This window comes from Adhaeribacter sp., assembly GCF_057359045.1.
The window spans coordinates 1-57,671 of record NZ_JBMQUD010000147.1; the positions used below are offsets into that span (position 1 = coordinate 1).

50 protein-coding genes are annotated in these 57,671 nt (G+C 43.3%); 28 read left to right on the forward strand and 22 right to left on the reverse strand.

Features of this window, described 5'->3' with window-relative positions; translation table 11 throughout:
• Nucleotides 1-484 precede the first annotated feature (484 nt).
• A complete protein-coding gene (locus tag ACO1R6_RS22530; RefSeq protein ID WP_486267552.1) occupies nt 485-1,753 on the reverse strand; it encodes a replication-associated recombination protein A in 1,269 nt (422 codons plus the stop codon).
• A gap of 341 nt (nt 1,754-2,094) precedes the next feature.
• On the opposite strand from ACO1R6_RS22530, the gene ACO1R6_RS22535 reads away from it, so the two are divergent.
• Nucleotides 2,095-5,289, forward strand: coding sequence for a SusC/RagA family TonB-linked outer membrane protein (locus ACO1R6_RS22535; RefSeq protein ID WP_486267554.1), 3,195 nt, complete (start codon nt 2,095-2,097; stop codon nt 5,287-5,289).
• An 11-nt stretch (nt 5,290-5,300) separates the two neighbouring features.
• Nucleotides 5,301-6,689, forward strand: coding sequence for a SusD/RagB family nutrient-binding outer membrane lipoprotein (locus ACO1R6_RS22540; protein WP_486267555.1), 1,389 nt, complete (start codon nt 5,301-5,303; stop codon nt 6,687-6,689).
• 181 nt (nt 6,690-6,870) lie between these two features.
• On the opposite strand, the gene ACO1R6_RS22545 is transcribed toward ACO1R6_RS22540, so the two are convergent.
• Nucleotides 6,871-7,872 (reverse strand): D-alanine--D-alanine ligase, encoded by a 1,002-nt coding sequence (locus ACO1R6_RS22545; protein ID WP_486267557.1) that lies wholly within the window; start codon nt 7,870-7,872, stop codon nt 6,871-6,873.
• 169 nt (nt 7,873-8,041) lie between these two features.
• Complete coding sequence (gene lpdA / locus ACO1R6_RS22550; RefSeq protein ID WP_486267559.1) at nt 8,042-9,439, reverse strand: dihydrolipoyl dehydrogenase; 1,398 nt, start codon at nt 9,437-9,439, stop codon at nt 8,042-8,044.
• 208 nt (nt 9,440-9,647) lie between these two features.
• Here lpdA and ACO1R6_RS22555 point away from each other — a divergent pair, with 208 nt between their 5' ends.
• Together ACO1R6_RS22555 and ACO1R6_RS22560 are read left to right on the forward strand one after the other, a co-directional pair.
• Nucleotides 9,648-10,361 carry a tetratricopeptide repeat protein gene (locus ACO1R6_RS22555; protein ID WP_486267561.1) on the forward strand — a complete coding sequence of 238 codons (714 nt, stop codon included), beginning with the start codon at nt 9,648-9,650 and terminating at the stop codon, nt 10,359-10,361.
• A gap of 443 nt (nt 10,362-10,804) precedes the next feature.
• Nucleotides 10,805-11,398 (forward strand): tetratricopeptide repeat protein, encoded by a 594-nt coding sequence (locus ACO1R6_RS22560; protein ID WP_486267563.1) that lies wholly within the window; start codon nt 10,805-10,807, stop codon nt 11,396-11,398.
• Nucleotides 11,399-12,072: 674 nt separating this feature from the next.
• Here the strand turns inward: ACO1R6_RS22560 and ACO1R6_RS22565 are convergent.
• Entirely contained in the window at nt 12,073-12,654 is a 582-nt protein-coding gene (locus ACO1R6_RS22565; RefSeq protein WP_486267565.1) for a hypothetical protein, read from the reverse strand.
• A gap of 167 nt (nt 12,655-12,821) precedes the next feature.
• On the opposite strand from ACO1R6_RS22565, the gene fabG reads away from it, so the two are divergent.
• Together fabG and ACO1R6_RS22575 are read left to right on the forward strand one after the other, a co-directional pair.
• On the forward strand, nt 12,822-13,568 hold the full coding sequence (gene fabG / locus ACO1R6_RS22570) for a 3-oxoacyl-[acyl-carrier-protein] reductase (RefSeq protein WP_486267567.1): 747 nt from the start codon (nt 12,822-12,824) through the stop codon (nt 13,566-13,568).
• Nucleotides 13,569-13,980: 412 nt separating this feature from the next.
• Nucleotides 13,981-16,074: a vWA domain-containing protein gene (locus ACO1R6_RS22575; protein ID WP_486267569.1), complete on the forward strand. Its 2,094-nt coding sequence runs from the start codon at nt 13,981-13,983 to the stop codon at nt 16,072-16,074.
• 227 nt (nt 16,075-16,301) lie between these two features.
• Here ACO1R6_RS22575 and ACO1R6_RS22580 read toward each other — a convergent pair whose 3' ends face one another.
• The 3 genes from ACO1R6_RS22580 to ACO1R6_RS22590 all read right to left on the reverse strand — a co-directional run bounded on the left by ACO1R6_RS22580 (nt 16,302) and on the right by ACO1R6_RS22590 (nt 20,141).
• A complete protein-coding gene (locus ACO1R6_RS22580; RefSeq protein WP_486267571.1) occupies nt 16,302-16,733 on the reverse strand; it encodes a hypothetical protein in 432 nt (143 codons plus the stop codon).
• Between the two features lie 102 nt (nt 16,734-16,835).
• A complete protein-coding gene (locus ACO1R6_RS22585; protein WP_486267573.1) occupies nt 16,836-18,413 on the reverse strand; it encodes a solute:sodium symporter family transporter in 1,578 nt (525 codons plus the stop codon).
• An 846-nt stretch (nt 18,414-19,259) separates the two neighbouring features.
• Nucleotides 19,260-20,141, reverse strand: a complete 882-nt coding sequence (locus ACO1R6_RS22590; protein WP_486267575.1) for an inositol oxygenase family protein — start codon at nt 20,139-20,141, stop codon at nt 19,260-19,262.
• Nucleotides 20,142-20,305: 164 nt separating this feature from the next.
• Between ACO1R6_RS22590 and ACO1R6_RS22595 the strand changes: the two genes are divergently transcribed.
• Nucleotides 20,306-21,334 carry a LacI family DNA-binding transcriptional regulator gene (locus ACO1R6_RS22595; RefSeq protein WP_486267577.1) on the forward strand — a complete coding sequence of 343 codons (1,029 nt, stop codon included), beginning with the start codon at nt 20,306-20,308 and terminating at the stop codon, nt 21,332-21,334.
• 207 nt (nt 21,335-21,541) lie between these two features.
• Here ACO1R6_RS22595 and kbl read toward each other — a convergent pair whose 3' ends face one another.
• Together kbl and ACO1R6_RS22605 are read right to left on the reverse strand one after the other, a co-directional pair.
• Nucleotides 21,542-22,732: a glycine C-acetyltransferase gene (kbl, locus tag ACO1R6_RS22600; RefSeq protein ID WP_486267580.1), complete on the reverse strand. Its 1,191-nt coding sequence runs from the start codon at nt 22,730-22,732 to the stop codon at nt 21,542-21,544.
• Between the two features lie 66 nt (nt 22,733-22,798).
• On the reverse strand, nt 22,799-24,031 hold the full coding sequence (locus tag ACO1R6_RS22605) for a hypothetical protein (protein ID WP_486267582.1): 1,233 nt from the start codon (nt 24,029-24,031) through the stop codon (nt 22,799-22,801).
• 173 nt (nt 24,032-24,204) lie between these two features.
• Here ACO1R6_RS22605 and ACO1R6_RS22610 point away from each other — a divergent pair, with 173 nt between their 5' ends.
• The 8 genes from ACO1R6_RS22610 to ACO1R6_RS22645 all read left to right on the forward strand — a co-directional run bounded on the left by ACO1R6_RS22610 (nt 24,205) and on the right by ACO1R6_RS22645 (nt 31,977).
• A complete protein-coding gene (locus ACO1R6_RS22610) occupies nt 24,205-25,170 on the forward strand; it encodes an NAD-dependent epimerase/dehydratase family protein (protein ID WP_486267584.1) in 966 nt (321 codons plus the stop codon).
• Between the two features lie 784 nt (nt 25,171-25,954).
• Nucleotides 25,955-26,809, forward strand: coding sequence for an ABC transporter ATP-binding protein (locus tag ACO1R6_RS22615; RefSeq protein WP_486267586.1), 855 nt, complete (start codon nt 25,955-25,957; stop codon nt 26,807-26,809).
• Nucleotides 26,793-27,572, forward strand: a complete 780-nt coding sequence (locus ACO1R6_RS22620; RefSeq protein ID WP_486267588.1) for a hypothetical protein — start codon at nt 26,793-26,795, stop codon at nt 27,570-27,572. The genes ACO1R6_RS22615 and ACO1R6_RS22620 overlap by 17 nt, the downstream gene beginning before the upstream one ends.
• An 18-nt stretch (nt 27,573-27,590) precedes the next feature.
• The gene (locus tag ACO1R6_RS22625) at nt 27,591-27,977 is read left to right on the forward strand and encodes a GntR family transcriptional regulator (RefSeq protein WP_486267590.1); all 387 of its coding nucleotides are present in this window, start codon (nt 27,591-27,593) and stop codon (nt 27,975-27,977) included.
• A 5-nt stretch (nt 27,978-27,982) separates the two neighbouring features.
• The gene (locus ACO1R6_RS22630) at nt 27,983-28,720 is read left to right on the forward strand and encodes a GIN domain-containing protein (protein ID WP_486267592.1); all 738 of its coding nucleotides are present in this window, start codon (nt 27,983-27,985) and stop codon (nt 28,718-28,720) included.
• A 193-nt stretch (nt 28,721-28,913) separates the two neighbouring features.
• Nucleotides 28,914-29,438 carry a hypothetical protein gene (locus ACO1R6_RS22635; protein WP_486267594.1) on the forward strand — a complete coding sequence of 175 codons (525 nt, stop codon included), beginning with the start codon at nt 28,914-28,916 and terminating at the stop codon, nt 29,436-29,438.
• Between the two features lie 229 nt (nt 29,439-29,667).
• Entirely contained in the window at nt 29,668-30,393 is a 726-nt protein-coding gene (locus ACO1R6_RS22640) for a DUF3891 family protein (protein WP_486267596.1), read from the forward strand.
• A 132-nt stretch (nt 30,394-30,525) separates the two neighbouring features.
• The gene (locus ACO1R6_RS22645) at nt 30,526-31,977 is read left to right on the forward strand and encodes a DUF4403 family protein (protein ID WP_486267598.1); all 1,452 of its coding nucleotides are present in this window, start codon (nt 30,526-30,528) and stop codon (nt 31,975-31,977) included.
• A gap of 349 nt (nt 31,978-32,326) precedes the next feature.
• On the opposite strand, the gene ACO1R6_RS22650 is transcribed toward ACO1R6_RS22645, so the two are convergent.
• Nucleotides 32,327-33,124 (reverse strand): hypothetical protein, encoded by a 798-nt coding sequence (locus ACO1R6_RS22650; RefSeq protein ID WP_486267600.1) that lies wholly within the window; start codon nt 33,122-33,124, stop codon nt 32,327-32,329.
• 211 nt (nt 33,125-33,335) lie between these two features.
• Here ACO1R6_RS22650 and ACO1R6_RS22655 point away from each other — a divergent pair, with 211 nt between their 5' ends.
• The 6 genes from ACO1R6_RS22655 to ACO1R6_RS22680 all read left to right on the forward strand — a co-directional run bounded on the left by ACO1R6_RS22655 (nt 33,336) and on the right by ACO1R6_RS22680 (nt 38,505).
• Nucleotides 33,336-34,301, forward strand: coding sequence for a YihY/virulence factor BrkB family protein (locus ACO1R6_RS22655; RefSeq protein WP_486267602.1), 966 nt, complete (start codon nt 33,336-33,338; stop codon nt 34,299-34,301).
• A 243-nt stretch (nt 34,302-34,544) separates the two neighbouring features.
• Nucleotides 34,545-34,949: an OstA-like protein gene (locus ACO1R6_RS22660; protein ID WP_486267604.1), complete on the forward strand. Its 405-nt coding sequence runs from the start codon at nt 34,545-34,547 to the stop codon at nt 34,947-34,949.
• Between the two features lie 287 nt (nt 34,950-35,236).
• Nucleotides 35,237-35,452, forward strand: coding sequence for a hypothetical protein (locus ACO1R6_RS22665; protein WP_486267606.1), 216 nt, complete (start codon nt 35,237-35,239; stop codon nt 35,450-35,452).
• Between the two features lie 143 nt (nt 35,453-35,595).
• Nucleotides 35,596-36,303, forward strand: coding sequence for a hypothetical protein (locus ACO1R6_RS22670; protein ID WP_486267608.1), 708 nt, complete (start codon nt 35,596-35,598; stop codon nt 36,301-36,303).
• A 103-nt stretch (nt 36,304-36,406) separates the two neighbouring features.
• Entirely contained in the window at nt 36,407-37,738 is a 1,332-nt protein-coding gene (locus tag ACO1R6_RS22675; RefSeq protein ID WP_486267610.1) for an LVIVD repeat-containing protein, read from the forward strand.
• On the forward strand, nt 37,735-38,505 hold the full coding sequence (locus ACO1R6_RS22680) for a hypothetical protein (RefSeq protein ID WP_486267612.1): 771 nt from the start codon (nt 37,735-37,737) through the stop codon (nt 38,503-38,505). Before ACO1R6_RS22675 ends, ACO1R6_RS22680 begins: the two co-directional genes overlap by 4 nt.
• Nucleotides 38,506-38,839: 334 nt before the next feature.
• Here the strand turns inward: ACO1R6_RS22680 and rlmN are convergent, their stop codons facing one another.
• Complete coding sequence (gene rlmN, locus ACO1R6_RS22685; protein ID WP_486267614.1) at nt 38,840-39,901, reverse strand: dual-specificity RNA methyltransferase RlmN; 1,062 nt, start codon at nt 39,899-39,901, stop codon at nt 38,840-38,842.
• Nucleotides 39,902-40,107: 206 nt separating this feature from the next.
• Entirely contained in the window at nt 40,108-40,263 is a 156-nt protein-coding gene (locus ACO1R6_RS22690) for a hypothetical protein (protein ID WP_486267616.1), read from the reverse strand.
• A 440-nt stretch (nt 40,264-40,703) separates the two neighbouring features.
• On the opposite strand from ACO1R6_RS22690, the gene mnmC2 reads away from it, so the two are divergent.
• Together mnmC2 and ACO1R6_RS22700 are read left to right on the forward strand one after the other, a co-directional pair.
• Nucleotides 40,704-41,378, forward strand: coding sequence for a tRNA (5-methylaminomethyl-2-thiouridine)(34)-methyltransferase MnmC2 (gene mnmC2, locus ACO1R6_RS22695; protein WP_486267618.1), 675 nt, complete (start codon nt 40,704-40,706; stop codon nt 41,376-41,378).
• Nucleotides 41,379-41,736: 358 nt separating this feature from the next.
• A complete protein-coding gene (locus ACO1R6_RS22700; RefSeq protein ID WP_486267620.1) occupies nt 41,737-42,510 on the forward strand; it encodes a DUF3891 family protein in 774 nt (257 codons plus the stop codon).
• 469 nt (nt 42,511-42,979) lie between these two features.
• On the opposite strand, the gene ACO1R6_RS22705 is transcribed toward ACO1R6_RS22700, so the two are convergent.
• Together ACO1R6_RS22705 and bshC are read right to left on the reverse strand one after the other, a co-directional pair.
• A complete protein-coding gene (locus tag ACO1R6_RS22705; protein WP_486267622.1) occupies nt 42,980-43,555 on the reverse strand; it encodes a 5-formyltetrahydrofolate cyclo-ligase in 576 nt (191 codons plus the stop codon).
• On the reverse strand, nt 43,556-45,115 hold the full coding sequence (gene bshC, locus ACO1R6_RS22710) for a bacillithiol biosynthesis cysteine-adding enzyme BshC (RefSeq protein WP_486267624.1): 1,560 nt from the start codon (nt 45,113-45,115) through the stop codon (nt 43,556-43,558).
• Between the two features lie 715 nt (nt 45,116-45,830).
• On the opposite strand from bshC, the gene ACO1R6_RS22715 reads away from it, so the two are divergent.
• The 4 genes from ACO1R6_RS22715 to ACO1R6_RS22730 all read left to right on the forward strand — a co-directional run bounded on the left by ACO1R6_RS22715 (nt 45,831) and on the right by ACO1R6_RS22730 (nt 47,778).
• On the forward strand, nt 45,831-46,628 hold the full coding sequence (locus tag ACO1R6_RS22715; protein WP_486267626.1) for a DUF2971 domain-containing protein: 798 nt from the start codon (nt 45,831-45,833) through the stop codon (nt 46,626-46,628).
• A gap of 143 nt (nt 46,629-46,771) precedes the next feature.
• Nucleotides 46,772-46,954, forward strand: a complete 183-nt coding sequence (locus ACO1R6_RS22720) for a hypothetical protein (protein ID WP_486267628.1) — start codon at nt 46,772-46,774, stop codon at nt 46,952-46,954.
• A 167-nt stretch (nt 46,955-47,121) separates the two neighbouring features.
• Nucleotides 47,122-47,415 carry a type II toxin-antitoxin system HigB family toxin gene (locus ACO1R6_RS22725; protein ID WP_486267630.1) on the forward strand — a complete coding sequence of 98 codons (294 nt, stop codon included), beginning with the start codon at nt 47,122-47,124 and terminating at the stop codon, nt 47,413-47,415.
• Nucleotides 47,416-47,421: 6 nt separating this feature from the next.
• Nucleotides 47,422-47,778, forward strand: a complete 357-nt coding sequence (locus tag ACO1R6_RS22730) for a helix-turn-helix domain-containing protein (protein ID WP_486267632.1) — start codon at nt 47,422-47,424, stop codon at nt 47,776-47,778.
• A gap of 99 nt (nt 47,779-47,877) precedes the next feature.
• Here the strand turns inward: ACO1R6_RS22730 and ACO1R6_RS22735 are convergent, their stop codons facing one another.
• The 3 genes from ACO1R6_RS22735 to ACO1R6_RS22745 form a co-directional block, all read right to left on the reverse strand.
• A complete protein-coding gene (locus ACO1R6_RS22735; RefSeq protein WP_486267634.1) occupies nt 47,878-48,816 on the reverse strand; it encodes a TerC family protein in 939 nt (312 codons plus the stop codon).
• 1,275 nt (nt 48,817-50,091) lie between these two features.
• Entirely contained in the window at nt 50,092-51,405 is a 1,314-nt protein-coding gene (rimO, locus tag ACO1R6_RS22740; RefSeq protein ID WP_486267636.1) for a 30S ribosomal protein S12 methylthiotransferase RimO, read from the reverse strand.
• 527 nt (nt 51,406-51,932) lie between these two features.
• A complete protein-coding gene (locus ACO1R6_RS22745; RefSeq protein ID WP_486267638.1) occupies nt 51,933-52,913 on the reverse strand; it encodes an alpha/beta hydrolase in 981 nt (326 codons plus the stop codon).
• 421 nt (nt 52,914-53,334) lie between these two features.
• Here ACO1R6_RS22745 and ACO1R6_RS22750 point away from each other — a divergent pair, with 421 nt between their 5' ends.
• A complete protein-coding gene (locus tag ACO1R6_RS22750; protein WP_486267640.1) occupies nt 53,335-54,414 on the forward strand; it encodes an AAA family ATPase in 1,080 nt (359 codons plus the stop codon).
• 300 nt (nt 54,415-54,714) lie between these two features.
• On the opposite strand, the gene ACO1R6_RS22755 is transcribed toward ACO1R6_RS22750, so the two are convergent.
• The 5 genes from ACO1R6_RS22755 to rpmG form a co-directional block, all read right to left on the reverse strand.
• Nucleotides 54,715-55,251 (reverse strand): pyridoxamine 5'-phosphate oxidase family protein, encoded by a 537-nt coding sequence (locus ACO1R6_RS22755; protein WP_486267642.1) that lies wholly within the window; start codon nt 55,249-55,251, stop codon nt 54,715-54,717.
• A 190-nt stretch (nt 55,252-55,441) separates the two neighbouring features.
• Entirely contained in the window at nt 55,442-55,909 is a 468-nt protein-coding gene (locus ACO1R6_RS22760) for a carboxypeptidase regulatory-like domain-containing protein (protein WP_486267644.1), read from the reverse strand.
• A 21-nt stretch (nt 55,910-55,930) separates the two neighbouring features.
• The gene (ftsY, locus tag ACO1R6_RS22765; RefSeq protein ID WP_486267646.1) at nt 55,931-56,893 is read right to left on the reverse strand and encodes a signal recognition particle-docking protein FtsY; all 963 of its coding nucleotides are present in this window, start codon (nt 56,891-56,893) and stop codon (nt 55,931-55,933) included.
• A gap of 119 nt (nt 56,894-57,012) precedes the next feature.
• Nucleotides 57,013-57,168, reverse strand: a complete 156-nt coding sequence (locus ACO1R6_RS22770) for a DUF4295 domain-containing protein (protein WP_146904121.1) — start codon at nt 57,166-57,168, stop codon at nt 57,013-57,015.
• A 2-nt stretch (nt 57,169-57,170) separates the two neighbouring features.
• Nucleotides 57,171-57,353, reverse strand: a complete 183-nt coding sequence (gene rpmG / locus ACO1R6_RS22775; RefSeq protein ID WP_486267649.1) for a 50S ribosomal protein L33 — start codon at nt 57,351-57,353, stop codon at nt 57,171-57,173.
• Nucleotides 57,354-57,671: the final 318 nt, after the last annotated feature.

The window sequence follows — 57,671 nt, forward strand, 5'->3', positions numbered from 1 at the left end:
GGCGTTTTTTATAAATCAAACCAAGAGATTAAAATTAGGTTTATCTTTTGCAAGATTCCATCTGGCAATGCACAGATGCTAACTAGTTTAAAATATCTAAGTAAGCTCCCGGCCGCGAGGCCCCGTCGCTGGGTTTAGACTGCCTAATCTTCCTTTGCTCCTTCGTCGGAATGCTAAAGCACCGGTAACTTAGAAGGTCTTCCCCCCACCGATTGCGAAATTTATCAGTAGCTGCTGCTTTTCTGCCCTGAACTTTACAGGAGAATTTTATCATCCAAATATTTACTAAAAGAACTCTCCTACCGGAGATGCGTTATCGCAACTCCTTCCCCTATTTAGGGAAGGTGCCCGGAGGGCGGAAGGTTAATGGCAAGTAGCTAGATAAAAAACCAGTCTAGTGAGAGATACTGTTACACTATCTTCACTTCTTCTTGACCTTATTTAAAATTGATTACTGATAACCGGCCCTTCTAAATACTAATAACTAATATTTGTACTTATCGCCCCACCAATTTCGCAGGTTCTTACGCATTTCGTTTTCGCGGGCGTTATTGCCCGGTTCAAAGAATTTTTTGTTTTTAATTTGTTCGGGCAAAAACTCCTGTTGTACAAAGTTCTGGTCGTAATCGTGGGCGTATTTGTAGTTTTTACCGTACCCGAGTTCTTTCATGAGTTTAGAAGGTGCATTGCGCAAATGTAGCGGCACGGGTAAATTACCGGTTTGTTTTACCAGTTCCTGGGCTTCCCAAATAGCCATGTACGACGAGTTGCTCTTGGGCGAAGTAGCGAGGTAAACCGCTGTTTGCGATAAAATAATACTACTCTCGGGGTAACCAATAACCTGCACCGACTGAAAACAGGTGTTGGCCATAATCAGGGCGGTGGGGTTGGCATTACCAATATCTTCGGAGGCCATTATTAACATGCGCCGCGATATAAATTTAGGGTCTTCGCCGCCTTCAATCATGCGGGCCAGCCAATACAGCGCAGCATTGGGGTCGCTGCCCCGCAAAGATTTTATAAACGCCGAAATAATATCGTAGTGCATTTCGCCGGCTTTGTCGTACATGGCAATATGCTGCTGCGCCATTTCCTGCACCAATTCGTTTGTAATTTCCAAGTTATCGGTGTTGGCGCCTTCTACTACAATATCGAGCAGGTTTAAGAGTTTGCGCGCATCGCCGCCCGAAAGCATCAGCAAGGCATCGTACTCTTTAACCCGGATATCTTTGTTTTTCAAAAATTCATCTTCGGCCAGGGCTTTGTCTATTAAAGCTATTAATTCTTCTTTAGAGAGATGTTTCAGCACATATACCTGCGACCGCGACAGCAAAGCTGATATTACTTCGAACGAGGGGTTTTCGGTGGTAGCGCCAATAAGTGTAACAACCCCCTTTTCTACGGCTCCCAGCAAAGCATCCTGCTGCGATTTGCTAAACCTATGAATCTCGTCGATAAACAAAATGGTACCAGGCCGGTGCCGGGCTTTGTCTATTACTTCGCGCACATCTTTTACGCCAGCGTTAATGGCGCTTAAGGCAGTAAAAGGTAATTTTAACTGCGAGGCAATAATATTGGCCAAAGTGGTTTTGCCTACGCCTGGCGGGCCCCACAAAATCATCGACGGAATCATGCCCGATTCCAGGTACCGGCGCAAAATACCTTTCTCGCCCACCAAATGTTTCTGACCGGCAAACTGATCGAGATTATGGGGCCGCATGCGCTCGGCTAAAGGTGTTTTGGGCGCGTTCATGTATTTATTCCTTTAAAATTAAGTAGCTAAATAATATACAGGTTAATAAAATGCAAAAGTAAATATAATTATGGCCTATACCTTAAGGCGACAAATCTTCTACAATCTTATTTTAGTTCTTTTTTACACTTATATTTTAAATATTAGTTAATCATTTAAACAATACTCATTAAATTTAACAGCGCTTTTGCCTATTATTTAAAAAATATTCATTATTATATATTAAAATAAACCCAGTTACCAGATAAATAAAACTTTTAGTAAGCACTGTGATTTTAATAGAAAAGTGCTATATTAATTCTTTAAAAGCCAAATTTTTAATTTATACCTAAAAAACGTATATGAAAAAAACAATTACATTACTTATTCTTTTGTTAAGTGCCTGTAGCTGGTGGCCGGTATTGGCGCAGCAAAGAGAAGTTTCCGGTAAAGTAACCAATTCGGTTGACAACAATGCTTTGCCCGGCGTAACGGTAATTGTTAAGGGCACCAATATAGGTACTTCTACAGATATCAATGGCACTTACCGTATTACGGTGCCGGATGCTAATGCCACTTTGGTCTTTAGTTTTGTGGGTTATCTGCAGAAAGAAGTACCCGTAAATAACCAGACCAACCTGGATGTTACAATGGCGGAAGATACCAAGGCTCTAAACGAAGTGGTGGTAACGGCTTTGGGCATACAACGCGACGAACGGTCGTTGGGTTATGCTACGCAGGAGGTAAAAGGCAGCAACCTTACTTTTACGAAAGAGCAGAACGTTATTGGTTCTTTGGCCGGTAAAGTTGCCGGAGTGCAGGTAACCGGCGCTTCGGGAGCCAGCATGGGCGGTACACAAAAAATTAAAATCCGGGGAGCCAACTCTATTTCGGGTGCCGACCAGCCCCTGATTGTGGTAGACGGCACGCCCATCTCTAACGCCAATTTTGCGGGCAGCGACCGCGCCGATTACGGCAACTTAGCCCAGGATATTAACCCGGAAGATATAGAATCGGTGAACGTGCTGAAAGGCCCGGCGGCCTCGGCTTTGTACGGCATCCGAGGGCAATACGGCGTAATCATGATCACAACTAAAAAAGGCGCTAAAGGTCCTAAAAAAGTAACCGTACAATTAAATTCTGCTTATTCGGTAGAACGGGCGGGCAATTTTATGCCGCTCCAGAATGTGTACGGCGGTGGTTCCAGCCAAACCTGGCGGACTTTAGCCAACGGCGAAAAATACGTGGACATGAGCATAGACGAAAGCTGGGGGCCTAAAATGGATGGCACTTTGGTACGGCAGGTTTTTAGCTTTTACCCCCAGGACTCCGAATACGGCCAGTTAACCCCGTTTGTAGCGCACCCCAATAATATAGAAGATTATTACGAAACCGGTTACACCCTTAACAACGGCGTGTCTATAGCGGGCGGCGGCGAAAATTCTACATTCCGGTTAAGCTACAACAATACCAGTATAGGCGGGGTAGAACCCAATACCTGGCTCAAAAGAAACAACCTGGGCGTAAGCGCCACCTTAGATTTAAACAAAAAACTGAGTGTTTCTACAAATATAAATTATGCCAATAACAGTGGTCAGCGCCCGGCACAGGGCTCAGAGTGGGGTGCCCGGTATATGGTACAATGGTTTCAGCGCAACATAGACATGAACCGTTTAAAAGATTACCGCTACCCCGATGGCACCCTTAAAAACTGGAACCTGAACCGCCCCACTGCCGCCGGCGTGATTAATTACACCGGGCTTTACTGGGATAACCCGTACTTTGAAGCATACGAAAACCTGAACAACGACAGCCGCGACCGTTTATTTGGCGATGTGGGCCTTACCTACCAGGTTTTACCCGATTTAAAATTGAGTGGTTTTGTCCGGTCCGACATGTTTACCCAGAATATAGAAACCAGAATTGCTTTTGGCAGCCGGCGCGTGCCCGGTTATGCGGTAGGTAAGTACCAGGGCAAAGATATGAACTACGAATTCCTGGCCCAGTACACCAAAGAACTAGGTGATTTTTCTATTAACGCCAACCTGGGCAGCAATATTTATTCTACCCGGTATACCTATGTTTCGCAGGCTACGGCCGGCGGACTTTCGAGCCCTAATTATTATAATATTGCGGCTTCTATCGATCGCCCTACAACCAACTCTTACCTGCGGCGCAAACAAATCCGGAGCGGCTATGGTATGCTCTCGGTTGGTTATAAAAACACGTATTTTGTAGATGCTTCGCTGCGCAACGATAACTCTTCTACCCTGCCCGAAAACAACAATTCTTATTGGTATCCATCGGTATCGGGTAGCTTTGTGTTTAGCGAATTAATTGGCTGGAACCCGCTGTCTTACGGTAAATTGCGGTTAAGTTATGCCCAGGCCGGCTCCGACCTGGCACCGTACGAGACCTCATTTAACTACGGCGTAGGTGGTATTTATAAAACCGCCAGCAGCACGGTAAATTCTTTGTACATAATGGATGAATTGCCAAACCCCGCCATCGAACCTTCTTTCGCGCATTCTTACGAAGCCGGAGCAGACTTTAAATTCTTCGGCGGCCGCTTAGGCATTGATTTTACCTACTATCAGCAAAAAAACAAAAACCAGATTCTGCCACTGCGGGTATCGGGTACCAGCGGGTATAGCTCAACCAATATCAATGCCGGCCTGATTGAGAACAAAGGGATTGAACTGGCTTTAACCGCAACCCCTATAAAATCGGACCGGTTTAACTGGAATGCTACCTTTAACCTAAACCGTAACCGGAGCAAGGTGGTAGAACTGGCTCCTGGCACCGATGTGTACCCCATGAGTTCTACTACGTACTCCAGCGTAACCTCTTACCTGAACTCTTACGTGGGGCAACCTTTTGGCAGTTTGGTGGGCAAAGCGTACCAGCGCGACCCGGCAACCGGCAAAATATTACTTGGCCGTAACAATATGCCTTTATACACCGAAGCCAACCATAATTTTGGCAGTGTATTACCCGATTATACCGGCGGTTTTCAGAATATTTTCCAGATTTGGAAGTTTGACTTGGGTGTAATGCTGGATTACCAAATGGGTGGCCAGTTCTTTAGCCGGTCGCGTATGCTGGCCGTTAAAACCGGTATGGCTCCCGAAACTGCTGCCCTCAACGACAAGGGTAAAAATGTACGCGACCCGCTTACCGAAGACGGCGGCGTAAAAGTTACCGGCATTTCGGCCGAGACTGGTCAGGAAGTTACCGCTTACGTAGATGCCCGTACTTATTTCCGGACCACGCTGGGCACGCATGTTTACGAAGCATGGCTGTACGATGCCTCATATATAAAATTAAGAGAACTGCGCCTGGGCTATAGCTTTGATAAAACCACGGCCCACTGGCTGCCTTTTACCCGCGTTAACCTGGCGCTAATTGCCCGTAACCCCGCCATGCTCTGGCAAAAAGCACCCAAAGGTTTAGACCCATCTGAATTATCTGCCGGCAGCGAACCCATTAGTTGGTACGAGTCGGGCCAGGCCAATACGGTGCGCTCTTACGGGGTAAATCTTAACATTACATTTTAATGCAGCACATCATGAAGAAAATTTATATAATCGCTTTGGCTAGTTTATTCCTTGGCAGTTGTAATAAGTTTGACGAAGACATAAATGTTAACCCAAACTTGCCAACCGTAGCTTCTAATACCCAGCTCATAGCCAACGCCGAACTAGCCCTGCCGGGTTTAAGCTCCTCGCCGCAAGGAGAATATTACGCGCAGTTTTTATCGGAAACGCAATACCCCAGTTCGTCGCTTTACAATACCGTTAGCTTTAGTTTTTACAATTGGTATACCGGCCCTTTAATGAACCTGGAAGCGGTACTGAACTCGCAGGAACTGAATACCCTGGAAGGCCCGATTAATAACCAGTTGGCCGTAGCCAAAATCCTGAAAGCCTATTATTTCTGGCACCTGACCGATAGATGGGGCGATATTCCTTACTCCGAAGCCTTACAAGGCCGGGCCGATTTTACCCCTAAGTACGATACCCAGGAATTTATTTACACCGATCTTTTCCGGTTGTTAGACGAAGCCAACACCATGATGGTAGCCGGTAATATTACCAACGACCTTATATATGGCGGTGATGTTACCAAATGGAAAAAACTGGGTAATACCATCCGGCTGTTAATGGCTTTGCGTTTATCGGAAGTAAATGCTACCAAAGCCCAGGAAGAATTTAATAAAGCTTTAACGGCCGGCATTATGACTTCAAATGCCGATAGCTTTGTGTTTAAACATTTAGCCGAAGCGGCCAACGAGAACTATTGGTACGATCAGATAAACGACCAGAAACGGCAATGGTGGGCTCTAAGCCAAACGTTGGTAGATAAAATGAAGCCGGTTAACGACCCCCGTTTAGCTGTTTACGGCAACAAAAATACCGCCGGCGACTATGTAGGGTTAAAGTTTGGCGAAACCGATAATTTAGACAAAGCCAATCCTTCTTTATTGGGATCGGCCATCTGGAAACAAGATGCACCAATTTACCTGGTAACCTACGCCCAGGCATTATTTGCCAAAGCTGAGGCGGCTAAACGCGGCTGGATTGCGGGCGGCGATACCGAAGCCGAAACCAATTACAATGCCGCCATCCAGAACTCCGTTTTACAATGGACCGGCAGTACCACCGGCGCCGCCACTTTATTGCAAACCGCCGAAGTAAAATACACCCCGGCCAAAGCCCTGGAGCAAATTGCCACCCAACGCTGGATTCATTTATTTATGCACGGCTATGAGGCCTGGGCCGAATGGCGCCGAACTGGCTATCCCAACAATTTAGTTTCGCCGGGAGGAGCGGCTATACCTAACCGACAAGGCTACCCCACCGAAGAAGAATTTAATAACACTGAAAATTACAAAGCAGCGGTTCAGAAAATTGGCAAAGATGACTTGTACACCAAATTGTGGTGGGATAAAAATTAAAAGCTTACCTGGTTCCGCAAAAAAGCCCTGATTTCCGAAGAACCAGGGCTTTTTAGTTTAATATTTAAGCTACACAATAATACACAAATACCATACTTTGCAGGTTTACTACTTTGCATGCGCGGGTATTTCGCCAACGATAATAATTTATTTAGCCGCTCATTAAGCCACTACTGCGCTCTTATATCTTAAGTTTAGTGCTTAATGCCACCTCTATTTGCTCAGTGTAAAAATCCTGAATGGTGCGGCCGGTAGCTCTTACCTGTTGCGGAATCAGGCTATTTTCGGTTTGGCCCGGCACCGTATTAATTTCAATAAAGTAAAAGTTACCGGTCTCTTCCTGCAAAATATAATCAATGCGGGTAAAACCTTTGCAATTAAGCTTCTCAAAAGCACTCTGCACAATTTTCTCTACTCTTTGCTTTTCCTCGGGAGTCATGCGACCAGGCGTAATTTCTTCGGTAATGCCGGTTGTATATTTGGCTTCAAAATCGAAGAACTCTTTAGAACTAACAATTTCGGTAGCCGGTAAAACTTTAACGCCCGTCATACCGCGGTATACCCCAATGGTAAATTCCCGGCCGGTTATAAACTCTTCTACTAACACCTGGGTGTCTTCGTTAAAAGCTTTTTGTAAGGCTTCGGGCAGTTCATCAGCATTTTTCACTTTGCTCATGCCAATGCTGCTACCCCCGTTGTTGGGTTTAATAAACAACGGAAACTGTAACGTGCGGGTAATTTGCTCAATATTTTTGGGTGTATGTAAAAACAATTGAACAGATTTAGCCACGTGCAAATCGGGTACATCCTGTACAATGGCTTTGGTGTAGCCTTTGTTCATGGTTATGGCCGAGGTAATGGCATCGCAGGTTGTATACGGCAGGCCCACCATATCAAAATACCCCTGCAACTTTCCATCTTCGCCCGGCGAGCCGTGTAACCCAATAAAAACACAATCAAAATAAATATTACCCTCGGGCAAGGCCAGCGAAAAATCGTTTTTATTTATTTCGTAGCGGGTGCCATCGGGCGCTTCGTAGTACCAGCTGGGACGGGTAATAATTATTTTATAAACGTTAAATTTTTCCGGGTCGAGGTTCTGGTGTATTACCGCGGCACTTTTAAAAGAGATAACCGATTCGCCAGTAAAACCGCCGGTAACCAACGCTATAGTTTTTTTCATGTTGCCCATTCAGGTTAAAAATACGGTCAAACTTACCTAAAAAAAATGTCCCGGAACAGGCTGACTCAGAAAAAAGCCATTCCGTTCCGGGACGTTTGGGGTATTAAGTAATAAATTGTTTTACGTGATACGATTCTTCTAATATAGATACGTACAATGTAATACGTTACTACAGGTGAATTACCTCGTCGTAAGCGGCGGCGGTAGCTTCCATAATGGCTTCGGACATGGTAGGGTGCGGGTGTACCGCTTTAATAATTTCGTGACCGGTTGTTTCGAGTTTGCGGGCTACTACCACTTCGGCAATCATTTCGGTTACGTTGGCGCCAATCATGTGGGCACCCAGCCACTCGCCGTATTTGGCATCGAAAATAACTTTTACAAAGCCATCTTTTACACCGCCGGCACTGGCTTTACCCGATGCAGAGAACGGAAACTTTCCTATTTTTATATCTAATCCTTGTTCGCGGGCTTCTTTTTCGGTTAAACCTACCGAGGCGATCTCAGGAGCGCAATACGTACAACCCGGAATATTTTTGTAGTTGAGCGGCTCCGGATGGTGACCGGCAATTTTCTCCACGCAAATAATGCCTTCGGCCGATGCCACGTGGGCCAAAGCCGGACCTTTTACAATATCGCCAATGGCGTAAATGCCTTCTACATTGGTTTTGTAATAATCGTCGGTAACTACCCGGCCTTTTTCTACGGCTATGCCTAGTTCTTCCAGCCCCAGGTTTTCGAGGTTAGTGGCAATACCTACTGCCGATAAAACAATATCGCAATCAATAAATTCTTCGCCGTCGGCTTTTTTCACGCGTACTTTGCAGCCGTCGCCGCTGGTATCTACCGATTCTACCGAAGCATTGGTTAAAATATTGATGCCGGCTTTTTTAAAGGATTTCTCGAGTTGTTTTGATACTTCTTCGTCTTCTATTGGTACCACGTTGGGCATATATTCTACAATAGTTACTTTTGTACCCATGGCGTTGTAGAAATAAGCAAACTCTACCCCAATGGCACCGGAACCCACTACAACCATTGATTTAGGCTGATTTTCCAAAACCATGGCCTGGCGGTAACCAATAATTTTTTTACCGTCGATGGGTAAATTAGGCAACTCGCGCGAACGGGCGCCGGTAGCCAGAATAATGTGCGGTGCCTCTACGGTACTTTTATTACCATCGGCGGCTGTTACTTCAATTTTTTTATTTCCAATTAATTTACCGGTACCGGCAATATGATCGATTTTATTTTTCCGGAACAAAAAATTAATCCCCTTGCTCATGCCGTTGGCTACGCCGCGGCTCCGGTTAATTACAGCGCCAAAATCGGCCGAAGCTTCGCCTACCGAAATACCATAATCTTTAGCATGCTGAATATATTCAAAAACCTGCGCGCTCTTTAACAAAGCTTTGGTAGGAATACAACCCCAGTTCAGACAAATCCCGCCTAATTCGGCTTTTTCTACCACGCCTACTTTCATGCCTAACTGCGATGCCCGGATGGCAGCTACGTAACCACCTGGTCCACTACCTATTACTATTAAATCGTATGATGCTGATGCCATTCTGATAGCGTTTTACGTTTATAATGATGGGGCAAATTTACCTGAATATATCTATTTCACAAACGGATTAATCTGCCGCCCGTATAGGGATACGGAAGTATCTTATATAGGATTATATAAATATTTATTAAATAAAATTTAAACTGCTTTACTTATCCTTAAATTTGCCCGATTTCTGGCCTAAACCCAATTTAGAATTAAATTATTTATGAAAAGTCTTCTTTATTTTTTTTGTGCTATGGTTATTCTATTAGCGGGTTGTTTACCCAAAACCGCTAAATATTACTCCAGAACCGGGTTAACCAAAGCCGAAAGTAAGGATTACGAGGGTGCTATTGCCGAATATACCAAGGCACTGGAGAAGAAACCCGATGACCCGGAACTATACAAGCTACGGGGCATTGCCGAGTACGAATTAAAAGATTATACGGCGGCGGCCCAGGACATTAACCGCTCCATTGTACTGAAAGACGGCGATCCCGAAACGTACAAGTACCGCGCTGACATAAAAACCCAACTTACCGATTACAAAGGTGCCATTCCGGACTACAACCAAGCCTTGACGCTAAACCCGGAATATGCGATTGCTTATAACGGCCGCGGCTATTGCCGGGCCAAATTAAAAGACATTACCGGCGCTATTACCGATTTTAATAAAGCCCTGATGATGAAACCCGATTATGCCGTAGCCTATAACAACCGGGCGAATGCTTTTTTGCGCACCAAAGCTTACCAGGAGGCCCTGCAGGATTATAACAAAGCTCTGGAAAACAACCCTAACCTGGCCGAAGCTTATTATAACCGTGGCATTACCCACCGCATTTTAAAAGATAATGCCGCCGCCTGCCAAGACTGGGCTACTGCCGTTGGAAAAGGCATTACCAGTGCCGAAAATTTAATCAGAAAATATTGCAAAGGATAAATAATAACCTGCCTGGTCTATTTTAGCAAGCCTATAAGATGGACCGGCCTTAAAACCTGCAAAATTAATTTTGCGAGCCTAATCTGTTAATAAACTTAGGGCCAAATATGCGTTTATCCGGGGGTAGCCGTTGCTGACGCTTACCGGTACTTAATTATAAAGGTAACCGATTTCCCTAAACGAATACCTCGGTGGTATAAGCAGCTTTTTCTGGCGGTACAAATCATCAAAATCAAATATTATTCGCATCATTTAAATACCTATCACTAGCCAATATATTTATTCCTTACCTGGCTAAGCTTTTCTTCCTACAACTACGTATAGCATAATCTCTTACTCTTTAGCAGTTAAATTTTGTTCCTTTTATTTGGACAAAATTTATTTGTTTTATAATTTAAAGGTTCTGCGCTTTACATTTATTATAAGTTTAAACCCAAAAGCTTATGAAAACATATTTACTCTTGTTGTCTTTCCTGTTATTTAGTCAAAGTTTGCGGGCGCAATATATGCTTTCTAACAATGCAACTGATTTACGCCCCGCCGACCACAAAAGAGCCGTAAAGCATTACACCCATGTTATTGAAGAAAACAAAAAAAACCTGGACGCTTATAAAAACCGGGCTAAAGCCAACCTGGAGTTAAAAAACTACAAAGAAGCTATTACTGATTACAATGTAATTATCCGGTACGAGCCTACTAACACCGATGCCATTTATAACCGGGGCTTAGCTAAAATGTACCTGAACGATTATCGGGGTTCCTTAACTGATTTAAATAAGTTGATAAAGCTTAACCCCTCCGAAAAAAATTATTACGAAATGCGGGCTTCCGCCAAAATGAACATGTTTAACGCCAAAGCGGCCATTCAGGATTACACCCAAATTATAAAGCTCGATTCTACCGCCATGGATGCCTACTATAACCGTGGCCTGGCCAAATACGAAGTAAAAGACGATAAAGGCGCTTGCCAGGACTGGCAAATAGCGGCGGCTACTGATAACCGCGCCGAAAAAGCTTTAAAAAAATATTGTAAGTAAGTCTCAGGCTTAACGCAATTCGCAACTAATATTTTTCAGGCAAAATCAATCCTTTCTCTCTCTTGATAGCAGTTACCTATCTGGTTCCCTAATCTAATCCGGAAAAGTAGTTGCAATAAAGTACCGCTCACCAAAGTACCGCTCACCGCTGCAAGCAATTTGCTGTACAGTATAAAACCAGAAGGTAATTTAACTCAAAATAGCCATTACTAATCTGACTTAATTGGGTGGTAAATGGATATTAACAATAAACAGAGGTAATCTTGTTACTATTCATTTACCTGGAAAGTGGTATTGCCGGAGTTCCCCGCCTAATTTATGAGAGGTTGGGGGTGGTTAATACATTTTCTGATTAGCTCAGGCTTAATGGAATGCAGCCTGATGTTTAGCAGGTTACAACGCCTTTTATTGGGGTTCCGGTGGGTAATCCTTACGCCCTCCGGGCACCTTCCCTAAATTAGGGAAGGAGTTGGGGTAATGCAGCTTCAGTAGTTAACTTGTTTTAGTAAACACTCAGTTAATTAAATATTATAACAAGTAAGTATAAGGCAATATAGCGGTGGGTACTGGTATATATCGCAGTCGGTGGGGAGAAGACCTTCTGGAAGATTCTCTTCTAAATTACCTTGAAAGATGGAATCTTTCAAAAGATAAACAATAGCTTTATAAAAGATTTACTTATCAGCACTGAAAAAGTGGAAAAACCCTTCTTTTTTACTCGCTACTTCACTGTACGTTAATATTACTTTCTTACCGCTCCACTGCACCATATTATCAAACTCTTCGGTTACTTCGTAAACCAATTCGCCGGGGCCATAAATCTCCTGGAAGAATTTTAACAGTTCGCGACTGTTCTCAATGCCCGGGGCCGTAATATAAATGTGGTTAAGTCGGCCCTTGTGAAACCCATACACGATTTCGGTAAGCGGCATTCCGTTAATAGACAATTTATCAGAAGTGCGGCGGCAATTATAATCTTCCTCTTCCTGCCATTCGCGCCTAACTTTTTTAAAGAACTTTATGTGCGTACCCAACTGCACATCCCGAAACCCATTTTTCTTATCTAACTTAGCTAACAACTGTTTTTCTAAGAGTTCTTTTGCTAAAAGCTCTTCTGCCGTTAATGGTTTTTCTACTACCCGGCTCGAATCAGCTTGGGTTGAATCAGTTCGGCTTAGCAATGGGGTTTCACTTTGGGCCTTAGCAAACTGGCTAATACTTAAAAAAATAAATAATATTACTGCTACACTTCTCATCTCGGCCGGTAAAATGCCTGCAATTTAAGTTAATTACTAAACCTTATAAAAACAGAAGCCCTATTTTTTACTTAAATGATTTTTTAGCTTCGTTCTTTTGGTGTAAGACGGGGCATTTACAAGTTAGCTGGTTGCCTAATTTTAAAATCTTTATCTACCTTTGGCCCATGAAACTACTCGAAGGAAAAATAGCATTAATAACCGGCGCGTCTAAAGGAATTGGACGGGCCATTGCCCAGAAGTTTGTGCAAATGGGCGCCCAGGTGGCATTTACCTACTTATCTAGCGTAGAGAAAGGCCAGGCACTGGAGCAGGAATTGGCTACTGATGGGGCCAAAGTAAAAGGCTACCGCTCCGATGCTTCGGATTTTGCCCAGGCCGAAAAGCTAATTGAAGATGTAGTAAAAGATTTTGGCCGCCTGGATATTCTGGTAAACAATGCCGGTATTACCAAAGATGGCTTGCTGATGCGCATGACCGAAGAGCAGTGGGACGCGGTTCTTAACACCAATTTAAAATCGGTATTTAACCTCACCAAAGCGGCTACTAAACCCATGATGCGCCAGAAAAGTGGTTCTATCATAAACATGACCTCGGTGGTGGGCATAAAAGGCAATGCTGGCCAGGCCAATTATGCCGCTTCTAAAGCTGGTATTATTGGTTTTACCAAATCGGTAGCTTTAGAATTAGGCTCGCGCAATATTCGCAGCAACGCCATTGCGCCGGGCTTTATCGAAACCGAGATGACCGGCGAACTGGATGCGGCCGTAGTAGAAGAGTGGAAAAAAGCTATTCCGCTGCGCCGCGGTGGCTCTCCCGACGATGTAGCAAATGCTACGGTTTTCCTGGCTTCTGATTTATCGGCTTATATTTCGGGGCAGGTATTACAGGTAGATGGCGGCATGCTGACTTAGTTTGGTTGTTCGTTAATTGTTAGTTGATTCTTGCCGATAATAATTTGTTTCTGGTGCCCGACGTAGCTAATTCTAAGTATTAATAATAGCCGAAAAAGAGTAACGGATATTTTTAATTTTTAATTCGTTAAGTACCAAGTTTTAATGATTTTAGAACAATTTACCTTTGGTCGTAACAAAAACTCCGCCCATCGGTTAATATTTAAACAAGCCTATGGCATCTAAAGCAATTCGGCAATAGCTTAAATTTTGAAATTGAATAAATTTAGTTATATTAGATACCAAAAGAGCGTAGGGTTTATACCTTACGCTCTTTTGGTTATCTATTTAATTAAATATTGGTTTAAGCGATAAATTCGTTTAAATAATATTTCTTATTTTAAAATAACAGTCAACGAATAACGACATCACCTTGGGTCAATTTAAAATATTAACCACTTATTCCCCGTGGCTGATTTTGGTGTGCCTGGCCGTAGGTGCCCTCTACAGTTGGGTTTTATATTCCAAAAAAGCGCCGTGGCCGGCTCGGCTTAATTACCTGCTGGCCTTTTTGCGGTTTGCCGTGGTAAGCTTTTTGTGCTTTTTGCTCCTGGGGCCTTATTTAAAAGCCATAACCAACACCGCCGAAAAACCAACCATTGTACTGGCCCTGGATAATTCGCAATCGGTAGGTTTGTTTACCAGCAAAAACACCTTAAACACCGCCACCAGCGGTTTACAGGAACTGGCCGGCGCTTTAGAAGACGAAGATTTCCGGGTCGATATTCAGACTTTAGACTTAGGTAAGGCTAATCCGGCTTTAGCCGACATAAAATTTGAAAACCCTACGACCAACCTCGATGAGCTATTGGGCCACGTGCAGGCCGTTTACGAAAGCCGTAACCTGGCGGGTGTGGTACTGCTCTCAGATGGCATTATAAACAAAGGCAAGTCGCCGGCTTATTCCGATTTTAATTTTACGGTTTACCCGGTTGCCGTAGGCGACACAGTAGCCAAAAAAGATATTGCGCTTAACTCGGTGTTGTATAACAAAGTAGCTTACAGCGGCAATAAATTTCCGGTAGTGGCCGAAATAAACCAGGAAGGTTTCTCCGGCAATACCACCACGGTACTCCTAAAAGAAAATGGCCGGGTCCTCGATCGCAAAACCATAACCTTGCGCAAAGATGGCCAGCCCACCCGTGCCGAATTTACGTTAACGGCCACCGCCCCGGGTAAAAAGCACTACGAAATATCGGTGCAACCCCAGAAAGGTGAATTCTCGGCCCTGAATAATACCAAACATGCTTACCTGGATATTATAAAAGGCAAGTTAAGCGTTTTAATTGCCGCAGCTGCCCCCCACCCCGATATCAAAGCCATTCGGGCCGCTATTGAAACCAACGATAATTTCCAAACGGTGCTATATATTCCGGGTATTACCCCTTTTAAGCCCGATACGTACGATGTAGCCGTTTTGCACCAATTGCCTACCCGGCTGCATGGCACCAACGAAGCTTTTAATTTTGTGCGGCAGAAAAATATTCCGTCGTTGTACATTATTGGTTCGCAAACCGATTTGGCCGCTTATAACCAGTTGGGCGTGGGCTTAACCATTAACCGCCGGGGCAGCCAAACCGACGAAGTAACGCCGGTATTAAACGCCAGTTTCCGCAAATTCCAAATCGATCAGACTACCTCCACCGCCTTTGAAAAATACCCGCCCGCTGGCGTACCCTTCGCCGATTTTTCTTTATCGCCGGGTACCGAAGTAATTTTGTTGCAACAGGTGGGCCGGGTAAAAACTACTAAACCTTTACTGGCTGCCCAGGTAAAAAACCAACGGCACAGCGCTACCCTTTTGGCCGAAGGCATCTGGCAATGGCGGATTACCGAAGGTGCCGCAGCCAAAGAAACCCAATCGCCGGCCATTTTTGATAAATTAATGGTGAGTACTGTACAATTACTTACCTCGCAGCAAAATAAAAAGCGCCTGAACGTGTACCCGGTACAAGACGAATATTTTACCACCGACGAAATCCGGTTTGAAGCCGAAGTGTACAACACTATTTTTGAGAAGGTTTACGGCCAAAATATTAACCTGCGCATTACCGACGAGAAAAACAAAAGCCGCTCTTTTAGCTTTAACAACGGCGAAGGTTTTTCGGGCTTAAATATTGGCAACTTGCCGGGCGGCGTTTACACCTATGTAGCCAGTACCGAAATAGACGGCAAAACCGAACAGGACCGCGGCCAGTTTGTGGTGCAGGAACTACAACTCGAAACCCTGAACGCCTTAGCCGACCACGATTTATTGTACCAATTAGGTCAGAAAACCGGCAGCCGCCTGTACTATCCTACCCACTTGGCGCAACTAAAAGAAGATATTCTGAAAGCCGATTACAAAAATATTATTTACTCCAGCGAAAAGCTCGAAGACCTGGTAAACCTGAAATGGTTATTCTTCCTGTTACTTTTACTCGTTACCGCCGAGTGGACTTTGCGCAAATATTACGGTAGTTATTAAGAGCAGGTATTTCAGATTCTTCTATTGTTTTACTCTACCCAACGCTGGCGACTTAGAAGCAATTTACAGTTAGTATACCCTATTTAATAGATGTACTTAGCTTAATTCAATCTCTGAATCGCCACTCTTGTGTAGGAGCTGTTAGCGGTTCATTATTTCTTCCTGCAGCTTTTTCAGCCTAAAATTTCCATGGGAGTATATTCCCAACGCTTACTTCTTGGTTAAAGCTAACCCCTTTGTTTTTCAAGATGTAGGTCAATAAAATCAGTCCATTTTTCATTATCAACCTGAATATACCATTTGCCGCTGATTTCTGTGTTTTCATTATTAATTATTCCACTAAACTTTAATCCTTTCCCTTCAATCTTAAATTCATTGTTGATTAAAGAACTTACCATTAAGCCATCTTCACCTTTTGTGTTGAAATATTGCATTCTTGCTTTATCAGATGCGTTATCTAACTTAATAATTTCTAATGTTTCGCTTCTCTCATCACCCATTTTTACGTCTGCCTTATGCAAAATGCAGCTTCCATCAAGAATCAATTCGTAACTGTCAATACCTATTAACTGCAAGTTTTCCTGACCAGATTTAATTTCGCCGGAAGTTTTCCAAACACCTACAAGTCTTTTAAAATTGCTATTCGCTATCTTTCTCATTATATTTTTGTACTAATTTCTCCTTGGATAAATCAGGCGTACAAAAGTTACCGTTAACCCAAAAGGTCGCGGCTATTTTGGCTAAGCGGGTAAGCTTTAAGATTAAACATTGCCTAACATCACGTAAATTACAATGGTTATAAAAACCAATGACCAAGACATAACCTTGGTATAGCGCCAGGGTACTAACGGAATCGTATTTATTTCTTCGGGATTATAAATATTTTTTACCGGGTAGAAATACGATACTACTACCATTACCAGGATGTTTAAAACAAACTCTATGCCCCACACGTGCACAAAATGAATATCGGCTTTTAAGATAAAGGTAGTGGTAACATAAAATATTAAACCTATTACCAAAGCCGCTTTGGCCCCAGCTGCCGATATACTTTTGGTAAAAAAACCAGCCAGCATAATAGAAGCAATGGGTATAAAAAATATGCCGTTTAGCTGCTGCAGCAATTGGTATAAACCTTCGGGCACGTTAGCCACCATGGGGGCCGCCAAAATAGAAATTACCGCCAGTACAACCGACGTGATTTTGCCAATAAAAACCAGCGCCGAATCTTTAACATTTTTGTGCAAGTGCCGCTTGTAAATATCTATGCTAAAAATGGTGGCGGCACTGTTTAATACGCTGTTAAAAGTACTTAAAACCGCGCCTAAAACCACAGCAGCAAAAAAGCCAACTAAACTCAGCGGCATCACTTTTTTAACCAGGGCCGGATATACCATGTCTTGGTTGGCGTAAAGTTGTTCGTTGTAATAATAAAACCCAATTACGCCCGGTAACACTATAATGAGCGGCACCAATATTTTAAGTACGCCGGTATATAAAAGCCCTTTCTGGGCCTCGGCCAGGTTTCTGGCACCCAATGCCCGCTGAATTATGGTCTGGTTCATACACCAGAAATAAATCTGGTTAATAATAAGCCCGGTAAACAAAGCTTCAAAAGGCAAAATCGAATCTTTTTTACCTACTACATTAAATTTTTCCGGACTATGGTTAAAAACTTTTACCAGACCGGTGGCAATATTTCCGTCTCCAATATGGTATAAAGCCAGAAAAGGCACCAATAATCCCCCGATTAAAAGTCCTACGCCATTTAGGGTATCGGAATAAGCTACTGCTTTTAAGCCCCCAAAAATAGCATAAACCGACCCGATTACCCCTATCACAACCACGGTTATCCATAAACCTTCACTTCTGGACACTCCCAATACCTCTGAAATATTAAAAATACTTTCGAGGTTTATGGCGCCGGTATACAGTACTATGGGTAGCAAAGTAATTACAAACGATAGCATCAGAAACAAAGCTACTAAGGTACGGGTAAGTCCATCAAACCTTTTTTCGAGGTATTGCGGAATGGTGGTGAGGCCCATTTTCAGGTATTTGGGCACAAAATAAATGGCTGCCGCCACCAGCGCCAACGCCGAGGTTACCTCCCAGGCAATGATGATAAACCCGTTTTTATAAGAAGAGCCGTTCATGCCAATTAAATGCTCCGTAGAAATATTAGTCAATAACATGGAACCCGCAATAACGGGCCCGGTCAAACTTTTTCCACCCAGAAAATAACCATCCTGCGAATCGAGCCGCTCATTTTTTAACTTATACCAGGTGTAAAAAGCAACAAAAGCAGTAAAACCGAGGAAGGTTAACAGAATAATCATGTGGTGGGGGATGAGGATTTAAAATATTTTTAATTAAAAAAACATTTCGGGAAAAGACAAAATAAATATTCAGTCTGATGTAAATATAACCAGCCAGACCAAGTACTAACTTAAAGACTGTATTTATTAACGCTGCGCTGACCGCCAGAGCACGAAACCGTAGCCGGGAGCGTGCCTCTTTACCGGAGGCGTGCCTTCCAGGCACACCCGTTTATTGCGGAGCATTAAAACCCAAGGCCCTACTCCACATACCTTCTAAATATGCTTCAACTTAAATTAACGGGAAAAATACTTCTTCTGGCCCGTGCTTGGCAGGCGTGGTGAGCAGAGAAGCTGTTTATTCCATTTACAGTAACTAGCCGTTCTTACGCCTTTGCCAGAAGAGATAGCATTTAAAAGAAGCAAAGAAAGGTTTAGCAGAAAAAGAAAAACATTTCATTACATAAGTATACCGCAAATTTTTACTCTTCTTTTTAAATGAATAAATATTAATTGCCAGCTATACTTAATCACAAAATTGTAGGCTATCCTTTGACCCAGATATTTAATACCAAACCGCTTAAAGTCTACTGTATAGAAGTAATATTAATAACGATAGAATACCTCCTAAACCGGTCATTCTGGAAGAATCTAACCGGTTACATGCCGGTTAGATTCTTCCAGAATGACCGGTTTAGGATGGATTAAATACTTTGTCAATTTTATTTTCTATGGAACAATTTAAATGCTATTTGGCATAAATATAGATTTCTTACTCAGCAGCTACCACCAATTTACACCGATGAAAATAATCCTTGCATCGGTATAAACTAATAGTAGATTCGGCCGGATGTACAATAAATTGGATTAGAACTTAAGGGTAGCGGGTAAATATTTGGCCACCAAGTCTTCGTAGTAAGGCCGCAATTCCTGCCAATTGGGTGGCGTAGGGTTCTTAGAATATAAATCGTACGGGTTAAACAAATCTACCCATTTAAACATTTCCTTATCGTGGCTATCGAGCAGGTGGTCGTAGGCATTCTCCCGGTGCTGGGGGTAAAAAGAATGGTAACGCAGCATGTATAACCCAGGCTCCGGCAAATAATCTTTCATCATCTGGTACACGTACTCGTCGTGCCCCCACGACATGTGCACGTTTTTTAAACCACAATTAGGTTCATAAATGCCATATTTGGTATTGTACCGGCTATCGTGATAATCAGGATTATCTTTAAAAAATTCGGAATAAACAATTTTATCGGAATGCGCACAGCCTACCGGAAACGTATCGCCCACAACCGCCCACTGGGGTTCTCCAAACAAACACAGCACCTTTCCCATATCGTGCAGCAAGCCCACCAATACCATCCAATCCGGATGGCCATCGGCCCGTATGGCTTCCGACGTTTGCAGTAAGTGTTGCATCTGGTCCAGGTCGGTATCGGGGTCAGAATCATCTACCAATTGATTCAGGAATTGGAATGCGTCCCAGACTGGCATTTCCTTCTTATTAAAAGAAAGAAATTCTTTTTCTTTCTGCCTTACAAAATCGTAGGTTTGGTGCAGGTGATTGAGGCGGTAAAATTCTTTTACCGAATCCCGGGCCGGGTTTTCGTAATTACGGTAAGCATCCGTAGCTTTTCCCTGGGCAATTGATTCCGGGTCTGGGTACCGCTCCAGCAAATCGTCTTCCCACATTTCCAGGTGCTCTAACGGATTCTTTTCTTCGGGCTGCAATATATTACTCATAACTCCTATTATATTAAGATATACCTAAATCATTTATATATACGCTAATTTGGATTTTTTTATAAATATTTCACCAGAAAAGGCAAACTTTAATTACGGAAACGTTTGCGTCGGTAAACATTAATAAATCAGGGCTTTATTCCAGGAAAACGCTGGATTCTTTTATGCAGAAAGTAAATATAAAAAGGCTGGCCGAAGAGCTAAATTTGTCTATTTCCACTATTTCGCGGGCCCTCCACGATAGTCACGAAATTAGTTCTGAAACCAAGCAACGGGTATTAAAGCTAGCTCATAAACTGGCCTATGTACCCAACCACCACGCCAGCGGTTTAAGAAAAAATCAAAGTAAAACCATAGCGGTTGTAATACCTGAGGTGGCCGATAGTTATTTTGCCCAGGCTATAAACGGCATAGAATCGGTAGCGCAGGAAAACGGCTACCACGTTTTAATTTATTTAACCCACGAAAATTTTGTAAAAGAAAAAGCCATTCTGCAGGATTTCCAAAGCGGCCGGGTAGATGGCGTATTAATGTCTATTTCTTCCGAAACAGTTTCGGGCCACCACATTCAGGAACTATTAGCCAAAGGAATGCCGCTGGTATTTTTTGATCGGGTTTGTGAAGACATAGAAACGGCCAAAATTACTACCAACGATTTCGAGAGCGGGTATAAAGCTACCGAACACCTGATTCAGGGCGGCTGTCGGAATATTGCTATCTTAACGGTATCCAATAGTCTGGCTATCAGCAACCAGCGTTTGCAAGGCTATATTCAGGCTTTGCAGGATTATAAACTGCCTTTAAAAGAAACCAATGTTGTGTTGTGCTCCCAGGATGAAGAAAAGAACCAGGTACTCCTGCAAAAATTACTGGTTTCTCACGGCCATCCAGATGGCCTAATTGCTACGGTAGAGAAACTAACCACCAGTGTTTATCTGGCGTGCGCAGCGTTACAACTAACGGTTCCCGACCAAGTAAAAATTATTAGTTTTTCCAACTTACCCTCGGCATTTTTATTAAATCCTTCCCTTACCACCATAACCCAACCGGCCTATGCCATGGGCAGAGCCGCAGCAGCCTTATTGTTTAAAGCACTAAATAAAAAGGATTTTGATTTAAGAACTGAAAAGGTAATTATTCCTTCTGAGCTTACTATTAGAAACTCTACTGGGCCTGCCGGTAAATTAACCTGACAGGCCACTTTTGTTTTAGAGTCTGGAGATTTAAGCTGTTTCGTATTTCTGTACAGAACAGAAGCTTACGCCATGGGTGGTATTATCACTGCCCATGTAAATTTGTTTTTACCGCTGCCTAACCTTTCTCTGGTGAAAACATGCCGCCAGGGCAGCCACGTCATCTAAATTATTTTTATGCTAGACAGCCTTGATTTAAACTTATACTTAATTTAAAACGCCTAATTCTTTTCCTACTTCGGTAAAGGCCTGAATTGCTTTATCGAGGTGCTCCTGGGTATGGGAAGCGGATAATTGCACCCGGATACGGGCTTTGCCTTGCGGTACCACCGGGTAATAAAAACCAATTACGTAAATGCCTTTATCTAATAATTTAGCCGCAAATTCCTGCGAGAGCTTGGCTTCGTAGAGCATAATGGGTACAATGGGGTGCTCGCCAGGGGTAATCTGGAAACCGGCGGCCGTCATTTTTTCCCGGAAATATTTTGTATTCCACTCCAGTCGGTCGCGCAGTTCGGTGGTTTCGGAGAGCATATCCAGCACCGCAATAGAAGCCCCCACAATAGCCGGCGCTAAAGAATTTGAGAATAAATATGGGCGCGAGCGCTGCCGCAGCATTTCTATTATTTCTTTGCGGCCCGACGTAAACCCACCCATGGCACCGCCTAAAGCTTTACCTAAAGTGCCGGTAATAATATCAATCCGGCCCATTACGTTGCGGTATTCGTGTGTGCCCCGACCAGTTTTGCCAATAAACCCCGAAGAGTGGCTTTCATCTACCAAAACCAGCGCCCGGTACTTATCGGCCAGGTCGCATATTTTATCTAGTTGGGCAATGGTGCCATCCATCGAGAACGAGCCATCGGTAACAATAATGCGGTGTTTTAAATCCTGGGATTCCTGCAGTTTTGCTTCCAGATCGGCCATGTCGTTGTGGTTGTACCGGAAACGCTTGGCTTTGCTCAAACGCACTCCATCAATAATTGACGCGTGGTTTAGGGCATCCGAAATAATGGCCGATTCTTCGCCCAGCAAAGGTTCAAAAACCCCGCCGTTGGCATCAAAAGCCGCCGCGTACAAAATAGTGTCTTCGGTGCCTAAAAACGTGGCCAGTTTCTGTTCCAGCTCTTTGTGAATATCTTGGGTACCGCAAATAAACCGCACCGACGACATACCAAAACCGTGACTATCGATGGTGCGTTTGGCCGCTTCTATTACCCGCGGGTCCGACGACAAACCCAGGTAATTATTTGCACAGAAATTTAAAACTTCTTTGCCTTCGGTGGTTTTTATTTCAGCACCCTGCGGGGTGGTAATAATGCGTTCGCGTTTAAATAAACCGGCCTCCTGTATTTCGGCCAGTTGTTTTTCCAGTTCGGGTTTTAAAGTATCGTACATATATTATAAACAAAAGTGATTAATCGGGTTTGTTTAAAACCCGGATAAAGAATAAATGTTGCTCTTCTAAACAGATTCATTTGGTTTCTCCGGCGGCGTTGGCCGTTTAAAAATGGGCCGGGGCCGGGGTGTTTTCCGGGGTTCTTCGGCTGGGGCCGCAGTAGGCGGTGTTTCAGCAACTGATGTTACCGCCGGCGGTTCTGCTACCGCGGGGGTGTCGCTTACCGGAGCAACTGCCAGTGGCTCTGTAGTTAGTTTTGTTATCTGTTCCGAAGCAGGTTCATTTACGCCAGTTGTTGGCGCAGGTTCTGCTGCCGGCAACGTGGGTCGACGTATAACCGGTCTAGGCCGCGGCGGTTTTGCCGGGGCAGCAGGTTCCGGGTTAGCTCCTTCGGCAACGGCTGGCTCCGATGCCGGAGGTGTTACAATATTTGTTACTTCTTCGGAAGCCGACGTAACTTCTCCGGCAGCCGGTATGGCTTCGGCCGCAGAGGCAGTCGGCGCCGGACGTTTAAATACCGGTCGGGGCCGTGGTGGTTTAGTTGCCGGGGCTTCCTCGGGTTTTGCATCATTGGGCACATCATCAGGAACCGGATCGGGTATGGCTGATGCACTGACCGGGGCAATTTCTTCCGGATTTGCCGGTGTATCTCTAACCACCGGCCGTTTAATTACCGGGCGCGGACGCGGTGCTTTGGGGGCCGCTGTTTCAGGATCGGGATTGGTATGTACCGGCATTTCGGCGTTGGTACCGTCTTCTGCTACTGGGCCAATGGTATTACTTTCAGGCGCATTATTTTCCGAAGTAACCATCGGTTTCCGGATTACGGGCCGGGCACGGATTGGCTTGGGCGTCTCGGCCGCGCTTTCGGTAATAGCCGGGGAACCCGTTGGTTCGGTTTCTACAGAAGGTGTTTCGGTTGGGGCGGGTGCTGGCCGCCGGATTACCGGACGTGCTCTGGCCGGTGTTGCTGGTGGCGTAGGGCTCACCGGAGCATCGGTATTTTCGGTGACAGTAGGTGCAGCAGTTGGTTTTGGCGCCGCCGCCGGTATAGTAGCACGGCGCGTTACGGGTGGTTTTGCTGCTACTTCTGTAGCGGCGGCCGGAACCGGTTTTACGGCTTCAGCAAGCCAGAAACGGCGGCGTACATCATTAATCACCATTTTTACCGCCACATAAAAGCTGTTGGGATGCATTTGGCCGTACATACGCTGCCAATCGGCAAACCGGGTCGGGTCGCCGGCGGCAAAAGCCGCCACATCAATTCTTCGTTTGGTCAGGTCTTCCTCAAAAGTCATTTTACGCGGTTAACTACCCAGGTTAAAACGGTTAATTATCAGGCACGTTGCCTCTGTTTTGGCGCATTCATCTGCCTAAACCAGCTTGGCAAAGATAATTATTTTCGTTGGTTAGGCGGTATGGCCTATTAAATCTGCCGGACAATTAGCTTACTTTGTAAAAAATTAATTGCATGAACGCCACGGGAGAAAAAATATTAGTAACCGGCGCCGGAGGCCAGTTAGGTTCCGAATTAACGTTAGAACTGCGCAAAATATATGGCCCTGACCAGGTAATTGCTTCGGATATTGCCATGCCCAAGAAAAGCGAACTTACGGAGTCCGGGCCTTTCGAGATTATGGATGTTTTGTCGCGCCACAACCTGGCCGAAAAAGCTTACCGGCACAACATTACTCAAATATACCACTTAGCGGCCGTACTGTCGGCTACCGGCGAGAGCCGTCCCAAATTTACCTGGAAAGTAAACATGAAAGGGCTGGAAAATATATTGGACCTGGCCATTGAAAAAAAAGTGGCTAAAGTTTACTGGCCCAGTTCTATTGCGGTTTTTGGCCCTACTACGCCCCGGCAAAACACACCGCAGCACACCATTATGGACCCCAACACCGTGTATGGCATTAGCAAACAAACCGGCGAGCGTTTCTGCGAATATTATGCCCGGCGCTATAATTTAGATGTGCGGAGTTTGCGTTACCCCGGCCTGATTGGCTACAAAGCCTTACCGGGCGGCGGCACCACCGACTACGCCGTAGATATTTACCACAAGGCCGTAGAAGGCCAGGAATACGTTTGCTACCTGCAACCCGATACGTATATGCCCATGATGTACATGCCCGATGCCTTAAAAGCCACCCTGGATTTAATGCATGCGCCCGCCGAAAATATTACCATCCGCTCTTCGTATAATTTAGCGGCTATGAGTTTTTCGCCGGGCGAAATTGCGGCTGCCATTCAGAAACAAATACCTGGTTTTAAGATCTCTTATGCGCCAGATTTCCGGCAGCAAATTGCTGATTCGTGGCCCCAAAGCATCGACGATGCCCCCGCCCGCCAGGATTGGAACTGGCAACCCCAATACGACCTGGACACCATGACCACCGATATGCTGGAGAACTTACGGATGCAGAAGGGTTTATAATTCTATCCTCCGGTTTTAGCCGGAGGCAAAGAGATTAATCTACTGGAAGAAATATTTATGATATTATCCAGCAGAAATAACTATGCTGCAGGAGAGTTGTGGAATAATTTATCAGAAGAGCAACAGAAAGAAGTATTAGCCAGGAACAGCGACATTGAAGACAAATTAGCCAGGATTTCGAATGAAGAAATAAAGCTTAATAATGCTAAATGGCTAGAATAATCTGGAACCAACGAGCCAGTAAACAGTTACAGGAGCTACAAGAGTATTTAGAGCCGGAATTTGGAAATAATCCGGTAAAGACTTTTACTCGCAGGTTATTTAGGTTTTTAGACCTGTTAGTTAAATATCTTAACATCGGCACTGTATAAAACAAAGCAGATGATATTCGTGGTTTTCTGCTTCACTGCCATACCACTATCTTTTATAAAATAGAACAAGATTCCATCTACCTTTTGTCATTGTTTCACAATCGGCAAAATCCTAATAAAAAGAAAGCTTAAAAAATTACTTTGCTTAACTACTCTTAAAAGTATTAAAATACTTTCTAATTAAGTTGCCAACCAGATTTTCTCAGCCCCATACAATATCTTTAAAAAGATAAATTTACAGCTTAGTACTTCTTTTATTCCCGACTTCTCTTTAGGCTAAACCGGTAATAGCTATCCTCCTAAAGCCGCCTCTCCCTATTTTAAAATATTATTTCTTAAAATATTAGGAAATGCAAATCTGTTTTCTACTTTTGTAGTGTACTATTTATCTAATACACTATAACAATGGTAAAATGATCCAGATCCATGACCTGAGCTTTGGGTATTCTAAACGAAACCTACTTTTTAAAAACCTCCACTTAACTTTATCCAGAGGCCATATTTATGGTTTATTAGGTAAGAACGGCGCGGGCAAATCTACACTCCTGAAAAACATGATTGGCCTGGCCTTTCCCTTGCAAGGCTCAGTGCAAATTAATGGCCAAAACGTAGCCGGCCGGTCGCCGCAGGTGCTCGAAAACCTGTATTTTATTCCCGAAGAAATATATGTTCCGGCAGTTACGGCGGCACAGTTTGTAAAAAGTACGGCCGTTTTTTACCCGCATTTCAGCGAAACAGAATTTTATGGCTACCTGCAGGAATTTGAAGTACCGCGCGAAGCCATTCTGGATAAACTTTCTTTCGGGCAACAAAAAAAAGTAATGATTGCTTTTGGTTTAGCTACGAATACGCCGCTCCTGGTTATGGACGAACCCACCAACGGCCTGGATATTCCTTCTAAAGTGCAGTTCCGGAAAATTATTGCCTCGGCCCTTACCGAAGAACGGTGCATTATTATTTCTACGCACCAGGTCCGCGATTTAGATAGCCTGATTGATACCTTGGTCGTGCTGCACAACCAGGAAATTGTACTGAACCAGGAACTGGATGCCATCTCGGAAAAAGTAACCTTTACCACGGTGCAAAACCCAGCCGATTACAAAGTACTGTACGCCGAGGAGTCGCTGCGGGGCCAGCACGTAATTATTCCTAACCACGAAGGCAACTACAGCAAAGTAGATATGGAGTTACTTTTTAATGCTATTATCAGCGGAAAATCATCTATCACCGAATATTTAAACAAACCTGTATATGCAAAATCAGTTTAAACCTACTCGCTTTGGCCGCTTGTTTAAAAAACACACTACTGAGCATTATAAAGGTTACTTTATGTCGTTGGTAGTATTATTGGGTGCCTTAACCCTGATTCTGGAATTTATTACCTTTATGGAAAAAGGCCCGCTAGAAATTTCTGCCCAAGCTGCCATTTTCTCTTTTGGCCTTTTGGCTGCCGGCTCCATTTTTACAAGTAGTGTATTCAGTAATCTTGGCGATAAAAAAACGGCCATCTCGGCCTTAACCCTACCCGCCTCTCACCTAGAAAAATTCCTGCTGGCCTGGATTTATTCCTTTGTTTTATTTTTATTTTTTTACACAGCGGCATTTTACCTGATAGATATAATTATTCTAAACTTAGCCCCTGCCAACGGTGAGCCCAAACAAGTCCTGAATATTTTTGATGCCGAAAATGAAGTGTATCTGGTATTCCTGGCCTATATCTTACTGCATGCTTTTGCTATTTGGGGGGCCATTTATTTCCAGAAAATGCATTTTGTAAAAATTGCCTTTACCTTCTTTTTATTTGTAGCCGTCCTGGTCTTTCTTAATTACAGCTTCGTGAAAGCCATGCTGGGTACAAATGTAAGGTCTGTTTTCCCCTTTGGTTCAGTAATGTTACAGGAAGGAGAATATCAATTTTTTGGTATAAGTGTTTTTGAAGAGCATAAAACAACCATTTTGCTTGGTTTTATGCTCATGGCCATCATGCTGTGGCTGGCTAGCTTTATGCGGCTAAAAGAGAAACAAGTTTAGAACGGAAAGAAAGCGAACATGGAATTTAAAAACAACGAAGCCATATACCTGCAGATAGCCGGTTATGTAAGCGAACATATATTATTGGGCAAATGGCCCGCTGAACACAAAATACCCTCCGTCCGGGATTTGGCCGTGGCCTTAGAAGTAAACCCCAACACCGTTATGCGCACCTACGAATTTCTGCAAAACCAGGAAGTAATTTACAACAAAAGGGGCATTGGTTTTTTTGTTTCGCCGGCTGGCGATAAAAAAGTGAAAGCTTTCCGGAAAGAACGGTTCCTGGAGCAGGATTTACCCGAATTTCTCCGGAATATGTACTTGCTGGATATTCACCCCGACGAAATTAAGATGCGCTATGAAAGCTATAAATCCGAAAACTTTGGTATTAAACAAGACATTTAATCATCATGAAAAAGAGCAATTTATTCTTGCTGGTGGCAGTATTGATTTTACTGACTTCGCTAGCAATTTATAATACTAATCTGAGAGCTGAATACCTGGCCGGGACTTACAAAGACCCTTACCGGGATTTTGAAACTTTTAACCTGAAGAATTTTACCGCCGTAGCCGTAAATGCCGCGAGCGAAATAAGTGTAACTATTAAACAAGGGCCGGATTTTAAAGTGCAGGTGTATAAACCTGATGCCGATAAAATTAAGATTACCCAGGCGGGCAACCGGCTGATGATAGATGTAAACTACCAGCAGGAACGTCGCTATTTAGGCGACCGCGAAAAGGTAGTTATTACCCTCCCCACTCTGCAAACGGTAACTACCAATGCCAGCTACGCCATAGATAATAAACCATTTACGTTTGGTAAAAATAAGCATGACTGGAGTATTACCTCAACTAAAATAATTGGCTTTACCCAGGATAGTTTGTTTATACAACAAGATAATTTAAACAAGATAGACCTTATTAATAATAAGTTAAGCTTTCTTCGGGCGGCTATTGGCACAAGCCCCAGAAGCCAATCCAGAATACAAATAAATCCGAATAATACGATTGCTCAGGCTAATTTAGATATTCAGAACAAGAGCGAATTAATATTATCGAATGTTTTCATTCCAAATCTAAATTACAAGTTCTCCGATAGCGCTAGTGTAAACTTTTCCGGGGCAGCACTAGCCATTCTTAAAAAGTAGAAGCAATTGCAGGCAATTAAACCACCAGTGACAAAAGGCTTTCCAGTCCTTGTATCACTGGTGGCACTTGAAAGACAACTTCCCTAAATGGCCGTTTAGCCAAGCCCCTATTTAAATTACTTTAATAATGTTTGTTTGCCTGTAACTTTTTCCTTTATAGCAAGTTGCCGTTAAATATTCTAATACTATTAAAATGAAGAAAGTATTACTTCTGTTTTTTGCCTTTATTTTAGCTACCCAGGTTTTACTTGCCGGGTTTACGCGGGGTAAATGTGGGAATTCTGAGCCGGAACCTGTTGCAACTCTACCGGGGATAAAGAAAAATGAAAATACAGCTAACATTTTTACCGGAAAGACTACAAACAACGCTGCCGGCTACACCCCTGGCCGGCAAATACAACCAGAGAACAACCTCTATCGTTTAGAATTTGCTACTGAAAAAGGCCTAACCTTAATTGGCGGAAATCTGGCCGATTTACTTTTGCAAAACACCTGCTTACCGTTAGATTTAGCAGCCTATGAGCAATTTCCCAACACCCAAATTGAAGTGCTGGTTAACCAGCAGCCAATAGAGATGCAGGCTACTGGTTTAGTTGCCACCTTACGGCAAATTCCGGCAGAGCAAATTAAAAGCATAGAAATCAGCACATTTTTTTTAAATAATTCAAATTTGACCAGGGAGGCGTCTATTCTTATTCAGGTAACCCAGGTAAAATAACTGAGCAGCTTAAGCCAAACTTTGCAGCAATATTTAATACAATTGTACCAAAACAGCTAGTTAATCCAATCTCAGCCCTCATAATTTTTGCAAAAGCATTTTATATTTATCAAGCGCCGGCATTTACCCATATTTGCCGGCGCTTTTTAAAATTGTTTTTCCACTGTGCCTGTACACTTCTCCTGAAAATATCCGTTAGAGCCAGGGTTAGCTTTTGCTTTAAATATTCATGATTGTAAATGCCGTACCCGAAGGTTGGGAAATTATTTACCAGCAAGCCCACGCCCTGCTGGCCACCCAAATTGCTTATTACTGGCGCCCCGCCGACCGCCCCGACCGCTGGGTAGAAACCCTGGCTGCTATTGCGCAACACGACGATGGGCAAAAATTCTGGGCCGGTAAAATAGGATTAACCCCCGCCGGAGCCCCGGCTAACTTTACGGTTTTGCCTTTTTCGCTGGAGCAGGCTACCCAGGTAATGGCCGAAGCCCGCTACCAGGGCCGTTGGCGGTGTTTGTTAACGTCTATGCATTTATCTTTTTTGTACGAAGAATTGCGGGGCCAAAATCCAAAAACCGATGCATTTCTGGATGAACAAATAGAAAACCAAAAAGGCTGGCGCAAAGACTTAAAAGTAACTAAAAAACAAGCCCAGCAAGCTTACGACCTGATGCAGTGGTGCGACCGCTTCTCGCTGATTTTATGCCGCAGCCAGTTACCCGAAGCCGAACGGACATTAGAAGTGAGCAAAGGTCCTGACGGCGTACAATACCACGTTATTCAGCAGAAAGATGGTTCAATTCGGGTAAATCCCTGGCCTTTTGCCGGTAAGCAATTCCGGGTAGCCGTAGAAGCTACTTACCTGCACCAGTTACAGTTTCAGGACGAGGCAGAATTAACGAGTGCATTAAACGCAGCTCCCATCCAAACAAAATATTGGGAAATAGCCCGGTAATATCTTATTCCTAAAACGCGTTATCTGACGCACCGCTTATCTAAACCGAACTAACTAATCGGTTGGTCTGTTGCGAAAATAGGTTAATCAATCTTAGATTGCCTTTTATTAATTCCGGCAAACGGACAGAAAATGAATGGAGCTTTTATAAACAATAGGTGGCAGCTACTTTGGTGGAGCATTTTACTCCTTTTGGCGGGTTGTACCAAAACCAGCCAGCTAAACCCGGCAGCTCCTGACCAGGCAGTAACCGATATGGCTGTAAATTTTACGCCCAAACTCTCTACCATTACAGTACCGGTAGCCATTAAAATCACTACGCTCGAAGAAAAATTAAACCAGCAAATTACGGGCATCTTGTACAAAGACGATAACCTGGAAGATGATAACCTAAAAGTTACCGTAGTAAAAGCCGGCAATTTAACACTAGAGGGCAACGGCGATAAAATTAATTTAACCATGCCGTTGCAAATTGCGGCTACGGGCCGTTGGCTGTGGGAGCCCTGTAAAATATGCCCCAAACTACAAAAAACCGAAAACACTAGCTTTAACTTAATTGTAAAAAGCGAAAGTCAGATAACCCTGACCGAAGATTACGGAGTAAAATCTACCAGCGTAAGTGATTTTGCCTGGGGCGATACCAAACCCGTTATTAATATTGGTCCGTTAAGTATTGGTATTGCGCGCTTTATAGAACCGGCTTTGCGCAACCAAATGCAACAACTAGCCAAACAATTAGATCGCGAAATTCAAAACCGGATTAAAATAAAAGATTACGTACAGCAGGCCTGGCTACAAGTACAACAACCCATTCCGCTGGACAAAGCCCTGGATGCCTGGCTTACCGTTACGCCGCAAGCTATCCGGGTATCGCCGATTACCGCCCGTAACGGCGAACTTTTATTACAAATTGGCCTAAGCTCTTATTTACAAACCGTTACCAACGGCAAACCTACTGTAACACCCAACCCCACGCTGCCCCCGTTACTTACCCAAAATAACCTAACCAATGAGGTACAAATAGGCTTACTCAGCGAAATTTCGTACAACCACGCTACGCAACTCCTCAAAAAAGAAATATTAAACAAAGAATTTTCCTTTGCGGGAGGTAAAGACAGAGTTAAGGTACATGATTTAGCCCTATCGGGTAGCGGCAATCAATTAGTAATTATGCTGGATGTTACCGGCAGCACCCGGAAAACCTTTTTTACCAAAACGCTGGCGGGCAAAATATACCTGAAAGCCGAACCTTATTTTGACGCAGCAACCCAGAGCATCCGGGTGCGTCACGTAGATTACGACCTCGATACCAAAGACCGGCTGTTAAGTACAGCCAGTTGGCTAGCCAAGAACCGGTTTATACATGTGTTGGAAGAAGAAATTAATTTCCCGGTGAAAAACCAACTGGCCGCCGCCCGCACTTTGCTGCAGAAAAATTTAAACACCGCTGCCGGCAACAACCAGGCGGTGCGGCTGCAAGGCAATATTACCGAAATTGTACCGGACGCCATTTACCTGACGCCTACTAGCATTAAAGCCATGGTAAACGCCAAAGGCAGCTTAAGCGCTCAGCTTCTATTTTAAGGCTGTATCTAAGCCCTGAAATATTTATACCAATATTACATCACTATTGCGAATAACCCAATGCTCTCGCCAGCGTCCCGCTGGTGGGGCTTTCTACCGGGCTCTGACCACTATTATTATTAAAAAATAATCAGTCGGCAAGTGTATAGCGGCCAGAGCTAGGGAAAACAAGGCCCGGGCGAGGCGTGCCCGCGCCATATACCATCTGGTGCTTATTCTCTTTAAGCGCAGAACAGATGTAATTATGGTATAATCTGTAATACAAGAATAAATAAAAGCGCCCGCCCTTTTTTATGGACAGGCGCTTTTATTTGCAGGAAGCTGAAACCCATGCTTAAACAACTATACTTTACTTAATTAAAGCTTTATTTACCGGGGTGGGACTGTTAAATACTTCTTCGGGAATATTTTGGGTAACGGCAATATTACTCATATTCATGGCGGCATCGCCGCGGCCCGCTGGTAATTTAATTTTGCCGTACTGCTGGTAGTCGGCCATGGGCCGGGTAAAACCTGGCTTCTCATCGGCGTAATTCCGGAAGAAAGACCACTCTGATATTAAGCCAGATTTTTTATCAACCGCAAAAATATACCGGTTGTCGGGCGTAACGCCTACGCCTTTAAAAGTTAATTCAATTAAATCGGCATCAGCACCAGCCTGGGTTTTGCCTGCACCTTTGTACTTAAGGGTTACACCGCTATCTTTTAGTTTAAACGGCATGGCCAGCCAATAAGAATCGTTGGCCCACGATGGGTACATGTTACCGATTAACTTGGTGCTGCGGTTAGGGTCGGTTATTTCCCGACCGTTGCGGTAAGCTTTGCCTTGTTTGGTATTTAAATCGGCCACTACTACCAAGGTGTCGCCGCGCTCCAACCGGTACCGGTTTTTAAATTTATCCCAAATGTGGTATTGTCCGCGCCAGGTCCAGGCAATGTAGCGGGTATTATTCCAGGCATCGTAGCCGCCCATGTTTTTAATTACTTTGTCGGCTAAGGCAATGGCCTGCGCATCGGACCCGGCGGCATTAAAACCATCGGCGGCATTTTTAACTTTTTTCTGGGCTACACCCGCCAAAGGTAACAAGCTTAAAAACAGCCATAAAAGTAAATTATTTTTTCCGACAGAAGTAAGTAATTGTTTCATAAAACTAAAGGTTAATACCTCCTGGCTTTTACCAGCAGCAGGCTTATAAATGTAACAAATGTTTAGAGTATTTTTAATATTATTTAGGCTTGTACCGGGCTAAAAAATAAATGGCCAGCATTTAATTACCCGGATATTTAACCAAACGTAAAAACTAGCCGTAACAAAGCCAGATTTAACTATTGCGACCGAAGTACCAGAAATAAATATTATGGCAAAAATTAAAGCAAAAGACGTTTGGCAAATGACCAAAACCACCGTTGGCCAGTTTATGGAAAATAACTCTTTCCGGTTGGCGGCGGCTTTGGCTTACAACACCATATTTTCGCTGCCTCCGCTGTTGCTGATTATCATTGCGGCAGCCGGTGCTATTTGGGGCGAAGATGCGGTTACCGGCCGGCTTAAAAACGAAATGCAAGGCATGATTGGTCAGGAAGCCGCCGAATCTATCCAGACCATGATCCAAAACGTAAATGCGACCGGTAACGGTGGGCTGGCCTCGGCTATTGGTATTGGCACCCTGGTTTTTGCCGCTACTACTTTTTTTGTTACCCTGCAAGATTCGCTCAACAGCATCTGGAACATAAAAGCCAAACCCAAAAACAATATTATAAAAGTGGCCAAAGACCGTTTTCTCTCGTTTGGTTTAATCTTAAGTATTGCTTTATTAATGCTTATTTCGTTTTTGATAACAGCTATCCTTACCTTCTTTACCGATTACCTGCAGCAGATTTTTCCGGCCATTGCAGTCGTATTTATTCATATTGTTAATGTGGCAGTTTCGCTGGCTTTTATTACTTTGCTATTTGCCCTGATTTATAAATATTTACCCGATGCCATTATTCGTTGGAAAGACGTATGGGTAGGTTCTTTTTTAACGGCTTTGCTGTTTGTATTGGGCCGATTTTTAATTAGCTGGTACCTGGGCCAAGGCGATGTGGGCTCGGCGTACGGCGCAGCCGGTTCAATCATTATTATTCTGGTCTGGATTTACTACTCGTCGCTGATAATATTTTTTGGCTGCGAATTTACCCAGCAGTACGCAAATACTTTTGGCGAGAAAATCCGGCCTAAATCGCACGCCGTAGAAATAGAAATCAGGGAAGTAAACTACGAAAATTCTGACGACCAAAAAGCCGGCCGCCCACCCGCCCAGGGGCGTTTCCGGCCCGAATAAAATATTTCTTTAACGGCTAGGCTAAGTTTGGTTAAGCTGACATTTTTACACCAGTTGCCAGCCTAGCTGCACTAAATAGCGCACTCATTAATAGAGTTAAATATTTAATTTACCGGGGAATATTTTTGAGTACAGCAACGGCTTGTATTTAGAGCCGGAATATTTATCTTTAGTTTTCTGGTTAATGGGTGCTTACCGATTAGCTATCCTTAAAAATATTTAACTGCGCAACCCGCCATTACCATGCAAAAACCCTTTTACCTGCTTTTACTCGGGGTTTTATTTAGTGCCTTTACTTTTCTACCAAACACCATTGAACTGGTTCGGGCGGGAGTAACCGATACCGTTAACCTGAACGGGCAAAGCGCCATCAAATACAGCGAAGACGTACTTTTTAAAATACACGGCAAAGAACTTAGCTGTAACCTGGCCGTTTATTACAACCGCAAAAAGCTGGAGGCGTCGGAGCATGTGGTTTTTAAAGCCAGCCCCGATTTAACCATCTTGGCCGAAGAGTTTACTTACGACGAACGCAAAAACATCGGGCATTTTTCTGCTAAGGTGCAAGTAAAATCGGCCCAAACTACCTCCTACGCTACCCTCGATTATGACTTTAAAACCAACCGCATTATAACACCCGCCAACTAAATATTTTAGCCTTAATTTTCGCGTTGGCGGTAAAGTTTAATTCGGATAATTCTTTCCAGATATTAACCCAATACAAAATCTTAAGCCATTAGGCGGGCAAGCTTGCTCTTATTTATTTCTCCCGTTCGTACTGCTGCCTGCTATTTTGAGAGATGCCGCCCAAGAAAAGTATTTAACAAAATTAAAGTGGCAGCATTTTTTTAACGGCGTGCAACCATCTTCTCTAAGCGCGGGTCTAGTTACCAGGGACCCTGATTAATTAAATACCAATTAAACTAATTAAGCTTATGTTAAGATTATCTGCTAAGCAGAAAAGAGAGGTTTATTCTGTATCTAACCTGCTCCTGCACTTGGCCATTTTTATTATTTTACTTATAACCCTTAATTCTTGTTCTAAAGCGCAGAATGTACCCACTACTAACCGCGGCCCTTTAACTAAAATCGGGTTGGTGCATAAACCAGTTGCTACCCCCCAGCCCAACCAATTACTTGCCTGGCGCTAAATGGCATTTGCCAACCAGGAGGCAACTATAGCTTATTAACCCCGCCGGAGAGTAGCTTTTAATTTACCAGGCCGGTCGGCGGTTAAGGTTACTTGTTTAAAATGTATTATTTAAGGCGTCGTAAACCGTTTAAATAGTTTTTTATGAAGAAGGCTGCTCTTCTGGTTTTTATGGTTTTAAGCCATACCCTTTGTTTAGGGCAACAGGTAGAATATACCATTCAGGCAAATTCAGGCTTATTTTATTTTGGCGGCGAATCGGCAACCCGCACCTCAGACCTGATTTTGGGGAGCGGCCGGCGTGATATCAATTACACCAACAACCCGTACGGCAAAATTCCGGGTTGGAGTTATGGCTTGGCCGCCCAGGCACAAAAAGTAACCGCTAAAAATATTATTTGGGGTTTGCAGGGCAGCTACGAAATACTGCGCAACCAGGTAAAACTAAAACACGCTTATACGTTGGTTAGCAGTGCTACGGCACCCGCAGTTACCGGCGAAACCGTTTTAAGCCACCACTTTATCAATGCGCATCCGTTTGCCGGTAAAAGATTTACCCTGGCCCCGTTTGTTCTAGATTTAGCGGCCGGCCTGGATTTAGCTTATAACGTAAGCAGCCACGAAAAAGGCAAAGCGACCGATACCAACGGACACACATACACCTCGGACCGGGACCGGGATAAAGCTGGCCTCGATACCCGGGCTCGCCTGAACCTGACGGCTTATTACCACCATTTTGGCCTAACAACGGGTTATTCTTACGGATTTAAAAATTATACCCCAACTACTGAAGGCGCCGATCGCGAAAATTTTGCCCGCTTTTTTCGGTTAGGCCTGGTTTACAAAATTTAAATACTCCGTTCAACAAATTAATTCCGGCACTTAAACACCACCCTTATTTAAAATCTCAGATTCTTTACTTAGTAACAACCTCTATTTAATCTTAATCAGGCGTATGCAAAAAAAATTTCTACTCCCTCTAAAATTTAATACCGCCGGACCTTTGCATTGGGCTACGCTGGTATTGTACCTGGTGGCCATGTGCACGCTGGTATCTTGCACCGATGAGTGCGAAACAACTGTAAGCTATAATGTACAAGACCCCATCCAACTGGAACGGAGCGAACTGCGGCAAGCAATTAAATCGGAGCCGGCGCGGGAGCTCAAAACTACCGGAAAAATCTATGCCAAAGGCCAGTATATATTTGTAAACGAGCTGTACAAAGGCATTCACGTAATAGACAACAGCAACCCAACGGCGCCTAAAAATATTTCTTTTATTAATATTCCGGGCAACGTAGATTTAGCCATCCGGGATAATATTTTATATGCCGATGCGGGCCCGGATTTACTTGCCCTGGATATTACCAATCTTAACCAGGTAGAAGTTAAAAACCACACCTACAACTTATTTACCCGATTTATTTCTGCGGGTAATGCCAACACGCCCAAAGATACCGATGTTTTAACGGTGGGTTATACCACCCGGACGGTAACCGAAACCCGCCCCAACGATTGCAACAATAACAACCCCGGGATTGGGTGGAATTCCGGCAGTAGGGATATATTAAATTTTGCCCAATCGGCGGCGCCCAATAGCAATGCCGGTGGCAGTACCGGTGTAGGCGGTTCTATGGCCCGTTTTACCATTACTGGCAATTATTTGTACGCAATTAACACCTCCAGCTTACAGGTATTTGATATTACCCAGCCGGCGAGCCCGGTGCGGGGTATAAACGTAGGTACTAACTGGGGTACCGAAACAATTTTCCCTTACCAGGATAAATTATTTCTGGGCACCAGCACCGGTATGCTCATTTACGACAACAGCCAGCCCGCACAACCGCAGTTTATCTCTTCCATCAGTCATTTTTTTGGTTGCGACCCAGTGGTAGTAGAAGGCAACTTTGCTTATGTAACCATCCGGAACGGTACCGCATGCCGCACCGGCAACAACATAAACCAATTAGAAGTTATTGATATTACCAATATCCGGAGCCCGAGGCGGGTTAAAACTTACCCCATGCAAAATCCGCACGGCTTAGGCATAGACCGGGGCACCCTATTTTTGTGCGAAGGCGAACACGGACTGAAAGTTTTTAATGCTAACAATGTGTTTGCCATTGATACCAACCAGTTGGCCCATTTTAAAGACCTGCACGCTTTTGATTTAATTCCGCTGGGGCAGAACTTACTTGTAATTGGCAACGATGGTTTGTACCAGTACGACTACCGCGACCCGCAAAATATTAAGTTCCTGAGTAAAATAAGGGTTAATAAAGGATGAAGCCCGCCCCTATGCCGCCACGCCAACGCTTAACTTATTACCTGTTTTTCCTGTTTTTTGCCTTACCTACGGTTTTGCTGGCCCAGAAAAAGGGCTGGCAAGACGTAGTGTATTTAAAAAACGGCAGTATTATCCGGGGCCAGTTACTAGACAGCGACCCCGCCGCTGCTACTGTTAAGATAGAAACAACCGGTCGTAACCTTTTTGTTTTTCCGCAAACCGAAGTAGCCCGCCTGGCCCGTGAGTTTGCCCATCCTGATTTTAAATACCCCTACACCCAGGGTTACCAGAATATAACCGAACTGGGTTTAAGTGTAGGCAACCAGCCGGTGCCCAATGCTCTCGCGAGCGCCAGCCGGAAAGTTAACCTGTCTTTTCAGAGCTTTAATGGGTACCAGTTTTTTCCGATGCTGGCCGTGGGCCTTACCACCGGCGTAGATGCCTACGATGGCCTAACTTTGCTGCCGGTTGCGCTGGGTTTGCGCGGCGACCTAACTAAAACCAAAGTACGGCCTTACTACGGTATAGATGCTGGTTATGCGTTAGATTGGTTAAATAACCCCAGCCAGCCCGGCAATTATAACGGCGGTTGGTTCTGGAGCCCTACTTTGGGCCTGAAATTTAACTCCCGTAAAACCCACGCCTTTATTCTGAATATAGGTTACCGCAACCAACGCGCTAGCCGGACCACCGAAATAAATGCCACCACTACCACCCAGGAAAACCATTTTAAACGAATTTTATTCCGGCTGGGAATGTGCTTTTAAGCCAGAAAATAAATTTTAGAGAAAAAATAATTATTAATTTTTTAAAGTACTTGCAACTTTATTGAAAATATCCGTATATTTGTATCGAATCAGTTGATAATATCTATCCAGAAGGGATTAAAGTTAAAAATCAACGGTGTAGGAGTTAAAAGAAATAGCGGCAGATTTGCCGGGTTGTAGCTAAGGAGAGACAAATTCTTTTAACGGATTAAAGTAGATAATAAAGCTGTACTGCAGAAACCTGGAGTAACAGAAATATAAAGACCTCCTGATTAAGTTTGGGTGATTTTAATTATTTGTGGTGGATAATTAAAAACTTAGAAAACAGCTTGCCTTAGGCAAGCTGTTTTTTTTCTTTGGTGGCAAGCTGTCCGCAGGCCGCATCTATATCTTTGCCCCGGCTCCGGCGCACGTTTACCTGTACGCCCCGGTCGGCGAGGTAATACACAAATTTCGATAAATGGTCATCGTCGGTGTTCCGGAATAAAGCCGCCGCAATGGGGTTGTATTCAATTAAATTTACCTTACACGGAATCAGGCGCGTAAACCGCAGCAAATCTTCGGCATCCTGTAAAGAATCATTAAAATTCTCAAACACAATATACTCGTAGGTTACTTTGCGGCCGGTTACCTGGTGGTAATATTTTAGCGCTTCACTTAACGTTTCCTGCGAGTTGGTTTCGTTAATCGGCATTATTTCATTACGCTTGGTATCGTTGGCCGCGTGCAACGACAGCGCCAGGTTGGCTTTTACCCCATCGTCGGCTAATTTCTTAATCATCTTGGCGATACCAGCTGTGCTGATGGTAATGCGGCGGGCCGCCATATTTAAGCCATCGGGCGCGGTAATACGCTCCACACTTTTTACCACGTTGGCGTAGTTCAGCAAAGGTTCGCCCATACCCATGTACACAATATTGGTAAGCGGTGTACCGTAGTGTTCTAAACACTGCTGGTTAATTAAAACTACCTGGTCGTAAATTTCGGCAGCCTCAAGGTTGCGTTTGCGCTCCATGTAACCGGTGGCGCAAAACTTACAGGTAAGCGAACAACCCACCTGGCTCGATACGCAAGCCGTCATGCGTTCTTCGTGCGGAATTAAAACGCCTTCTACAATATTGCCGTCGAATAACCGGAAAGCCGATTTAATGGTGCCGTCTTTGCTGATTTGCCGGTTGGCTACCTGTACCCGGTTTATGGCAAAATGCGCATCCAGTTTTTCGCGTAACGGCAACGACACGTTATTCATCTCCGCAAACGATTGGGCGGCATGTTTCCACAACCACTCGTACACCTGCTTGGCCCGGAAAGGTTTTTCGCCGTTCTCCACAAACCAGGCTTTCAGGTCGTCGAGGGCGAGTTTACGTATATCTTTTTTTGTTTGAATCGCAATCATACTACAAAGGTACAAAAAATATAGCCGAAGAGTTTCAATTACACCGCTCCGGCCTAAATAAGATTACTCTCTAAAAATCAGGTGCCTACTTTATAAGATCCTATCTAAAAAAATCAAAAATAAATGGCATAAAAAAACCGGAAAAGCATCACAATTCCGGTTTAATCAGGCATAACCTTTAAAGGTTTTCATAGGTGCTATATATTTTATTTATTTGGCAGCATTGGTTTATCAGAATTTAAATCGTGGTTGGTAGAATTACCCAGCCGGTTAAACGCTTCTTCTTTTTGTTTATATTCTTGTTGGCTTTCGGGCGTTAATTTGGCAACAAACTTATCCCGTTCCTGTTCCAACTCTGCCATCCTCTGCTTAAATCTTTCATTATTCATAAGATGCAAAATTAAAATTTATATAAATATTTAATTATTAAACTCTTAATTAACCTTCAAGGTTCAAATAAATTTATATTATTCAATTACATAGAAATATTCACAAACACCCCACACCCTTAAAATATGCAAAATACACATCCTCGGGCGTAAAATAAATAATTAGGTACATGGGGCTAAATTTAGTTTATTGGGTGGGTGTTAATACAAATATTCCCCCGCGCCCAGCATTCTACCCAATCAGTTCCCTAGTTTGTGTAATGCGGGTTAACTAGGTGTTTACCGCTCAATAATAGCCTTATTTTTTACCCTAGGTAAGTTGTAAATTAATCCTAACTAATAATTACCTATGGTTTTCTCGGTTAAAATTTTAAAATTTGGCCGGCTAATTTTTGTTTTAAACCGATATATCTGTGAAAACTGAAATAAGAGAAACCAAAGACGGCTCGACGACCTTATTTGTACCGGCGCTAAATGAGCACTACCACTCTGTAAACGGGGCCTTACAAGAATCGCTACATGTATTTATCCGGGCTGGGCTGGAACATGTACGCTCCCGCAATAAGCAACCTTTAAAAATATTGGAAATTGGGTTTGGCACCGGCTTAAATGCCTTGCTTACGCTGCAGCAGGTTATGGGTAAACCAGATCAATTGCAGTACGATGCCCTCGAAAAATACCCGGTAGCTTTAGAAGTAATTGACCAGATGCGTTTCGATAAGTTTATTTTAAACCCCGAACTGCTCGATTATTTACCGCAACTGCACAATGCGCCCTGGCACGAACCGGTACCGGTATTACCTAATTTTGGGCTCCGGAAAGTACACAACGACCTGGAAACCTATACTCTCCCTACTGATTATTACGATTTAATTTACTTTGATGCCTTTGCCCCCGAAAAGCAACCCGAACTCTGGACCGACGACATATTCCGGAAGTTGTATGATTCCTTAGCCACGGGTGGGGTTTTGGTTAGCTATTGTGCCAAAGGCAGTTTTAAAAGAAGCTTAAAAGCGGCCGGCTTTACCGTAGAAGCCCTGCCGGGGCCAGCGGGCAAACGCGAAATGACCCGTGCCACGAAACAGTAGCACCCCGGCAAAAGCTTAATGCTGCAGCCGGATATCAATAAATTTTAAATGGTGAATTTAACTTTAAACCGGTTTTATATTTTAGAAATTAAAGTATAGATTGTTTCCCCTGACCAACAGATTATTAAAATCTAAATTATGGGCGGTGCTAATACTACTCATAGCAGCTGAATGGCTTTTTTAATAAAACACGATACTGGTTCTTTACATACCAAGGGGGCTGTGAGTAAGCTTAAATAAAAAGGATGGGTCGCAAAGAACTTTATCTTATTTGCCCGATTGGCGTTATAGGGTAATGCCGCGGCCAGTTGCCGGTAAACGGCACTGGTATTTATTCCGAAGCAAGTAAACCCCCTTTATGATCGTACGAAAATCGCCGGATGGATTTATTTTGATTAACCAGCACGACCATGCCCAACTTTCCGGGCAAATGGCCCAGAACTGGCATCCGGCTTATTTTATCGGCGACGACAAAAAAGAAAGCGTAATTGCCGCCATTTACCAGCACGACCGCGGTTGGGTTAACCTGGACGCGGCTCCTTTCTGGAACGACCTGGATAAGCGTCCTTATTCGTTTACCGATTACCCGATTGCCCCCAAAGTAGTGCATTACCAGGCCGGCATTAGCCAGGTACAGGAAACCGATTTGTACGCGGCTTTGCTCAACAGTTTACATTACAGCTCGTTCCCCGACCTGGACACCTCGGAATTTGGACAAGCTTTTCTGGCCCACGAACGCAACCGGCAAGCTATTTTAAAAGATACTTTGGCCCTGCATACGCCCGAAGCCGAAACCAACTTAGATTTTCACCTGGCTTTGCTTAAATTTTGCGACAGCTTATCTATTTACCTGTGTTTAAACGAACCGGGCGTAAAAAAAGAAGCCGAACACCCCTGGTATCAGAACGGCATACCCAACTCCGAAAAGTTTGCTTTTACCCAGGGCGAGAGAATTAATGCTACCTGGCAAACGCCTACCAAAATAGTAGTAGCGCCGTTCCCGTTTGTGACCGAATTTACTTTAACCATTCCGTACAAAGAACTTAGCCGCAGAAGTATAAAAGAACAAGGACTTACCGGCGCATTTGCAGATGCCCCGGTAGCCGCCTACGAAGTAATTATTTCGGGTTAAACCATTTTACCGGCCGCTAAGCGTTTTACCTGACATTTACTGGACCAAGCTTATTAAAATGTCGCAAGTGTTTACTAAACTCCTGTAGCCAAGCCAATTTGCAACGTTCAGGTGCGGCCGCAACGTTACAAATTGGTAAGGGAAAGTGCCGGGAGTGCGGAAGGATCGGTTGAAAGGTCGATACTACCAAACCCCAGCCGGATACGTATAAAAAAGGTATTTACCACCCCCAAACCACTCCAAAACAGGCGGGGAGCTTGGTAATTCATCTTCTGCGGCTAACTTGTAGTAGATGTTGGGCTATCACACCAATCCGCAAGATTCTTCCAGAATGGTCAGTTTAAGAGTATTCTACCGGTATTAACCTTTCCGCTATGCGATGGATTATAAACGTTCTTTTATTAGTTAGTTAGCACTAGGGCTTAGCCATATTCAATCTTACCCAAGATAAACCCTAAAAACCTTAAAATTAATTGAATTGCACCACGCCTTCCGGCGTAATTACGTAATCCAACGACACATCGTCGGGGTGTACATCGGTAATCTCGGCTATGGCGGGTTCCAGCGATAAACCAACTTTAAGGGTATCGGGGCGACAGGCTTGCAAAAAGCGGTCGTAGAAACCTTTGCCGTAGCCTACGCGGTGGCCCCGCGCATCAAAAGCCAGCAAGGGCACCAGCACCAGGTCCAGCTTTTCGATGGGTACGGCCGCGGCCGCTAGGGGCTCTGGTATTCCCCATTTATTCTCGACGAGCTCGGTTTCGGGCAGCAGCCAGTGGTGCGTAAGCGTAAAATCCTGCAGGTTGGCTACCGAAGCAACTAACTGTACCTGCGGAAAATCTTCTTGCAAGCGCCGGATAATGGGCCAGGTATCTACCTCATTTTGGCGTTGGATGGGTAAAAAAATATGTACCGTCCGGATAGCTTCGGAAATAAAATGCGTAAAAAAAGAAGTTGCCATGGCCTGGCTTTTGGCTGCCAGTTCGGCGGTACTGTATTGCGCCCGCTTTTGGAGCATTTGCCGCCGCAACGTTTTTTTATCCATTTATTCTTCTTCCAGAATGGTAAACTGGAAAGCCAGCGGTTCAAAAGCCGAGATTAGTTCCGAGATAAAATCGGGATTATTTGTGCTGTAGGTAAGTAAATTATCGGTGCGTTCCTGCAGGCTGCCGCCCGGAAATAACTTTTCTTTTAAGGCCGTAAGCTGGTTAAAGAGCGTTTCGTACTTGGTGTCGTTGGCTTTTACAATTTTCTTTTCCAGCACTTCCAGCGCGTTCAGGGTTTTCTGCTGCTCGGCAGCTACGGTTTTGGTTAAAGTAGGGTCTATGCTGGTGGCCAGGCTAGCTATGCGGGCAAAAATTGTTTCTATTTGCTTTTTCTCCTCGGCCAACGACAAACCATCGCCTTCTAAGCGGGCGGTAATTTGCTTTTTTAACGCAGCGGTATCTTTAAATAAATCTTCGGGTTGTAAATCCAACTTCTGGCGGCGGTAAAAACTGGCTTTGTTAATGTACAACGCCGAGTTGCGCAGCATTACCATTGGAAACGGCACCCGGAACGCCTCGAACAAGGTTTTTAACTGGAACCAGTAATTTACTTCGGCCCCACCCCCAATGTAAGCCAAATTAGGTAGCAACAATTCCTGGTACAGCGGCCGCAATATTACGTTCGGGCTAAATTTTTCCGGGGCAGTGGCAGCCAGTTCCAGTATTTCCTCCGCCGAAAAACTGATATCGGTGTTCAGGACTTTATACGTATCGCCGTCCTGCACAATACGTTCACGTACGCCGGCATCGAGGTAAAATAAATTTATTTCGCGGGCCATTACCTGTGCTTTGTACTCCAGGGCCAATTGCTCGCTGGCCTCAGTTACCAGTTCATGCGCTTTTTGCTGGGTTAGCTCTTCTTTAATTACGGGCGTTAAAACCTGTTTTAAAGCGGCACTATCGCCGTCTATCGTTACCAGGCCATATTGCCCGAATAAACTGTGCGTAATGGCGCGGGTGGCATCGGCCAGGGTTTTGTGCTGGGTGTAGGCTTCGGTAAAAAGCGGGTAAGCTTCGGGGAGTGCAGCCAGCAAGTCGGCCATATCGGTGGTAGAGAAACGACCCACGGCCCCGGTTTGGTTGCTCTCCCAGGTGTAAGTTTTGCCAAACAAGTTAAAATGATTGATTTCGGCAAAATCGTGGTCTTCGGTGGCCATCCAGTACACCGGCACAAAATCGTAAGCGGGGTAGGTCTCTTTTAGCTCCCGACAGGTATTAATGGCGGTTATAATCTTGTAAATAAAATACAGCGGGCCAGTAAAAATATTTAGTTGGTGGCCAGTGGTAACGGTAAAAGTATTGGGCTGCGCCAACCGCAAAATATTAAGGGCCGCCGGCGAATGCGGCTCGGCTAAAGTCCCGTATTGCTCCTGCAGCACCCGCACGAGTAATTCGCGGTTTACGGGCGTCTGCGCCTTTTCCTTTATTTGCGCTTCAAAATTGGCCAGCGCCGGAAACCGGTGGTAAAAAGGCTGTAGCTTCGGGTTTTGGGCCAGGTAATCGGTAATGAGCGGCGAAAAGGCGCCGGTAGCGCTATAGTCGGTTTTGAATATTTTCATCCTAAAAGGGGCTAGCATCTGGTGTACTAACGAAAGTCACAAAGTAACGGCTAAAAATTTAATTAACAGTGTTAGCGGATGGGGAAATATTTAAAAGAAGATAAAGCAAATGAAGTAGCTCAAAATTTACCACTTACGGCCGTGTCAGGTGTTATCACCTGACACTCCAACCGAGCCCCAGCTGTTTGTAGTCTTCCGAAGGACGACTGCAAACTTTTAATGAAAAAAGGAGTCTCTGACTTCCTACCTATTTACAAGAAGGTTACAGAAAAATTCTATTCTGACTGCATGATTGCGCTGTCAGTTCCTAAGTCCTCAGCTGTTTGTAGTCTTCTGAAAGACGACTGCAAACTTTTAATAAAAAAGAAAGTATCTGACTTCCTACCATTTACAAGAAATTGCTTTTCTTCTTTGACATGCAAACTTTCCACCCCCAGGTGGGCCTATTGTTGCCGGGTAAACACTAGGCCCACTCTATTCCTGTAGACATAATAAAACACAGTCCAATCTAATCTCAGATTTCATAGCTGCCTTGCCGGTAGTAGCCTTCACTGGTATTTACCGGAACAGAGTTCCTCCGGTTTCATAAAAAGTTTGGAGTCTCCCTTTGGAAGACTCCAAACAGCGCGGGAGCTATGAAGGCTCCTTTTTTTATTATTAATAATTTACCATCTTGTAAAACCACCTTTTTTCCTTAAAGATAAGATTGAAAATTATGAGTTCAATTACTCCTGATGAAGAAATAGAAAAGCACTTGGATATAAACAAGGTTTTAAACCGAATTTTATATAAATATGTAAGCATTGATGATGCAAAGCTTATACTTGATAATAAAACCTTAATGTTTTCTAATCCTTCGCGCTTTAACGATCCGTTGGATTGTTATGAGGGCTTTTTAAAATATGACTATACAGTGCAAGAACTCAATAAAATAGCCAAAGAACATATTAAACCAATTTTAAGTAATTTAAAAAGGAGAGATAAAAGGGTATATGAAAGAAAATTTATTAAAGATCCCAACTATATAAGGGGCAAGCAAGATGAAGTCCTCTTAAAGATGAAAGGGGAATTAGGTATCTGTTGCTTTTCTGAAATTCCTGATAATATATTAATGTGGTCACATTACGCAAGAAATCATACTGGGATTTGTATTGGCTTTAACTTACCTATAATCCACGAGGATTTATTTGCTATTTACCCTGTATTGTACAAAGATAAAATTAATGGCATAACAAGGACAATGAGTTATCTAAATGCCATTCGCCACTGGGTTTTAACTAAAGCATCTGATTGGTCCTACGAAAAGGAATATAGAGCAGTAAGTATGGAGTATCACGGTATCGTAGAAATAGCCCCTTCAAGCATTGTAGAAATATATTTTGGGTGTAAAATAGGATCGAAAGATAAGGTTGATTTAAATAAATTAATTAATAAAGATTTTAAGCATGTTAAGAAATATCAAATGGAAATTAATAATAGTTCCTTCAGATTATCTATAAAAAAGCAAATCTAAAATGTAAGTATTATTATACAAGGTATTGCCATTTATCAAAAGCAATAAACCTAAACACGTATGGCTGAAATATATAAATTTCTCGAAGAAAACGGCTTCATTACTTTCAATCCATATGAGGAGCTCTTTATAAGTATGTAAGCTTGGATACAGCAAAAAAAATAGCAAATACTACATTAATATTTTCTAATCCATCTGAGTTTAATGATCCATTTGAATTAACAATAGAACATATTGATTTCTCAACTTCAAACCAAGAATTAAAAGAATTTGTAAATAGAAAGGTAAGTTCAACAAGAAAGGAAAGAAGGCAATTTTTTACTTAACTTAACCTTTTAACCAGCACAATCGGTGGTGGTGCTGCCCGCACGAATTTAATTAGTGGTTGCTCCTGCATGTACACAGGTACGTTAGAGCGTATTCAAAACAAAGCTTTTTAAAAGTTACCACCCTGGTAACTTTTTTCTTTATATTTGAGTTATAAAAATAAGATGTGAGGGTTATAGCAAAACGAACACTACGGGATTTCTGGGAACAGCATGCCGATTGTGAGCAGCAACTAAAAGCTTGGCATCATGAGGTTGAGCAGGCTAGCTGGCAGTCCCCGAACGACATAAAGAAGGAATATCCTTCGGCTAGTATCTTGGAGGATAACAGAATAATCTTCAACATCAAAGGAAACAACTACCGGTTAATTGTTAAAATCAACTACAAATATGGCATCGTCTGGGTTCGGTTTATTGGTACGCACGCCGAATACGATAAAGTTGACGCAACTAAAATTTAAAAAGAAATGCATATAAAGCTGATAAAAACCGAGGAAGATTACCAATTAGCCCTGCAAAGGCTGGAAACTATATTTGACGCAGAGCCAGGTTCGCAGGCAGGAGATGAATTGGAGTTGCTATCTTTTTTGATTGACTTCTATGAAAAGGAGCATTTCCCGATTGAAGCACCAGACCCGATTGAGGCGGTAAAGTTTAGAATGGAACAACTCGGAATAAAACAGAATGACTTGGCAGAGGTTCTGGGGTTCAAGAGTAGGGTAAGTGAAGTTTTGAGCGGAAAAAGGAAGCTCACGCTAGGCATGATACGGAACCTTCATAATAAACTGAATATTCCCACCAACGTACTGATTCAGGAATATTAAAGAAACCATGCTCTAGCACAGCATCTACAAATCTTTTTTACGGCCAGTTTTAAAGTACCCATTTCTGACTCCTTATAAACTGGCCGCATGTAAGAATAGCTATAGCCCTTCGTCTACTCCTTCTTCGTCATTCTTCGTTTTAAGCAAAGAAAACACAATACTAACCGTAATAATAAACCCAATCACAAGTAAGGAAATAAACGTAGGCACTTTAAATACATCTATCATTACCATTTTGAGGCCCACAAATATTAAAATAACCGCCAAACCGGTAGAAAGAAAAACAAACCGGTGAATTACGTGGGCCAGGGCAAAATACAATGAACGCAGGCCCAGAATAGCAAACACATTAGAGGTGTAAACAATAAACTGGTCTTGGGTAATGGCCAGAATGGCCGGAATGCTATCCACCGCAAAAATAAGGTCTGATACCTCAATGAGCACGAGCACCAGGAATAATGGGGTGGCGTGTACCCGGCCAGCTTCCTTCACAAAAAACTTTTCGCCGGACAATTGGTTTGTTACCGGCATTATTTTCCGGAATAACTTTATAACGGGGTTTTTCTCGGGCTCCATTTCTTTATCTTTTTCGGTAAACATTTTGTAACCGGTATAAATCAGGAAAACCCCAAACAGGTAAATAGTCCAGTGAAACTTTTCGATTAAAGCCACGCCGGCAAAAATAAAAGCTACGCGCATCAGCAAAGCGCCCAGAATACCCCAAAACAATATTTTGTGCTGATAGATAGATGGTATCTGAAAATATTTAAAGATTAATACAAACACGAAAATATTATCTACGCTCAGGGTTTTTTCTAAAACATAACCTGTTAAAAACTCAACGGCTTTGTGCTCGCCGAACCAATAATAAATAAGCGTATTAAAAACTAAAGCCAGCGATATCCAAACCGCCGACCAGGTTAAGGCCTCTTTCACCGACACCACATGCGCTTTGCGGTTAAAGACGCCCAAATCCAGGGCCAGCATCAGGAGTACAAAAAGATTGAATCCAATCCAGAACGTGCTATTAACTTCCATAGTTAAAGTTTTTTTATATCAATGAGATATTTTTACAAAAAATGTATTTGGGAAAAAGAGCTGAAGCGGCCATGGTAAGAATTGCTAAAGGAGGCCGAATTATACTAAAACTTCGTGCCTAACCGCTTAATACTCCGTTTAACGTTGGTAAAGGTACCAAGTTTTTCCGATTGTTAGCGACAGGCATTGCTGGGCAGCAGCGCTATTACGTGTCCCATTTACCAAAAGGAAAATAACGGCGGCAAAAAGAAGAACTGGTAACCCGTTCCGTTGCACCTGAACAAAAACCCATACCCAGCGGCTACTGGTAGTATAAACCGTTAAGAAAGAGAAATAATGCCGGAGCTAAATAACAGTGACATGCGATTATTAAAAGTTCCCCCGGGTGATTCTACCTGTTGTTTAGCCCTGAAAGGGCGTCATACCCCAGCACAGGGTGCAGCCCTGTGAAAAGAAAGGTGAAAAGAAGATAAGAAGTCTAAAGTCCTGAAAGGACGAAATATTCAATCCCACAACACATACCGTTCAGCATACGGAACCTGGTATTTCTGCAGAAAAACCCTATATTCTTCCTGAAAGGTTTTACTCCGGTGATTTTCTTTTTAGTTAGGAATGTATGCTACCACCGTATCTACTTCGCTGGGATTAATGGAGAACGCACCATAACCATCTTGCCAATAGAAGTTACCAGATTCGTCTCCTTTGGTTTTACCCATTTAGAAGAATGATATTTTACTTCTTCTACCAATTTCATTAAAGCTATTTTCTTGGAGAGTAGGCATAAGAGCTAAATATGGTCGGTATACCCACCGACGATAATGGGTGGGCATTCCAAGTTGTTGCAAATACCGCTTCTATAACGATGTAGTTCTGTTTCAACCGGCGGGTGTATCAGGGGTAGCCGGTGTTTGTGCTCAATATGAGGTGGATGTAGGCCTTTACCAGGGATTGCGCCATTATTTTATTTGATTCTCGAATTGATTTCCGGGGAAGTATTTCGCCCTTTCAGGGCTTTTGAATGTACCTGCTTTTTTCGATGAGCTACACCCATCGCTGAGGTATTACGCCCCTTCGGGGCTTGTACGGGTGTTTTTCTTTGCTATCCTAGCCAAGCGTAATATACCATCAATAAAAAAGCGTGATATTAAATAGAATAAGAAAGTACAATAAAGATAGAATAAAAAAAAGTAGCTATGCTTTATTACGCCAGACAAGCTGTAAACAAAAAATCCCCTCCGTTGCGGGAGAGGATTTTCTAAATTCAAAATATATCTCTTAAGCGACTATTTCGCCGTACAAATCAAAATCCGTCGATTCAGTAATACGTACGTGGGCAAAATCGCCGAGGCGTACGTAGGCGTTTTTGGCGGGCACCAGCACTTCGTTATCTACTTCCGGCGAATCGTACTGGGTACGCCCCACAAAGTAGCCGCTTTCTTTCCGATCGAACAATACTTTGTAGGTTTGGCCTACGCGGGCTTCGTTCAGTTCCAGCGAAATGCCTTGCTGTAGTTCCATAATGGCATCGGCGCGCTCCTGCTTTACTTCGGCCGGCACATCGTCGGGTAAGGTGTAGGCGTGGGTGCTTTCTTCGTGCGAATACGTAAAAATGCCTAAGCGGTCGAAACGCGTCCGCTCCACAAAATCGTAGAGTTCTTCAAAATCCCTTTGTGTTTCGCCGGGGTGGCCGGCAATGAGCGTGGTACGCAAAGCAATATCGGGTACCTGCTGCCGAATGGTATCGACGAGCTCTACGGTGCGGCGTTTGCTAATGCCGCGGCGCATGGTTTTGAGCATGTTGTCGGAAATGTGCTGCAGCGGCATATCCAGGTATTTGCAAATATTATCGCGCTCGGCCATTACCTTTAAGGCATCCATCGGGAACTGAGAAGGGTAGGCGTACTGCAGGCGAATCCAGTCGATGCCATTAATATCCGATAGGTGGCGCATTAAATCGGCTAGTTTGCGTTCGCCGTATTTCTCGAGACCGTAGTAGGTTAAATCCTGGGCAATCAGAATAAGTTCTTTTGTACCCATAGAGGCCAAACGGGTTGCTTCCTTCACCAAATCTTCAATCGACCGGTCGACGTGCTTGCCCCGCATCAGCGGAATGGCACAAAATGAGCAAGGGCGGTTACAACCTTCGGCTATTTTAAAATAGGCGTAATGCTTGGGCGTGGTTAAGAGGCGCTCGCCAATTAATTCGTGCTTGTAGTCGGCTTCTAAAGTTTTGAGGAGTTGGGGCAATTCCAGCGTTCCAAAAAAAGCATCTACTTGCGGAATTTCGGTCTCCAGCGAATCTTTGTAGCGTTGCGATAAACAACCTGTAACGTATAATTTATCAATATTACCGGCCTCTTTCTCGTCGGCGTATTGCAAAATAGTATCAATAGATTCCTGCTTCGCGTTGTCGATAAAGCCACAGGTATTTACAATAATAATATTGGCATCGTCTTTTTCCGATTCGTGGGCAACAGCCATGTTGTTGGCGCGTAACTGCCCCATGAGTACTTCGGAATCTACCAGGTTTTTAGAACAACCTAAGGTAATAACGTTTACTTTGTCTTTTTTTAAACTTCTAACTTTCACGTATCTGTTGGCAAATCTGCCGCTTTAAGGCTCCTTTCTAAACCAACTGACGGCCAGAATGGTTCGTTCGGGAAATAATTTGCAAAGGTACAATTTGTTCTGTTAATAAAAGAATAGCTGCTTGGGTTATCAAGGTTTCTTTTAAATTGGTTTAGAAAGAAACTCAACTTAAACTCCTCTCCTAAAGGAGAGGAGTTTAAGACACAAATATAAAATGGCCTATTTCCTATAAAGTTTCCTTTCTATTGCCGTCATTCCCAGAGGGAATCTTCTGGGTAGAAAGCCAAACCGGTAGCTAATTGTATGGCTCAATTACCTGTTTTCTTCCTAAACAATAGATACTTTCAATATAACCGAACCATAAGCTATATACCCTAAAACTACTCCTGCAGGCGAGAGACTTGTTTTAATTACCTTTCAGGTAAAGCGCCCGGTACTTTAGTTAGAAAACTTGTAGCCAGACAACTGTTAGCCGGACTCCCCCTCTCCGCCCGGAGAAGAGGCTGGCAGATGAGGCATTTCCCGCTTTATTTCCCGAATACCTTTCCCAGGAAATCAGCGATATAATTTACGGCCGGGTTAAACCAGGGCTCAAATAAAATAAAGGAATGCGGCGCATTGGGGAAAGTATGCACTTCGGAATAAATATTGTATTTATTTAATTCCTGCCGGAAATCTTCGCGGCCGGCGTGCATGCGGTCTACGGAGCTATTCAGAAACAGCGTGGGCGGCGTGTTTTTACCTGCGTGGTACAACGGCGAAGCTTCTTCCCACAATTTAAAATTATCTTTCTTGGGATATCCAAACCAATAGGTAGCCGCCGAAATACGCTTGCTGTCGTCGCCCTCGCCCGACTCTGGGTGCACAAAAGAAAGCGTACCATCTATGTCTATAATGGCTTGCACCTGACTCGAAAAGCTTAAGTAACAATTTTCTCCTTCGTACGACGGATTTATATTTGTAGCCCCGATAAAAGCGGCCAACTCACCGCCCGCCGAAAAACCCAGCGCGGCTATTTTGGCAGTATCAAGGTTATAGGTTTTTGCGTTGGCCCGCAGCCAGCGCAAAGCCGCTTTTAAATCGTGTACGGCTGCCGGGTAAAGCGCTTCGGTAGAGAGCCGGTACTCGGCGGTAAAGCAAGCATAACCCAAGGCAGCCAGCCGCTGGGCCAACGGAATATGCTGGCTCCGGCTGCCGCTGCGCCAGCCCCCACCGTGAATAATTAATACAGCGGGGGTTTTCTGTTTTGTTTTTTTCTTCGGGTAAAAAGCATCCAGCAGCAATTTGCGCTCGCCCAGGGTGCAATAAATAATATTGCGCTTTTCCTGCACCGCAGGTATCTTAAACGCCGGCACCAATTTAATATTGGGGTGTTGCTTTATGGTACTGGCATAGGCACTGTAATTGGTGTAAGAAGTATCGGGTTTGCCCGTTAAGCCGCTGGTTATTTGGCCCCATGCCAATAAGGTATTTAGCAGGAAGAAAAGGCTGAGACAAATTGCTTTCATGTAAAAAATTTAGCTGGCAGGTAATTTACGTAAAAATAGAGAACGTGAAAGCGGCCCTTTCCTTTTCGAATCATCAAAGTAAGATACTAAACTTTTTAGAAAGTTGGTTAATGTTAATGGGATTAGAATATCTAATCTTTGAACGATAATGCTGCCTGTACAGCCTCAGTTCAATTAACAATCAGTTCAGAATCCCTCTCTCGTGCAGAAGAATTAAAATACTGACTTTATTTACTACATTAGCTTACAAGGGAATATGCGAGGTATTATTTCTCTATGCGCCAAATTATTGGCCAGAATTGCTGAAATGATGTGATAAAAATGCAAAGAGTAAACAACCTGTACACTTAACCTTTGCTTCGGACTTGCATCTACAAAGTATTCTTGTAAATTACCCACAATTAAATTAACACGAAATAAAATGTCTAATCTAATAGATACATTAGATAACTATAAAGAATTTTATAGAACGCCATATTATATAATCTGTTTTAATAAGTTGCCCTCTATCCTTAGTTTCCAGGCACCATTAAAAGAGAGTAAAGAATCGATGGCATTGGTAATAACTTCCTTTGATTTCGAAAAATTTAAGCTGCAGGAAATATTTAAAAATTGGCGTACTGAGGACGATAAAGATTCAGATTCATCTAATGATTTCCCTTATCAGTATTTATTAAAAAGTGATGCTAAGAACCTGCTTATCTGGCTTTCTTTGGATCATGATGAGATATTTGTAGAATTTCTTTACGATTCGGCTGATTTAGGTTTAGAACAGGAAGTAGTTGCCATGAATCAAATGTTACGCGGAAAATTTGGCACGAACAAATCGTCTACCTTTAAAGTACTAACGTACGATTCAAGTTATTTTGAAACTGAGAAAGTTAAAAATGGATTTTCGCCGGTAGATATCAACCAGCTCTACAATGATGATTTTCAAGAAATTAACGAAATAATTGAAAATTCTTTAGAACAGGAAAAATCGGGATTAATTTTATTGCATGGCGTACCCGGAACCGGAAAAACCTCTTATATCAAAAATTTAATTTCTAAGTTTCCGGAAAACAATTTCATTTTTGTGCAGAACGAGTTTGTAAAGGATTTGTTAAAGCCTGAATTCATCTCGTTCTTATTAAAAAACAGAAATTCGATTCTAATTATTGAAGATGCTGAAAAAGTTATTACATCCAGAGAAAACCTAAGTGAAAATTCGGTGGTATCTACCATTTTACAACTTACCGACGGCCTCTTTAGCGATTATTTAAATATAAAGATTATCTGTACTTTCAATACGAATATTGAAAGAGTAGATAAAGCCATTCTGCGTAAAGGCCGACTAATAGCCAGGTATGAATTCAAGCCGCTATCGGCAGAAAAATCAAATAAATTATTAAAACCTTTGGGTTATGAATCAAATAACTCTGATATGGCCTTGGCAGATATATTTAATTTAGAAAAGAAAACCTTTGAATTAATCGATAGCAAAAAGAAAATAGGTTTTTAGGTAGATATTATCCGGATTTTGTAAGTTAAGCAACAGACAAAAAAGTATTCGAGAGATTTTTCAGTAAGCTCGAATGCATTACGCTACAAAGTAAGTTTACTTAAATAATTAGCCGGATAAATCTAGATAATTTAGAAGTATGATCTTTTTATAGTACTGATTAGATAACCATTAATACATGTAAATAGCGCAATAAGATGCGCTATTTACATGTCTCTATTCTGTCAGATATAGCAACATTTTATTATCACCATTTTTCCGGCGTGTTTTAATATATTTATATCATCAATAATAAAACCTTTACACCTTCAGTTTACCTTCAATAGAATCGTCGAGGGTTATGCCGGTTACAGCTCCGGCCAGGGTTTTAGCAAAAGCTATTGCGTTGCCGTGCTTGTTATCCCAGTAGTAGCCTTCTTTGGTTTCTACTTTTATTACAGTAATCCGGGGGTCGTCGAGGCCCTCGGTAAACCAGGTTTTTAAAATGGGATTCCAAAGCGCTTTTATCTTTTCTTTGTCTTTGCTGATAGTGGCCAAACCAAATACACTCAGAAAGTCGCTGTGCGCTGAGCCCTGGAATAAAAGGTGCACTTGCCGGTCGGCCTGAATATCGGCGTTTTTATGACTATCATCGGCACTTAAAAACCAGAAATTGCCATGCACATCTACTTCTCGAATGGCCATGGGCCGTACCTTTAGCGGCTGCCCGGAGGTTATTCTGGTACAGAAAAAACAGGTATCGGCTTTACTGGCCAGCTCTTTTATTTTTTCGCCCGCCGAATGGCCCTGCAGGTCTTCGTGATTTTTCTCGGGTTGTTGTTGGTTTATGCTATCCATGGTATAAGAAGCTAAATGATTATTCTTTTAAACCAACACTAACTAAAAAAGTTATTGACCAGCCTAATTTTGCAGGCAAACGTACCATTTTAGCATTATTTTATGGCTTTATAGCAACCCGGCGTTTAACCTACGCTAATAAGTCGCTACAAAAAAGAAAAAGAATTTATTTATCAGATCTGTAGATTAATTAATAACTGGCGTTATAATCAATCACAAAATCTACCAAAGTCAATCGGTTTTCCGATACGGTTACGGGGTAAATATTACTATTGCCATCGAGCATATTGGCAAAAAAGCCTGCGGGTTCTTTCGAGAAAATGGAATATTTACCAGGTTTTAGGGCTACCTGAAACATGCCATCAGTCCCGGAAATTACTTTGGCAATTTGTTTAGTTTGGATGTGGCTGTAAAAGCCTTCGGTTACTTTTACCTGGCTCAGGTTAGTAAGTTCGTAAATATAAATTTCGCGGGGAGCTGTTTTTTCGGTTGCCGTAGCACCTGCCGGCAGATTTTTGCGATTGGGGCCAGGCATCATATTACCTTCCCGTAGCGTTATTTTACCCAGAATACCTTCTTTGATTACCGGCGTCTGGTGTGCAGTTGCTAAGCTTACGAGCAGCAGGCAACTCACCAGTATTTGGGCTAATAAGGCCATAGGCAGCTACACAATCATGTATTATTTTTTCGTGAAAAGTGAATCGACAAACTCGTGCTTATCAAACACCTGCAAGTCGTCTATCTTTTCACCCACACCAATGTATTTTACCGGAATTTTAAATTCGTCGGAAATACCAATTACAACCCCACCTTTGGCGGTACCATCTAATTTGGTAATGGCCAGGGCAGTTACATCGGTAGCTTTGGTAAATTCGCGGGCTTGTTGTACCGCATTTTGGCCGGTACTTCCATCCAGCACCAAAAGCACTTCGTGGGGAGCTTCCTGGATAAATTTCTGCATCACGCGCTTTATTTTAGAAAGCTCGTTCATGAGGCCCACTTTGTTGTGCAAGCGGCCGGCCGTATCAATAATTACTACATCTGCAGCCATATCAACACCTTTCTTTACGGCATCAAAAGCTACCGAAGCCGGGTCGGTGTTCATACCGTGCGATATTACAGGCACGCCCACCCGGTCGCCCCAGATAATTAGTTGGTCTACGGCAGCAGCCCGGAAAGTATCGGCGGCGCCCAGCACCACCTTTTTGCCGGCTTTATGAAATTGCGCCGCTAATTTGCCAATGGTAGTGGTTTTACCTACGCCGTTTACACCCACCACCATAATTACATAAGGCTTAATACCCGTTGGTAATACAAATTCGGCAGATGCTATATTGCTGGAGTTGTTTTCTTCGAGCAGAGCGGCTATCTCTTCGCGTAAAATACGGTCCAATTCGGCGGTACCCACATATTTATCGCGGGCTACCCGGTCTTCAATGCGCCTGATAATCCGGATGGTGGTTTCGGCGCCCACATCAGCATGCACCAGCATTTCTTCCAGGTCGTCGAGCACCTCTTCATCTACCTTCGATTTGCCAATAACGGCTTTACTCAATTGGTCAAAAAAATTGGTTTTGGTTTTTTCCAATCCTTTGTCCAACGACTCCTTTTTCTCTTTACTGAAGAAATCAAAAATTCCCATGGTAGTGTAGCTCCAGGTACGGCGATTAAATCTTAAAATTTACGCAAATTTTTGTATAAACCAAAAAAGTCCCGGTAAATGCGGGACTTCCTGAATATTTTGTATGCGGGCAAAGGCAATTATTTTGCTGCCAAAAACTCCTGCACTTTATCTACAGGCACCATTTCTTCTCTAAAGGTATAAGCACCGGTTTTCTCGGACTTAACTGCTTTTATCACTTTTGCCCAGTCTTTACCGGTAGCGGTTTTCAGGGTCGCAACTACTTTCTTAGCCATGGTTATTTAATTTCTTTATGAACAGTAACTTTTTTCAGGTTTGGATTATACTTTTTCACCTCCAAACGTTCGGGCGTATTTTTCCGGTTTTTGGTAGTGATGTATCTGGATGTTCCCGGTACACCGGAATTCTTCTGTTCCGTACACTCCATTATTACCTGTACGCGGTTTCCTTTTTTAGCCATCTCAACTAGATATTTTTATTTGGGACTGCAAATATAAGATTATATTTTTTTAATTACAAACGACCTGGTTCAAAAATATTTCTCTACCCAGATATTGGTCGGTTACATGCCTTTCTTCTCTTAAAGAAAGGCCCATTATTTTGCTAAAAATATACATTAGCAATTAACCTGGGCTTTCCCTATTGTTCGTGCGAAGAATATGGGTAGCTTTGTAGGTTAGCAGGCTAATGGCGGCCAGGATAAAATAAGATTTGGAACGTAAATAAAGCCCGAGACTACTCTAACAAAATAGCCCTACCGGGATTGTTTTGAATGCGC

Excerpts from the sequence above, each read along its gene's own strand:
- ACO1R6_RS22630 (WP_486267592.1), top strand. The coding sequence starts at position 27,983 with ATGAAAAAGAGCAATTTATTCTTGCTGGTGGCAGTATTGATTTTACTG.
- ACO1R6_RS22755 (WP_486267642.1), bottom strand. The coding sequence starts at position 55,251 with ATGGATAGCATAAACCAACAACAACCCGAGAAAAATCACGAAGACCTG.
- ACO1R6_RS22660 (WP_486267604.1), top strand. The coding sequence starts at position 34,545 with ATGCAAAAACCCTTTTACCTGCTTTTACTCGGGGTTTTATTTAGTGCC.
- ACO1R6_RS22530 (WP_486267552.1), bottom strand. The coding sequence starts at position 1,753 with ATGAACGCGCCCAAAACACCTTTAGCCGAGCGCATGCGGCCCCATAAT.
- ACO1R6_RS22715 (WP_486267626.1), top strand. The coding sequence starts at position 45,831 with ATGAGTTCAATTACTCCTGATGAAGAAATAGAAAAGCACTTGGATATA.
- ACO1R6_RS22545 (WP_486267557.1), bottom strand. The coding sequence starts at position 7,872 with ATGAAAAAAACTATAGCGTTGGTTACCGGCGGTTTTACTGGCGAATCG.
- ACO1R6_RS22605 (WP_486267582.1), bottom strand. The coding sequence starts at position 24,031 with ATGACTTTTGAGGAAGACCTGACCAAACGAAGAATTGATGTGGCGGCT.
- ACO1R6_RS22760 (WP_486267644.1), bottom strand. The coding sequence starts at position 55,909 with ATGGCCTTATTAGCCCAAATACTGGTGAGTTGCCTGCTGCTCGTAAGC.
- ACO1R6_RS22560 (WP_486267563.1), top strand. The coding sequence starts at position 10,805 with ATGAAAACATATTTACTCTTGTTGTCTTTCCTGTTATTTAGTCAAAGT.
- rpmG (WP_486267649.1), bottom strand. The coding sequence starts at position 57,353 with ATGGCTAAAAAAGGAAACCGCGTACAGGTAATAATGGAGTGTACGGAA.
- ACO1R6_RS22635 (WP_486267594.1), top strand. The coding sequence starts at position 28,914 with ATGAAGAAAGTATTACTTCTGTTTTTTGCCTTTATTTTAGCTACCCAG.
- ACO1R6_RS22700 (WP_486267620.1), top strand. The coding sequence starts at position 41,737 with ATGATCGTACGAAAATCGCCGGATGGATTTATTTTGATTAACCAGCAC.
- ACO1R6_RS22625 (WP_486267590.1), top strand. The coding sequence starts at position 27,591 with ATGGAATTTAAAAACAACGAAGCCATATACCTGCAGATAGCCGGTTAT.
- bshC (WP_486267624.1), bottom strand. The coding sequence starts at position 45,115 with ATGAAAATATTCAAAACCGACTATAGCGCTACCGGCGCCTTTTCGCCG.
- ACO1R6_RS22535 (WP_486267554.1), top strand. The coding sequence starts at position 2,095 with ATGAAAAAAACAATTACATTACTTATTCTTTTGTTAAGTGCCTGTAGC.
- ACO1R6_RS22745 (WP_486267638.1), bottom strand. The coding sequence starts at position 52,913 with ATGAAAGCAATTTGTCTCAGCCTTTTCTTCCTGCTAAATACCTTATTG.
- lpdA (WP_486267559.1), bottom strand. The coding sequence starts at position 9,439 with ATGGCATCAGCATCATACGATTTAATAGTAATAGGTAGTGGACCAGGT.
- ACO1R6_RS22735 (WP_486267634.1), bottom strand. The coding sequence starts at position 48,816 with ATGGAAGTTAATAGCACGTTCTGGATTGGATTCAATCTTTTTGTACTC.
- ACO1R6_RS22650 (WP_486267600.1), bottom strand. The coding sequence starts at position 33,124 with ATGAAACAATTACTTACTTCTGTCGGAAAAAATAATTTACTTTTATGG.
- ACO1R6_RS22595 (WP_486267577.1), top strand. The coding sequence starts at position 20,306 with ATGCAGAAAGTAAATATAAAAAGGCTGGCCGAAGAGCTAAATTTGTCT.
- ACO1R6_RS22620 (WP_486267588.1), top strand. The coding sequence starts at position 26,793 with ATGCAAAATCAGTTTAAACCTACTCGCTTTGGCCGCTTGTTTAAAAAA.
- ACO1R6_RS22585 (WP_486267573.1), bottom strand. The coding sequence starts at position 18,413 with ATGATTATTCTGTTAACCTTCCTCGGTTTTACTGCTTTTGTTGCTTTT.
- ACO1R6_RS22640 (WP_486267596.1), top strand. The coding sequence starts at position 29,668 with ATGATTGTAAATGCCGTACCCGAAGGTTGGGAAATTATTTACCAGCAA.
- ACO1R6_RS22750 (WP_486267640.1), top strand. The coding sequence starts at position 53,335 with ATGTCTAATCTAATAGATACATTAGATAACTATAAAGAATTTTATAGA.
- ACO1R6_RS22665 (WP_486267606.1), top strand. The coding sequence starts at position 35,237 with ATGTTAAGATTATCTGCTAAGCAGAAAAGAGAGGTTTATTCTGTATCT.
- ACO1R6_RS22675 (WP_486267610.1), top strand. The coding sequence starts at position 36,407 with ATGCAAAAAAAATTTCTACTCCCTCTAAAATTTAATACCGCCGGACCT.
- ACO1R6_RS22770 (WP_146904121.1), bottom strand. The coding sequence starts at position 57,168 with ATGGCTAAGAAAGTAGTTGCGACCCTGAAAACCGCTACCGGTAAAGAC.
- ACO1R6_RS22670 (WP_486267608.1), top strand. The coding sequence starts at position 35,596 with ATGAAGAAGGCTGCTCTTCTGGTTTTTATGGTTTTAAGCCATACCCTT.
- ACO1R6_RS22705 (WP_486267622.1), bottom strand. The coding sequence starts at position 43,555 with ATGGATAAAAAAACGTTGCGGCGGCAAATGCTCCAAAAGCGGGCGCAA.
- ftsY (WP_486267646.1), bottom strand. The coding sequence starts at position 56,893 with ATGGGAATTTTTGATTTCTTCAGTAAAGAGAAAAAGGAGTCGTTGGAC.
- ACO1R6_RS22610 (WP_486267584.1), top strand. The coding sequence starts at position 24,205 with ATGAACGCCACGGGAGAAAAAATATTAGTAACCGGCGCCGGAGGCCAG.
- ACO1R6_RS22540 (WP_486267555.1), top strand. The coding sequence starts at position 5,301 with ATGAAGAAAATTTATATAATCGCTTTGGCTAGTTTATTCCTTGGCAGT.
- ACO1R6_RS22615 (WP_486267586.1), top strand. The coding sequence starts at position 25,955 with ATGATCCAGATCCATGACCTGAGCTTTGGGTATTCTAAACGAAACCTA.
- ACO1R6_RS22680 (WP_486267612.1), top strand. The coding sequence starts at position 37,735 with ATGAAGCCCGCCCCTATGCCGCCACGCCAACGCTTAACTTATTACCTG.
- kbl (WP_486267580.1), bottom strand. The coding sequence starts at position 22,732 with ATGTACGATACTTTAAAACCCGAACTGGAAAAACAACTGGCCGAAATA.
- fabG (WP_486267567.1), top strand. The coding sequence starts at position 12,822 with ATGAAACTACTCGAAGGAAAAATAGCATTAATAACCGGCGCGTCTAAA.
- ACO1R6_RS22590 (WP_486267575.1), bottom strand. The coding sequence starts at position 20,141 with ATGAGTAATATATTGCAGCCCGAAGAAAAGAATCCGTTAGAGCACCTG.
- ACO1R6_RS22655 (WP_486267602.1), top strand. The coding sequence starts at position 33,336 with ATGGCAAAAATTAAAGCAAAAGACGTTTGGCAAATGACCAAAACCACC.
- ACO1R6_RS22645 (WP_486267598.1), top strand. The coding sequence starts at position 30,526 with ATGAATGGAGCTTTTATAAACAATAGGTGGCAGCTACTTTGGTGGAGC.
- ACO1R6_RS22690 (WP_486267616.1), bottom strand. The coding sequence starts at position 40,263 with ATGGCAGAGTTGGAACAGGAACGGGATAAGTTTGTTGCCAAATTAACG.
- ACO1R6_RS22555 (WP_486267561.1), top strand. The coding sequence starts at position 9,648 with ATGAAAAGTCTTCTTTATTTTTTTTGTGCTATGGTTATTCTATTAGCG.
- ACO1R6_RS22730 (WP_486267632.1), top strand. The coding sequence starts at position 47,422 with ATGCATATAAAGCTGATAAAAACCGAGGAAGATTACCAATTAGCCCTG.
- ACO1R6_RS22565 (WP_486267565.1), bottom strand. The coding sequence starts at position 12,654 with ATGAGAAGTGTAGCAGTAATATTATTTATTTTTTTAAGTATTAGCCAG.
- rlmN (WP_486267614.1), bottom strand. The coding sequence starts at position 39,901 with ATGATTGCGATTCAAACAAAAAAAGATATACGTAAACTCGCCCTCGAC.
- ACO1R6_RS22580 (WP_486267571.1), bottom strand. The coding sequence starts at position 16,733 with ATGAGAAAGATAGCGAATAGCAATTTTAAAAGACTTGTAGGTGTTTGG.